This is a genomic window from Empedobacter brevis (genome assembly GCF_965118635.1).
Classification (GTDB): domain Bacteria; phylum Bacteroidota; class Bacteroidia; order Flavobacteriales; family Weeksellaceae; genus Empedobacter; species Empedobacter brevis_A.
On record NZ_CBCPHV010000001.1, the window covers coordinates 403,700 to 460,241 of the forward strand.

The 56,542-nt window shown below is 31.2% G+C and carries 69 protein-coding genes, 1 other RNA gene and 1 riboswitch (2 of these 71 cut by a window edge); of the genes, 55 read left to right on the forward strand and 15 right to left on the reverse strand.

The genetic code is table 11. The annotated features are described in order from the left end of the window. The 15 genes from ACMHJW_RS01875 to ACMHJW_RS01945 form a co-directional block, all read left to right on the forward strand. Nucleotides 1–257, forward strand: the 3' portion of a protein-coding gene (locus ACMHJW_RS01875; RefSeq protein ID WP_413531733.1) for an FAD-binding protein. The gene continues 1,066 nt to the left of window position 1, outside the view; 257 of the gene's 1,323 nt are visible here — the last part of the coding sequence; the start codon falls outside the window, past its left edge; the stop codon is at nt 255–257. Further along, nucleotides 254–979: an SDR family NAD(P)-dependent oxidoreductase gene (locus ACMHJW_RS01880; RefSeq protein ID WP_413531734.1), complete on the forward strand. Its 726-nt coding sequence runs from the start codon at nt 254–256 to the stop codon at nt 977–979. The genes ACMHJW_RS01875 and ACMHJW_RS01880 overlap by 4 nt, the downstream gene beginning before the upstream one ends. Then, the gene (locus ACMHJW_RS01885) at nt 979–1,569 is read left to right on the forward strand and encodes an HAD-IB family hydrolase (RefSeq protein ID WP_413531735.1); all 591 of its coding nucleotides are present in this window, start codon (nt 979–981) and stop codon (nt 1,567–1,569) included. Before ACMHJW_RS01880 ends, ACMHJW_RS01885 begins: the two co-directional genes overlap by 1 nt. 239 nt (nt 1,570–1,808) lie before the next feature. Next, nucleotides 1,809–3,164: a hypothetical protein gene (locus tag ACMHJW_RS01890; RefSeq protein ID WP_413531736.1), complete on the forward strand. Its 1,356-nt coding sequence runs from the start codon at nt 1,809–1,811 to the stop codon at nt 3,162–3,164. Nucleotides 3,165–3,210: 46 nt separating this feature from the next. Next, complete coding sequence (locus ACMHJW_RS01895; protein ID WP_413531737.1) at nt 3,211–4,344, forward strand: glycosyltransferase; 1,134 nt, start codon at nt 3,211–3,213, stop codon at nt 4,342–4,344. A 9-nt stretch (nt 4,345–4,353) separates the two neighbouring features. Then, the gene (locus ACMHJW_RS01900; protein ID WP_413531738.1) at nt 4,354–4,905 is read left to right on the forward strand and encodes a serine O-acetyltransferase; all 552 of its coding nucleotides are present in this window, start codon (nt 4,354–4,356) and stop codon (nt 4,903–4,905) included. A 3-nt stretch (nt 4,906–4,908) separates the two neighbouring features. Continuing rightward, nucleotides 4,909–5,973 (forward strand): glycosyltransferase, encoded by a 1,065-nt coding sequence (locus tag ACMHJW_RS01905; RefSeq protein WP_413531739.1) that lies wholly within the window; start codon nt 4,909–4,911, stop codon nt 5,971–5,973. A 13-nt stretch (nt 5,974–5,986) separates the two neighbouring features. Continuing rightward, the gene (locus ACMHJW_RS01910; RefSeq protein ID WP_413531740.1) at nt 5,987–7,039 is read left to right on the forward strand and encodes an acyltransferase family protein; all 1,053 of its coding nucleotides are present in this window, start codon (nt 5,987–5,989) and stop codon (nt 7,037–7,039) included. 4 nt (nt 7,040–7,043) lie between these two features. After that, nucleotides 7,044–8,027: a glycosyltransferase family 2 protein gene (locus ACMHJW_RS01915; RefSeq protein WP_413531741.1), complete on the forward strand. Its 984-nt coding sequence runs from the start codon at nt 7,044–7,046 to the stop codon at nt 8,025–8,027. Nucleotides 8,028–8,126: 99 nt separating this feature from the next. Then, a complete protein-coding gene (locus tag ACMHJW_RS01920) occupies nt 8,127–9,152 on the forward strand; it encodes an EpsG family protein (RefSeq protein ID WP_413531742.1) in 1,026 nt (341 codons plus the stop codon). Next, entirely contained in the window at nt 9,143–9,889 is a 747-nt protein-coding gene (locus ACMHJW_RS01925; protein WP_413531743.1) for a glycosyltransferase family 2 protein, read from the forward strand. The genes ACMHJW_RS01920 and ACMHJW_RS01925 overlap by 10 nt, the downstream gene beginning before the upstream one ends. Further along, nucleotides 9,876–10,979 carry a glycosyltransferase family 4 protein gene (locus tag ACMHJW_RS01930; protein WP_413531744.1) on the forward strand — a complete coding sequence of 368 codons (1,104 nt, stop codon included), beginning with the start codon at nt 9,876–9,878 and terminating at the stop codon, nt 10,977–10,979. The genes ACMHJW_RS01925 and ACMHJW_RS01930 overlap by 14 nt, the downstream gene beginning before the upstream one ends. A 2-nt stretch (nt 10,980–10,981) precedes the next feature. Further along, nucleotides 10,982–11,764, forward strand: a complete 783-nt coding sequence (locus tag ACMHJW_RS01935) for a polysaccharide biosynthesis/export family protein (RefSeq protein ID WP_413531745.1) — start codon at nt 10,982–10,984, stop codon at nt 11,762–11,764. Between the two features lie 2 nt (nt 11,765–11,766). Then, entirely contained in the window at nt 11,767–14,244 is a 2,478-nt protein-coding gene (locus ACMHJW_RS01940) for a polysaccharide biosynthesis tyrosine autokinase (protein ID WP_413531746.1), read from the forward strand. A gap of 4 nt (nt 14,245–14,248) precedes the next feature. After that, entirely contained in the window at nt 14,249–14,824 is a 576-nt protein-coding gene (locus ACMHJW_RS01945; protein WP_413531747.1) for a sugar transferase, read from the forward strand. Between the two features lie 49 nt (nt 14,825–14,873). Here the strand turns inward: ACMHJW_RS01945 and ACMHJW_RS01950 are convergent, their stop codons facing one another. From ACMHJW_RS01950 to glmM, 4 genes are all read right to left on the reverse strand, one after another. Next, complete coding sequence (locus tag ACMHJW_RS01950) at nt 14,874–16,502, reverse strand: acyl-CoA carboxylase subunit beta (protein ID WP_413531748.1); 1,629 nt, start codon at nt 16,500–16,502, stop codon at nt 14,874–14,876. 63 nt (nt 16,503–16,565) lie between these two features. Then, nucleotides 16,566–17,159, reverse strand: a complete 594-nt coding sequence (locus tag ACMHJW_RS01955; RefSeq protein ID WP_413531749.1) for an ACP phosphodiesterase — start codon at nt 17,157–17,159, stop codon at nt 16,566–16,568. Between the two features lie 99 nt (nt 17,160–17,258). Beyond that, nucleotides 17,259–18,644 carry a tetratricopeptide repeat protein gene (locus ACMHJW_RS01960; protein WP_413531750.1) on the reverse strand — a complete coding sequence of 462 codons (1,386 nt, stop codon included), beginning with the start codon at nt 18,642–18,644 and terminating at the stop codon, nt 17,259–17,261. 92 nt (nt 18,645–18,736) lie between these two features. Continuing rightward, a complete protein-coding gene (glmM, locus tag ACMHJW_RS01965; RefSeq protein ID WP_413531751.1) occupies nt 18,737–20,119 on the reverse strand; it encodes a phosphoglucosamine mutase in 1,383 nt (460 codons plus the stop codon). A gap of 124 nt (nt 20,120–20,243) precedes the next feature. On the opposite strand from glmM, the gene ACMHJW_RS01970 reads away from it, so the two are divergent. Continuing rightward, nucleotides 20,244–20,558: a GlsB/YeaQ/YmgE family stress response membrane protein gene (locus ACMHJW_RS01970; RefSeq protein ID WP_413531752.1), complete on the forward strand. Its 315-nt coding sequence runs from the start codon at nt 20,244–20,246 to the stop codon at nt 20,556–20,558. 90 nt (nt 20,559–20,648) lie between these two features. Here the strand turns inward: ACMHJW_RS01970 and yidC are convergent, their stop codons facing one another. From yidC to ffs, 3 genes are all read right to left on the reverse strand, one after another. Next, entirely contained in the window at nt 20,649–22,493 is a 1,845-nt protein-coding gene (gene yidC / locus ACMHJW_RS01975) for a membrane protein insertase YidC (RefSeq protein WP_413531753.1), read from the reverse strand. Next, nucleotides 22,471–24,123 carry a CTP synthase gene (locus ACMHJW_RS01980; protein WP_413531754.1) on the reverse strand — a complete coding sequence of 551 codons (1,653 nt, stop codon included), beginning with the start codon at nt 24,121–24,123 and terminating at the stop codon, nt 22,471–22,473. Before ACMHJW_RS01980 ends, yidC begins: the two co-directional genes overlap by 23 nt. A gap of 80 nt (nt 24,124–24,203) precedes the next feature. Next, nucleotides 24,204–24,302, reverse strand: an RNA gene (gene ffs, locus ACMHJW_RS01985) — signal recognition particle sRNA small type. A 188-nt stretch (nt 24,303–24,490) separates the two neighbouring features. Here ffs and ACMHJW_RS01990 point away from each other — a divergent pair. The 4 genes from ACMHJW_RS01990 to ACMHJW_RS02005 are packed head-to-tail and all read left to right on the forward strand — an operon-like array spanning nt 24,491 to nt 28,473. Continuing rightward, entirely contained in the window at nt 24,491–25,060 is a 570-nt protein-coding gene (locus ACMHJW_RS01990; RefSeq protein WP_413531755.1) for a DUF4199 domain-containing protein, read from the forward strand. 3 nt (nt 25,061–25,063) lie between these two features. Continuing rightward, nucleotides 25,064–26,026, forward strand: a complete 963-nt coding sequence (locus tag ACMHJW_RS01995; protein ID WP_413531756.1) for a glycosyltransferase family 2 protein — start codon at nt 25,064–25,066, stop codon at nt 26,024–26,026. A gap of 17 nt (nt 26,027–26,043) precedes the next feature. After that, the gene (locus ACMHJW_RS02000; RefSeq protein WP_413531757.1) at nt 26,044–26,748 is read left to right on the forward strand and encodes a GIN domain-containing protein; all 705 of its coding nucleotides are present in this window, start codon (nt 26,044–26,046) and stop codon (nt 26,746–26,748) included. Between the two features lie 9 nt (nt 26,749–26,757). Continuing rightward, the gene (locus tag ACMHJW_RS02005; RefSeq protein WP_413531758.1) at nt 26,758–28,473 is read left to right on the forward strand and encodes a phospho-sugar mutase; all 1,716 of its coding nucleotides are present in this window, start codon (nt 26,758–26,760) and stop codon (nt 28,471–28,473) included. Between the two features lie 79 nt (nt 28,474–28,552). Here the strand turns inward: ACMHJW_RS02005 and ACMHJW_RS02010 are convergent, their stop codons facing one another. The 3 genes from ACMHJW_RS02010 to ACMHJW_RS02020 all read right to left on the reverse strand — a co-directional run bounded on the left by ACMHJW_RS02010 (nt 28,553) and on the right by ACMHJW_RS02020 (nt 31,536). Next, nucleotides 28,553–29,650 (reverse strand): inorganic phosphate transporter, encoded by a 1,098-nt coding sequence (locus tag ACMHJW_RS02010; protein WP_413531759.1) that lies wholly within the window; start codon nt 29,648–29,650, stop codon nt 28,553–28,555. 112 nt (nt 29,651–29,762) lie between these two features. After that, complete coding sequence (locus ACMHJW_RS02015) at nt 29,763–30,869, reverse strand: inorganic phosphate transporter (protein WP_413531760.1); 1,107 nt, start codon at nt 30,867–30,869, stop codon at nt 29,763–29,765. 22 nt (nt 30,870–30,891) lie between these two features. Then, entirely contained in the window at nt 30,892–31,536 is a 645-nt protein-coding gene (locus tag ACMHJW_RS02020) for a DUF47 domain-containing protein (RefSeq protein WP_413531761.1), read from the reverse strand. A 575-nt stretch (nt 31,537–32,111) separates the two neighbouring features. On the opposite strand from ACMHJW_RS02020, the gene rpsL reads away from it, so the two are divergent. The 18 genes from rpsL to rpsN all read left to right on the forward strand — a co-directional run bounded on the left by rpsL (nt 32,112) and on the right by rpsN (nt 41,977). Continuing rightward, nucleotides 32,112–32,495, forward strand: a complete 384-nt coding sequence (gene rpsL, locus ACMHJW_RS02025) for a 30S ribosomal protein S12 (protein ID WP_019974211.1) — start codon at nt 32,112–32,114, stop codon at nt 32,493–32,495. Nucleotides 32,496–32,507: 12 nt separating this feature from the next. Further along, nucleotides 32,508–32,984, forward strand: coding sequence for a 30S ribosomal protein S7 (gene rpsG / locus ACMHJW_RS02030; RefSeq protein WP_019974210.1), 477 nt, complete (start codon nt 32,508–32,510; stop codon nt 32,982–32,984). A gap of 6 nt (nt 32,985–32,990) precedes the next feature. Beyond that, complete coding sequence (fusA, locus tag ACMHJW_RS02035; RefSeq protein WP_413531762.1) at nt 32,991–35,114, forward strand: elongation factor G; 2,124 nt, start codon at nt 32,991–32,993, stop codon at nt 35,112–35,114. A 10-nt stretch (nt 35,115–35,124) separates the two neighbouring features. Next, the gene (gene rpsJ, locus ACMHJW_RS02040) at nt 35,125–35,430 is read left to right on the forward strand and encodes a 30S ribosomal protein S10 (RefSeq protein WP_019974208.1); all 306 of its coding nucleotides are present in this window, start codon (nt 35,125–35,127) and stop codon (nt 35,428–35,430) included. 249 nt (nt 35,431–35,679) lie between these two features. Next, the gene (rplC, locus tag ACMHJW_RS02045; RefSeq protein WP_413531763.1) at nt 35,680–36,309 is read left to right on the forward strand and encodes a 50S ribosomal protein L3; all 630 of its coding nucleotides are present in this window, start codon (nt 35,680–35,682) and stop codon (nt 36,307–36,309) included. Next, a complete protein-coding gene (gene rplD, locus ACMHJW_RS02050) occupies nt 36,300–36,929 on the forward strand; it encodes a 50S ribosomal protein L4 (protein ID WP_019974205.1) in 630 nt (209 codons plus the stop codon). The genes rplC and rplD overlap by 10 nt, the downstream gene beginning before the upstream one ends. 10 nt (nt 36,930–36,939) lie before the next feature. Further along, nucleotides 36,940–37,224: a 50S ribosomal protein L23 gene (gene rplW / locus ACMHJW_RS02055; protein WP_038335466.1), complete on the forward strand. Its 285-nt coding sequence runs from the start codon at nt 36,940–36,942 to the stop codon at nt 37,222–37,224. Between the two features lie 15 nt (nt 37,225–37,239). Continuing rightward, complete coding sequence (rplB, locus tag ACMHJW_RS02060) at nt 37,240–38,064, forward strand: 50S ribosomal protein L2 (protein ID WP_413531764.1); 825 nt, start codon at nt 37,240–37,242, stop codon at nt 38,062–38,064. A 3-nt stretch (nt 38,065–38,067) separates the two neighbouring features. Further along, a complete protein-coding gene (gene rpsS / locus ACMHJW_RS02065; RefSeq protein ID WP_019974202.1) occupies nt 38,068–38,346 on the forward strand; it encodes a 30S ribosomal protein S19 in 279 nt (92 codons plus the stop codon). A gap of 9 nt (nt 38,347–38,355) precedes the next feature. Then, on the forward strand, nt 38,356–38,772 hold the full coding sequence (gene rplV, locus ACMHJW_RS02070; protein ID WP_019974201.1) for a 50S ribosomal protein L22: 417 nt from the start codon (nt 38,356–38,358) through the stop codon (nt 38,770–38,772). Between the two features lie 4 nt (nt 38,773–38,776). After that, a complete protein-coding gene (gene rpsC, locus ACMHJW_RS02075; protein WP_135835269.1) occupies nt 38,777–39,499 on the forward strand; it encodes a 30S ribosomal protein S3 in 723 nt (240 codons plus the stop codon). A 36-nt stretch (nt 39,500–39,535) separates the two neighbouring features. Next, nucleotides 39,536–39,955, forward strand: a complete 420-nt coding sequence (gene rplP, locus ACMHJW_RS02080; RefSeq protein ID WP_019974199.1) for a 50S ribosomal protein L16 — start codon at nt 39,536–39,538, stop codon at nt 39,953–39,955. Between the two features lie 20 nt (nt 39,956–39,975). Further along, entirely contained in the window at nt 39,976–40,164 is a 189-nt protein-coding gene (gene rpmC / locus ACMHJW_RS02085) for a 50S ribosomal protein L29 (protein WP_038335494.1), read from the forward strand. 16 nt (nt 40,165–40,180) lie between these two features. Continuing rightward, nucleotides 40,181–40,435 (forward strand): 30S ribosomal protein S17, encoded by a 255-nt coding sequence (rpsQ, locus tag ACMHJW_RS02090; RefSeq protein ID WP_019974197.1) that lies wholly within the window; start codon nt 40,181–40,183, stop codon nt 40,433–40,435. 8 nt (nt 40,436–40,443) lie between these two features. Next, nucleotides 40,444–40,812, forward strand: a complete 369-nt coding sequence (gene rplN / locus ACMHJW_RS02095) for a 50S ribosomal protein L14 (RefSeq protein WP_019974196.1) — start codon at nt 40,444–40,446, stop codon at nt 40,810–40,812. Between the two features lie 9 nt (nt 40,813–40,821). After that, the gene (gene rplX, locus ACMHJW_RS02100) at nt 40,822–41,136 is read left to right on the forward strand and encodes a 50S ribosomal protein L24 (RefSeq protein ID WP_019974195.1); all 315 of its coding nucleotides are present in this window, start codon (nt 40,822–40,824) and stop codon (nt 41,134–41,136) included. Between the two features lies 1 nt (nt 41,137). Beyond that, a complete protein-coding gene (gene rplE / locus ACMHJW_RS02105) occupies nt 41,138–41,701 on the forward strand; it encodes a 50S ribosomal protein L5 (RefSeq protein WP_413531765.1) in 564 nt (187 codons plus the stop codon). A gap of 6 nt (nt 41,702–41,707) precedes the next feature. Then, a complete protein-coding gene (rpsN, locus tag ACMHJW_RS02110) occupies nt 41,708–41,977 on the forward strand; it encodes a 30S ribosomal protein S14 (RefSeq protein WP_019974193.1) in 270 nt (89 codons plus the stop codon). A 71-nt stretch (nt 41,978–42,048) separates the two neighbouring features. On the opposite strand, the gene ACMHJW_RS02115 is transcribed toward rpsN, so the two are convergent. From ACMHJW_RS02115 to thiM, 5 genes are read right to left on the reverse strand one after another with little or no spacing between them, the layout of a single operon-like run. Next, nucleotides 42,049–42,684, reverse strand: a complete 636-nt coding sequence (locus ACMHJW_RS02115) for an HAD family hydrolase (protein WP_413531766.1) — start codon at nt 42,682–42,684, stop codon at nt 42,049–42,051. Then, entirely contained in the window at nt 42,669–43,331 is a 663-nt protein-coding gene (gene tenA, locus ACMHJW_RS02120) for a thiaminase II (RefSeq protein WP_413531767.1), read from the reverse strand. The genes ACMHJW_RS02115 and tenA overlap by 16 nt, the downstream gene beginning before the upstream one ends. Next, entirely contained in the window at nt 43,315–44,151 is an 837-nt protein-coding gene (gene thiD / locus ACMHJW_RS02125) for a bifunctional hydroxymethylpyrimidine kinase/phosphomethylpyrimidine kinase (RefSeq protein ID WP_413531768.1), read from the reverse strand. The genes tenA and thiD overlap by 17 nt, the downstream gene beginning before the upstream one ends. After that, nucleotides 44,126–44,785, reverse strand: a complete 660-nt coding sequence (gene thiE / locus ACMHJW_RS02130) for a thiamine phosphate synthase (RefSeq protein ID WP_413531769.1) — start codon at nt 44,783–44,785, stop codon at nt 44,126–44,128. The genes thiD and thiE overlap by 26 nt, the downstream gene beginning before the upstream one ends. Further along, entirely contained in the window at nt 44,775–45,578 is an 804-nt protein-coding gene (gene thiM, locus ACMHJW_RS02135; RefSeq protein ID WP_413531770.1) for a hydroxyethylthiazole kinase, read from the reverse strand. Before thiM ends, thiE begins: the two co-directional genes overlap by 11 nt. An 82-nt stretch (nt 45,579–45,660) precedes the next feature. Beyond that, nucleotides 45,661–45,753, reverse strand: a riboswitch (TPP riboswitch). Nucleotides 45,754–46,030: 277 nt separating this feature from the next. Here thiM and rpsH point away from each other — a divergent pair. The 17 genes from rpsH to ACMHJW_RS02220 all read left to right on the forward strand — a co-directional run. After that, nucleotides 46,031–46,432, forward strand: a complete 402-nt coding sequence (rpsH, locus tag ACMHJW_RS02140) for a 30S ribosomal protein S8 (RefSeq protein ID WP_135835489.1) — start codon at nt 46,031–46,033, stop codon at nt 46,430–46,432. Between the two features lie 22 nt (nt 46,433–46,454). After that, complete coding sequence (gene rplF, locus ACMHJW_RS02145; protein WP_413531771.1) at nt 46,455–47,000, forward strand: 50S ribosomal protein L6; 546 nt, start codon at nt 46,455–46,457, stop codon at nt 46,998–47,000. A 13-nt stretch (nt 47,001–47,013) separates the two neighbouring features. Next, nucleotides 47,014–47,367 (forward strand): 50S ribosomal protein L18, encoded by a 354-nt coding sequence (rplR, locus tag ACMHJW_RS02150; protein ID WP_413531772.1) that lies wholly within the window; start codon nt 47,014–47,016, stop codon nt 47,365–47,367. 16 nt (nt 47,368–47,383) lie between these two features. Continuing rightward, the gene (gene rpsE / locus ACMHJW_RS02155; RefSeq protein ID WP_413531773.1) at nt 47,384–47,905 is read left to right on the forward strand and encodes a 30S ribosomal protein S5; all 522 of its coding nucleotides are present in this window, start codon (nt 47,384–47,386) and stop codon (nt 47,903–47,905) included. A gap of 11 nt (nt 47,906–47,916) precedes the next feature. Beyond that, complete coding sequence (gene rpmD, locus ACMHJW_RS02160) at nt 47,917–48,096, forward strand: 50S ribosomal protein L30 (RefSeq protein WP_038335538.1); 180 nt, start codon at nt 47,917–47,919, stop codon at nt 48,094–48,096. A 30-nt stretch (nt 48,097–48,126) separates the two neighbouring features. Then, complete coding sequence (gene rplO, locus ACMHJW_RS02165) at nt 48,127–48,582, forward strand: 50S ribosomal protein L15 (RefSeq protein ID WP_038335541.1); 456 nt, start codon at nt 48,127–48,129, stop codon at nt 48,580–48,582. A 15-nt stretch (nt 48,583–48,597) separates the two neighbouring features. Then, nucleotides 48,598–49,968 (forward strand): preprotein translocase subunit SecY, encoded by a 1,371-nt coding sequence (secY, locus tag ACMHJW_RS02170; RefSeq protein WP_413531774.1) that lies wholly within the window; start codon nt 48,598–48,600, stop codon nt 49,966–49,968. Between the two features lie 21 nt (nt 49,969–49,989). After that, nucleotides 49,990–50,205 (forward strand): translation initiation factor IF-1, encoded by a 216-nt coding sequence (gene infA / locus ACMHJW_RS02175; RefSeq protein ID WP_019974180.1) that lies wholly within the window; start codon nt 49,990–49,992, stop codon nt 50,203–50,205. Between the two features lie 75 nt (nt 50,206–50,280). Beyond that, nucleotides 50,281–50,397, forward strand: a complete 117-nt coding sequence (gene ykgO / locus ACMHJW_RS02180) for a type B 50S ribosomal protein L36 (protein WP_013598490.1) — start codon at nt 50,281–50,283, stop codon at nt 50,395–50,397. A gap of 12 nt (nt 50,398–50,409) precedes the next feature. Next, complete coding sequence (gene rpsM, locus ACMHJW_RS02185) at nt 50,410–50,787, forward strand: 30S ribosomal protein S13 (protein WP_413531775.1); 378 nt, start codon at nt 50,410–50,412, stop codon at nt 50,785–50,787. An 11-nt stretch (nt 50,788–50,798) separates the two neighbouring features. Further along, complete coding sequence (rpsK, locus tag ACMHJW_RS02190; RefSeq protein WP_019974178.1) at nt 50,799–51,188, forward strand: 30S ribosomal protein S11; 390 nt, start codon at nt 50,799–50,801, stop codon at nt 51,186–51,188. Between the two features lie 47 nt (nt 51,189–51,235). After that, complete coding sequence (gene rpsD, locus ACMHJW_RS02195) at nt 51,236–51,838, forward strand: 30S ribosomal protein S4 (protein ID WP_413531776.1); 603 nt, start codon at nt 51,236–51,238, stop codon at nt 51,836–51,838. Between the two features lie 22 nt (nt 51,839–51,860). Beyond that, on the forward strand, nt 51,861–52,853 hold the full coding sequence (locus tag ACMHJW_RS02200) for a DNA-directed RNA polymerase subunit alpha (RefSeq protein WP_114999020.1): 993 nt from the start codon (nt 51,861–51,863) through the stop codon (nt 52,851–52,853). 12 nt (nt 52,854–52,865) lie between these two features. Further along, the gene (rplQ, locus tag ACMHJW_RS02205; RefSeq protein ID WP_413531777.1) at nt 52,866–53,339 is read left to right on the forward strand and encodes a 50S ribosomal protein L17; all 474 of its coding nucleotides are present in this window, start codon (nt 52,866–52,868) and stop codon (nt 53,337–53,339) included. 209 nt (nt 53,340–53,548) lie between these two features. Next, nucleotides 53,549–54,616, forward strand: coding sequence for a DUF6263 family protein (locus ACMHJW_RS02210; protein ID WP_413531778.1), 1,068 nt, complete (start codon nt 53,549–53,551; stop codon nt 54,614–54,616). A gap of 1 nt (nt 54,617) precedes the next feature. Then, nucleotides 54,618–54,875 carry a hypothetical protein gene (locus tag ACMHJW_RS02215; RefSeq protein ID WP_413531779.1) on the forward strand — a complete coding sequence of 86 codons (258 nt, stop codon included), beginning with the start codon at nt 54,618–54,620 and terminating at the stop codon, nt 54,873–54,875. Beyond that, nucleotides 54,865–56,542, forward strand: partial view of a YfhO family protein gene (locus ACMHJW_RS02220; protein ID WP_413531780.1) — the 5' portion only. It continues 968 nt past the right edge of the window; 1,678 of the gene's 2,646 nt are visible here — the first part of the coding sequence; it begins with the start codon at nt 54,865–54,867; its stop codon lies beyond the right edge, outside the window. The genes ACMHJW_RS02215 and ACMHJW_RS02220 overlap by 11 nt, the downstream gene beginning before the upstream one ends.

Genomic DNA, 56,542 nt, shown 5'->3' on the forward strand with positions numbered 1-56,542 from the left:
TTGGAGAAAACAATTCACAAGCTTACAACTCTTTTCCAATGAAAGGTTATACATTGGCTTTAGATTTTAAAGTGAATAATAAAATCGAAAAATTGATTGCGAGTTTAGATAAAATTGTCATGGAATATGGTGGCCGTATTTATCGTACAAAAGATGCAATGTCAAATCCTGCATTAACAGATTATTTAAAAAATATTGATTCAGAAAAATTTGAATCAATGCAAAATGAACGTATCAATAGATTTAAGCAAAAATGATAGTATTAGGATCTAATTCAGATGTAGCAATAGCTTTTGTAGAAAAGGTTTTGAAAGAAGGAAAACGTTTTCCAGTTGTGTATTTATTTACTTCAAATAAAGAAAAAACAATCAAATTAGCGCAACATTTTTATACGAAATATGAACAAAAGTGCGAGGTTGTTCATTTCGATTTAACAAAAGAAAATGATTATACACAATTACAACATATAGATTCTGAATTGCTATTCTGTGCTGCAGGATATTTAGGAAAAAATTCTGAAGAAGGTTTATATGATGATTGGAATACAAAACAAATTGTCGAAATTAATTATTCGAAATTAATTGTATTAATTAATCATTTTGCGAAAAAATTCGAAGAAAAAGGTTCAGGAACAATTATCGGATTATCTTCTGTTGCAGGAGAACGCGGTCGACAAAGTAATTTTATTTACGGTTCTGCCAAAGCAGGATTTACAGCATATTTATCAGGCTTAAGAAATTATTTGTTTCATAAAAAAGTTCATGTAATGACAGTTATTCCTGGATTTATGGATACACAAATGACAGCAGATATCGAAACGCCAAAACCGTTGACAGCACAGCCAGAACAAGCGGCAAATATTATTTATAAAGCATACTTAAAAAAGAAAAATGTGGTTTATGTTACGTTTTTTTGGTGGGGAATAATGATGATCATTCGAAATATTCCTGAATTTATTTTCAAAAAATTAAAAATGTAATGAATCGTAATTTATACCTTTTCGATTTTGATGGAACTTTAACAAAGAAAGATACATTATTCGATTTTTTAAAATTCTCTTTTCCTAAAACGTATTTTATTAATTATTTGATGTTTATTCCATTTTTCGTTGCTGCAAAATTAAAGTTGCTTGAAGCTTCTTGGGTAAAAGAAAAATTCATTTCAAAATTCTTGAAAGGTAAATCTTATGTTGAGATTAAACATTTAGCTCAAAATTATTTTGAACAAAATCATAAAACTTTAATTTATTCAAAAGCTGATGAATATATTAAATCTTTAAGTAATTATAATGATAAATTTATTGTTTCAGCCTCAATAGATTTTTGGCTTCAACCTTTTGCAGATTATTATGAAATGGGTTTGATTTGTACAAAAGCAAAATTCGATGAGAATGGTTTTTTTACAGGAAAATTTTCAACTACAAATTGTAATTATGAAGAGAAGAAAAAGAGAATAGAGCAAGAAATTGATTTGTCTTTGTACGATGAAATAATTGCTTTCGGAGATACAAAAGGAGATGAAGCAATGTTTTCGTTGGCTAACAAGTTTAACTTTAGGTATTTTAATTAATAAAACTATATTTGCATAACCAAACTAATATTATGAAAAATCTTTTGAATTATCCTTCAGAAATTCTCTACACCACTCAAAATTATTAAAATAAATCTACTCAAATTTTGATGTTTTTATTTTGTGAATTTTCAATATTTTAGCTATTTTCTTTACATAGACTAGAAGATAGATAGAATCTAGAAAAACATTAAGATACGATTACCAATAAACTGAAGTTATTAGAATATAAATTAAAAATGAATAATCAACTAAAAACCGTTTTTAAAACAGCTCCATTTAAAATAATGTTATTCTTATTATTGGGGTGGATTGTAATGTTATTTGTTAATTATTATACAACTGAAAATATTGCTTATACAGGTTCGAGAATTACTTTTCCTATAAGTGTTGTTTATTTTTCTCCATTTTATTGGCAAGGGATTTTATGGGCTTTTGTGTTTTTGTTTTTTGGCGTTTTTGTATTAAAAAGAACCGAATCTTTTTCAACACCAATGCTTATTATTTGTTACGTTGTCTTGATATTTTTAGGAAATTTCTCACAAGGATCTGTTCATAATATATTCTTAAGATCATTTATTGATACAGATTTTCAGTATTATCATGATGCGATAAAAATAACCAATGGATATGATTTTATTTATCATTTCAATGAAAAGCAAGGTGATTTGTTAATGCATTCAAAAACACATCCTCCTTTTGCTGTATGGTTACATTATATACTTCTTAAAATAGCAAATAATTCAGTTTTAGGACTTTCATTAATGATGTCTGCAATTGGTTTATTTGTTATAATTCCTCTTATTAAGATTTTTAATCTATTAAACGTTCCAAAATATCAAAGAAATTTAATTCTGATTATTTTTGCGATACTTCCTGCAGTTAATATTTATTCAATAGTTTCTATTGATGCCGTTTTATTAACTTTTTCAACTATATTTTTATATGGTTTATTATTAATCAACCAAGCAAATAGAATAACAATAAAAGGAATTCTAATCACTTTAATAGGATTTACACTAGCAAATTGTGTTTCATTTGGAGGTACTTTTTTAGCTGCTCTAGCATTTCTATTTTGTATTTATAAAATTATTTCTAAAAAAGATTATTACACTTTTTTCAATTTTGTAATTGTTGGAATTTTATTTCTAATCATCTTAATTATTTTATATTTTACTTTAAATTATAATCACATAGAAGCTTTCTTCAGTGCTTCAAAATTTGAAAATCCGAAAGGTTTCAGAGGTTTTACTCAACCATTTATATACTTCTTTACACGAATAGAATGTGTTAGTGAAATATTATTATTTCTTTCATTTGGTTTCTTTGCTTATTTATTCAAGAATAAAGTTTTCAATTTAAAAAAATCAGATATAAATTTTGTCGTACCAATGTTAGCTTTCTCTGTTTTAGGATTAATGTTTTTAACAGGAGCTTATGGAACAGGTGAAACAGCAAGAGCATGTTTATTCATGTATCCTTACTTTATTTTATTATTGATTAATGTGAAGGATAAACAGATTTTATATAATATAGCTTATATAGCTTTGTTTCAGACGTTTGGGATGCAATTGGTTGGAGAGTATTTTTATTAAAATAAAATAACTGAACAAATTGATTAATTTTGCATAAACCTAAACTATGAAAAAGAAAATATTAATACGTATTGGCTCGCTTCGTCATGGAGGTGCTGAAAAAGTATTGGTAACTTTTTTGAAAAACTTATCACCAGATAAGTACGAAATTGATTTGTTACTAAACCTTTATTCAGGTAAATATCTCAAAGATGTTCCATCTTGGATAAATATTTATTATCTGAATAAGGGCGAAATGATTACAACAAATCGTTTGCAAGATATTCCACAGAAAGCTTATCGGGTTATTTATCAAAAAATTTTGAAATTATTCCCGAAAATTCTTTACAAAAATATTTTACCAAATAAACAATACGATATAGAGTTTGCAGCAATTCATGGAATTGCAGATGATATTTTGAATTCTCCGATTAAATCTTCAAAAAAGATCGTTTGGATACATAATGATCTATCAAATGTTCCTGAATATACAGAAGAACGATTAAAAAAGTTTTTCGGATTTGATAAAATTCTTGTTATTTCGAATAAAATCAATGAATTATTTTTAGGTTTAGCAGATTCTGAAGTTGAAAAGCAAAAAATTGTTCGTATTTATAATCCGATTGATGTAGAAGAAATTCTAAATCTTGCAAAAGAGCCTTGTGATATTAAGAAAAAAGAAGGAATTAAAACTTTTGTTTCAATTGGAACAGTATTTCCTCAAAAAGGATTTGATCGATTATTAAGAGCACATCGTCGTTTATTGGACGAAGGTTTCTTACATAATGTATGGATTGTTGGAGATGGTTATGATTTTCCTAATATCAAAAAGTTATTTCATGAACTAAAAGTTGAAGAAACGGCAAAATTAATTGGTTTTAAAGAAAATCCATATCCTTATTTTACACAAGCAGATTACTATATTTTATCTTCTCGTTACGAAGGATATCCTACGGTTTTGTTCGAAGCAATGGTTTTAGCAAAACCTATTATCGCAACAGATGTTTCTGGAGTTCGCGAAATTTTGAATGATGGAGAATTAGGTTATATTATTCCAAATGAAGAAGACGAAATTTATAATGCAATGAAGTTTTTTCTAGAGAATACTGATTTTGTTGAAAAATACACTAATACTATTCAGTTAAAAAGCTTACCTTTTACATTGAAAAATGCAGTTGAATCTCTAGAATCAAACTTTTAATCCAATTTTATGAAAACGATTATACAACAAGATTTTTACAGGAATTTTGGTTATTGGACAAATTTCCCTTTTTTGAAAGGTTTTTTAAGTCCAGGCTTTCGGTATATTTATTTTCTACGAAAAGCACAACAATATTCAGCAAAACATCCATTAGGATTAGTTTATCGTTTGTTGTTACGTCGTTATTCTATCAAATATGGTTATCAAATTTCTGCTAAAACAGAAATAGGTCCAGGTCTCAATTTAGGGCATTGGGGGACAGTAGTTGTCAATCCTAAATGTAAAATTGGTAAAAATTGTAATATCGCACATGGTGTTACGTTAGGACAAACGAATAGAGGAAAGAAAAAAGGTTTTCCAGTTTTGAAAAATGATGTTTGGGTTGGAACAAATGCGGTTATTGTTGGCGGAATTACAATTGGTAATAATGTTTTGATTGCACCAAATAGTTATGTAACAGAAGATATTCCAGATAATTCAGTTGTAACAGGAAACCCGATGAAAGTTATTTCGAAGGAAAATGCAACAGAAGGTTATATTAATAATAGAATAGAAAATTAAGATTTGAAAACGATACTTTTTATATTACCAGATCTTAATCAAGGAGGAGCAGAGCGTGTAATTACAACACTTTGTAATGAATTGGATAGAACAAAATTCTGTCCAAAATTAGTTTTGTTTAAAAAAGAAGGTTATTATCTAAATCATTTAAAGTCGGATGTTGAAATAATTGAATTAAATATTTCTCGTATTCGATATTCTATTTTCAAAATTATTCCATTAATCAGAAAAATGAAACCTGATATTGTTTTTACAGGTTGGGGAGAAATTTCAGCATTTTTATCACCATTGATTCCATTTTTTTCGAAAACAAAATTTATAACAAGAGAAACGAACGTTGTATCGAAACATGTAACGCGCAAAGAAATTTTATTTTTTTATCGTTTTTATAATAATTTTCATCAAATCATTGCACAAAGTGATGATATGAAAAATGATTTGATTGCTCATTTTAAGATTAATCCTCAGAAAATTAATAAAATTAACAATCCCGTTGATTTTGATTTGATTAATCGATTAAAAGAAGAAATTGATAATGTAGATTATGACACGAGCTATAAAAATATTCTTGCAATAGGAAATTTATCGCCAAGAAAAGGTTTCGATTTATTGCTAAATGTGATGAAAGAACTGAAAACTGAAAAAATTAAATTAACAATTCTTGGAGATGGTGCTTTTAAGGAAGAATTACTTCAGCAAAAAAAACAATTGGAATTGACGAATGTTAATTTTCTTGGAAAAATAAGTAATCCATTTGTGTATTTAAAACAAGCTGATTTGTTTATTCTTTCATCGCGCTACGAAGGTTTTCCGAATGTATTGTTAGAAGCTGGCGCTTGCGGAACATATAGTTTAGCAAATAATGCACCTGGAGGAATTAATGAAATTATCCAAAAAGGAATAAATGGCGAAATTTTTTCGATAGAAGATTCGAAAGGTTTCGCTCAAAAAATAAAGGAACTATTGAATGAATCGCACGACAAAAATAAAATTGTAGAAAGTATTCATTCACGTTTTAGTAAACAAATAATTATCGAACAATACGAATCAATTTTTGATAAGATTTAAAAAAATCAATATTATGCAAAATAAGAGAATTGACATTCTTGATGGCTTCAGAGTCTTAGCTATTCTAATTGTAATGTTGTATCATTTTTATAGTTCATTCTTAAATCATTATCAATATAATTTTGATAGTTCAATATTTCATTTTGGTCATTTAGGCGTTCAGTTTTTTTTCATAATATCAGGGTTTGTTATTTTTATGACGCTTAAAAATACTAAAAACCTGTTAGAGTTTATAAAAAAAAGATACATGCGTTTGATGCCTGGAATGTTGGTATGCTCGATAATTACATTTAGTATTTATAATATTTTTGATACTACATTTTATCCACCTGCTAAAGATTTCAAGAACCTACTGTTTTCTAATACTTTTATTTCACCAAGTGTACCTAATAAATTATTTAATACACATTTGGATTATATTGATTCTTCTTATTGGTCACTTTGGGTAGAAATAATATTTTATGGTCTTATATCCATATTATATTTTTTAAACAAACGGTATGCTATATTAAACTACAGTATTATAGCAATAGGATCAACAATTTTATGGTATTTTTTTGGGACTGAAGAAAATGTCTTGAATATTTCTATTCATAATAAAATTCATAAAATAATAAATTACATACCTTTTATTAATCTCTTAATATGGTTTTTGGTAGGTATTGTTATATCTAAGTTGTTTATTAATACTAAAAATTATTCATACAACTTCTATTTGATTTTTCTTTTTGTTTTAATATTTATTACTTCAAAAGATATTGAGGTAAAATATTTTACAGGAATAAGTGCATTAATATGGTTTATTTTTTTATATAAAAATCATTGGTTGAATTTTCTAGGAGGAAAGCTAATAGCTAAGTTAGGTAGAAGTAGTTATTCTATTTACTTAATTCATCAAATGATAGGAGTTTTAATTATTATAAAACTTTCACCTTATTTTGGAGAAAACAATTGGATAATTCCAATAGCATTAATTGTTTTGTCTCTAGTATTTGGTTTGTTTAGCTTTAAATATTTAGAAAAACCAATAGGGAAAATGTTGCAAAATATTTTATTTAAAAAATAATTACATGAATCCATTAATCTCAGTAATCGTACCGGTTTATAATACATCAGCATATTTGTCAAAGTGTTTAGATTCTATTTTAAACCAAACGTTAAAAGACATTGAAATAATTGTTGTAAACGATGGTTCAAAAGATAATTCGCAACAAATAATAGATGATTATTCTATAAAAGATAATCGTATAAAATCTATTATGAAAGAAAATGGAGGATTAAGTGATGCTCGAAATGTAGGAATTGAAAATGCTACAGGAGAATTTATTGCATTTATAGATTCTGACGATTACATTGATTGTTTCATGTTTGAAAAGATGATTAATATGTCAGAAAAACATCATTCGGAAATTGTTTTGTGTGATTTGGTTAAAGTTGATGAAAATGGAAATGAATTTCGAGATTTGCCTCAATCACCACAATTGCCAGAGAAAATTGTTTTAAAAGATGATTTTTCATTATTTGGGGAAATGAGTTGTTTTGCTTGTAATAAAATTTTCAGAAAAGAATTGTTTGTGCAACATTGTTTTAGAGTAGGTATTCATTTTGAAGATATTGAATTAATTCCAAAATTAGTTTTAGATTCTACAATAATTTCAAAAATAAATGAACCTTTCTATAAATACTTTGAAAGACAAGATTCTATCACGAAAACACATACAGAAAAAGGACTTGATATGTTTTTGGCAATAAATGAGGTAACAAATTATTTTTATAAAAGTAAATACAATACATTTGTCTCTGAATTAAAGCGTTTTCAGATTATTCAAGGATATTATTCTTATTTGGCTTATGTAGCTTATGTAAAAAATAAGTTGATAAAAAGACAACTCTTAGATGAACTAAATAATTTTTTGAAAATGTATAAACTATCCAAAAAAGATATCAAAGAATATAAACGTTTCGACCAAAACTATTTAAATTCATTACCGTTGAAAAAAAGAATTTATTACCATCTATCATTGATAAATCTTCAGTTATTATTAAAATTTTAATTTGCAGTGAGTTTTATTTATTTATTCATATTTGCTTTTCTTCTTGTTGCATCCTTTCTAGAATTTTCAAATAAGAAAGTTAGTAAACAATTATACATATTGATTGTAGTCATTATGTGTTTAACTGCAGGATTAGGGTATGGACTGAGTCCGGATTGGATTGCTTATTATGAAACTTTTCGTATTTCAGAGGGTGTTAATTGGGCTCAATTTGATCGATTTGCCTATATGGCTGGGATGGAAAAAGGTTATTTAGGTTTAAATAAGATACTTGTAGGTTTAGGATTTGATTTTGGGATGTTAACCTTAATTATTGCAAGTACTTCGTTAATTCTTAAAACCACAACGTTTTATAAATATGGTGGTTTTCCTTTTTTGGTTTTATTTATATACGCGATGCCTAACTTTATGTTTGAAGAACATGTGCATATTAGACAAGGTTTAGCAAGTGCAATAGCGGTATATTCATTTCGTTATATTATTGATCGTAATTTATTGAAGTTCCTAATTTGTATAACTATTGGATATCAATTTCATGAATCTATCATAGTTTTTATTTTAGCATATTGGATTGCCCCAATGAAGTTTGATGAAAAATTAATAGGATGGTTAGTTGTGTTTTCTATTGTTGGTTTTTACACGGGATTAAATTCGATAATAGAAGTCATAATGGGATTCATGCCAATTGGTCAAGATAAGTTTGAAAGTTACCAAAGTCAATTAGGAATGGAAGGTGATGGTGTGGCTATTGGAGATTTTGTGAAAATTGTTTCAATCTTATCTATTATAGTATATAATAAATATGCTTTACATGATAAGTTATATTGCTACTTTAGGAATCTTTTTGTATTTGGAGTATTACTTTATTTCTTTTTAGGAAAAGGAATTTTTGGGGTTAGATTACCTGGCTTTTATTTAGTATTCTTAGGATTGACTATAGGTAGATTGATTTATTCATTTAATGGGGATAAATTTAAACGTAATTTCATTTATATGAGTTTTGTGTCTTACACTGTATTACTGATTTTTTGGTTTCAAATTAAACAAGCTCACAAGTCTAATTTCTCAAATTATAGAACAATTTTTAATAAAGAAGCTGCATACGGGTTATGGAAATGGAATTAGTATCAATCATCACACCATGCTATAATTCAGAGAAATATATAGCTGAAACTTATGAATCGATAAAAAATCAAAGTTATACAAATTGGGAATGGATTATTGTTGATGATTGTTCTACAGACAATTCTGTAGAATTAATTCGTGAATTCAATGATCAACGTATAAAATTGTTTGTTCAAGAAAATAATCTAGGTGCAGCTAATGCTAGAAATTTAGCATTAAGTAAAGTTTCTGGAAGATATATAACATTCATAGATAGTGATGATTTATGGTTGCCCAATTTTTTAGAAACAACAGTAGATTATTTAAAAAAGAATAAGGAGAATTTAGTTTACACAAGTTATAAGAGAGTTGATGAGAATTTACAACCTCTATTAGAGGATTTTATAGCAATTGATAAAGTAGATTATAATAGAATACTGTATAATTGTCCAATTCCTATGTTAACTTCTGTTTATGATGCCTCTGTAATTGGGATTGTGAAATTTCCAGAAGTAGAGTTAAGAGAGGATCACGCAATGTGGATTGAATTATTAAAAAAGATAAAATATGCTAGAGCAATAGAAGATTCATTAGCTATTTATAGAATAAGAGAAAATTCAGTTTCAAGAAATAAATTAAATATAGCCTTAAAACAATATGATGTTTATAGAAAGTTTCTAAAAATGAACTTTTTTAAATCAGCTTATTATACTTTTTTTTGGGCTCTAAACGGATTAAAGAAATATGGGAAACTTTAAGTTATTAGAATATCTTTACACATTAAATATATCACCAATTTATATTAATATTCTTGGGGCATTTTTTTTTGCACTAATTATTACATTAATTTCAATACCAAAAATTATAAGAATATCATATAAGAAACAATTGATGGATGTTCCTGGAGAAAGAAGTTCGCATATTAACAAAGTTCCGACATTAGGAGGAGTTGCTTTGTTTTTCGGAATAGTTGTCTCGACATCGATTTTTGCAACGGATTTAGGAGTTAATTATTCATTTTTTCTTTCAGCAATTACAATTCTTTTTTTTATAGGTCTTATGGATGATCTTTTAGTTGTTGCACCAGATAAAAAACTTTATGGTCAAATAATAAGTACAATTTTTATTATTTTTGGTTCAGGAATTATGATTAATTCTTTTTCTGGATTATTTGGAATCTATCAAATTCCTTATCTAGTTGGCGTTATTCTTACAATATTTGTATTTATAGTTCTTATAAACGCTTATAATTTGATAGACGGAATAGATGGTCTTGCCACAGGAGTAGGAATTGTTATCAGTTTATGTTTCGTTTATATTTTCTATCGAATTTTTGATTACGGAATTGGGATATTAGCTATCAGTACAATTGCCGTATTAATTGGATTTGGAAGATATAATCTTTCTAAAAAATTTAAAATTTTTATGGGAGATACAGGTTCAATGGTGATTGGTTTTATTTTAACCTTTATGGCAATACGTTTTCTTTATATAAGTGAAAGCTCAAATTTAGGATTAAAAACTGCTCCTGTACTCTTACTTTTTATATTTGTGATTCCAATAGTAGATACAATTTCAGTATTTACGATAAGAATTTTGAGAAGAAGAAGTCCTTTCTCTGCAGATAAAAACCATTTACATCATCAATTATTAAAATTAGGATTTAATCATATAACAACTTCAATAATACTCGTGATAATTAACATTTTTTTTGTAATCATTGGGTATTATTTTAGAAATATTGAAATTAATAAACTATTTTTGATTTTTATTATTTTATCAGTAAGTTTAATTATCTCTCTAAGATCTATTGTAATATTAAAAAATAAAAAAAATATATCATTATAAAAATGCTTAACTTAAAATCAACTTTAACTAAAACCGCTATTTTAATGATTTTGCTGAATTTACTTTCGTGCATCTCATTAAAAGATATTCAATTAATTCAACCTGATCCAAATTTAAAATTAGATGCAAATGGTAAAATTGCTTTTGATAAACCCGAATATTATATTCAAAAAGGAGACCAAATTCTAATCAATATTTCTAGTGCGTCTAATGCCTCTATGGGGATTCTTAATGATTTTATATCTGGAGGAAATACTTTACAAGGAGGAAATGGTGTATTGGTAAGAAATGATGGTAATATTGAGTTACCAAGAATTGGAAAAATTCATTTAGAAGGATTAACAATAGAGCAAGCTCGAAAAAAAGTTCAAGACGAGTTCTATAAAATTTATGATGAAAAAGGTACATATATAGACGTAAATTTATCTGGAATTGAATATACAATTGTTGGAGAAGCTCAACAAGGATCGTTCAGATCAACTAAAAAAGATTTGAATCTTTTGGAAGCTTTCGCTAGAGCAGGTAATAATATCTATGCTGATATAAAACATGTACGAATTATCAGAACGGATTTAGATGGTACTAAACAAGTATATGTTGATTTAACAAAAGAATCAATTATGAATTCTGAATACTATTGGATTCAGAATAATGATATTATTGTAGTTAATCCTCGTAAAGAGAAAGTATGGGGTGTAGGTCTTAATCCTTTAACAGTAGTAACTACTGTTATGGGAGCTATAGCAACTATTTTAGGTGTTTATTTATTTTTTGATAGGATTTAAAGATGACTGATACAAACATTAATCAAAAAAGTAAGAAAAAACAATCTGACTTTATTGATATAGAGAGATTAATTCCGAGATTACTTAATGCTTGGTCTTTATATCTTATTTCTATTTTAATTGCTTTAGGCGTAGCTTATTACTTGAATAATTGGAAACTGAATAAAATTTATTCGGCAAATACGACATTTAAGATTAAAGATAATAATTCAGCTAACAATACGCTAGCATCAAATTCTATTAATTTTATTTGGGGAGGAAACGCAAATAAAATAGATGGATTAACCTATACGTTATCTTCTCGTATTCACAACGAAAAAGTTGTTAAAAAAACTGAATCATATATTTTTTATACAGAAGAAGGGAGGTTAAAAAAGTCTAATATTTACAAATTAGATGCACCTTTCCATGTTCATATAGATACTTTACATCAACAGGTGGCAAATGTTGATATTAAAGTCAAACCAAAAGATAGCAATTCCTTTTACTTTGAGGTTGAGAATAATAAAGGTTCACTTTATCAATTTACAAGAGATAGTATTATTAAATCAGATGAAATTAATCTTCCTAAAATAGGTTATTATAATAAATGGATGATTGGACGTAATTATAAAATAATGTTAACTCGTTCTAACATTCCTTTTTCTGAAAATATAATTTCTTTTAAATTAGTTCCTATAAAAACTGCAACAAGCAGAGCTACTAGAAACTTTAGTGTATCAAACCCATCTAAAATTTCTAGTATTGTTTCTGTATCGAAAAATGCAGAAAGCTTAAATGAAGCTGTTGATTTATTAAATAATTCAATTCAAGTTTTAATAGAAAATGAATTGTCCGAAAGAAATCTTTCTGCTTATAAAACACGTAAGTATCTTCAAGATCGAATTACTGTCGTAAAACATAAATTAGATAGTGCCACCAATAATCTACAGGAATTACAAAAGAAAACTGGAGTTTATAATTTTGATACAAAAAAAGGGGAGCTTTTAGGAAAACTTACTACTTTGGATAAGGAAAGAGTTGCAGTAGAAGAAAAGATAAATGCACTACATCGTTTAATGCCTAAAAAATCAAGCAGTGTTGATAATTTAATAGCGCTTAATATTGCTGGTCTAGATGTCTCATATTACATGACAAATGTTGAACAATTAGAATCTCTTGAAAATAAACGAGAGCAGATGTTAAAAGTATTTAAAGCTAACACTGACGAAATTAGAGAAGTAGATAGACAATTATCAAAAACAAGAAATAATATTTCAAATGTAGTAAACGCTCATTTACAAAAGTTAAATACAGACTTATCGATGATAAACAGCAAATTAGCTGAATCTGAATTTAAAGCTAAAGATTTGCCTTACGAAGAAATTGAATTTGTTGAAGCAAATCGTGGATTTGAATTGAACAGTACAATGTATTCAACATTAATTAGTCAATTAAATACAACAGATTTATCCTTAGCTTCTATTGTTTCTGATATTACAATTATAGATCCAGCAAAAAATCAAGGTCAAGGATCTATTTACCCTAATCCACAAAGAAATTATTTAATCGCATTAGGAATAGGATTTTTGATTCCTTTGGTATATGTGATTATAAAAGAATTGTTAGACTTTAAAGTTCGAGTTTTAAAAGATATTACTAGTCGTACAAATATTCCAATTATTGGTCTAGTTGGTCCTTTAGGAGATAATTCACCTTTAGTTGTAATTAATAATCCAAAATCTGGAATTTCAGAATCATTTAGATCAATTAGATCTAATTTGAAATATCTTTATAAAAGTCCAGTTCTCAGTGAAACGAATAAAACGATTTTGGTAACATCATTTATTGGAGGAGAAGGTAAAACTTTTAATGCAATGAATATTGCGAGTTCGCTTGGTTCTATGGATAAAAAAACTGTTTTAGTTGGATTAGATCTACGCAAACCAAAAATATTTGATGATTTCAATATTAACAATAAAGTTGGGGTGACTGATTTTGTCGCTGGAGATTTAACACTTGACCAGATTACTCAACGAACAATTTTACCAAATTTAGATATTATTACAGCTGGTCCAATTCCTCCTAATCCTTCAGAATTAATTCTGAGTAATCGAATGGATGAATTGTTATCAGAATTAAAAGAGAAGTATGAATTTGTTATTATAGATTCGCCTCCAATTGGTTTGGTAACAGATTCGTATGATTTAATGCGTTATGCAGATTGTACATTGTATGTAACTCGTTATAATTATTCTGAGAAAAACTTCATTAATGCTATTTCTAATAAATACGACGAAGGAGAGGTTTCGAATGTTGGAATTATATTTAATGATTTCCAAATTAAAACAGGATATGGTTATGGCTACGGTTATGGATATGGTTACGGATATGGTTACGGTTATGGCTATGGTTATTTTGCAGGAGATGAAAACTTTGATAACTCATCTTTCGGTAAAATAAAAAGGTTAGCTACTCGAATTAAAAGTAAATTCTTTTAGTTGAATGATCTCAAAGAACATATTTGATTATATACTTGCATTAATCCTACTAATTTTTTTAGTGGGATTAATTGTTTTGTTAATTATAATTAGTTCTATAAATACCAATGAATTTGGAGTTTTTACACAAAAAAGAGTAGGTAAGAATGGAAAGATTTTTAAGATTTATAAAATAAGAACCATAAAAGGAATATCAAAATCTACTATTACTACAAATCAACATCAGATAACTAAGATAGGAAAGATTCTTAGGGATTATAAATTGGATGAATTACCTCAATTGTTCAATATCTTAAAAGGAGAGATGAGTTTTGTTGGACCTCGGCCAGATGTAATTGGCTATGCAGATAAATTGATTGGAAAGGATAGAATTATGTTGAGTGTAAAACCTGGAATAACTGGTCCGGCTCAATTAAAATATCGGAATGAAGAAGAAATTCTTTCCAAAGTAAAAGATCCAATTTCATATAACGATGAAATTATTTGGCCTGATAAAGTCAAGATAAATGTGGAATATGTAGAGAATTGGAGTTTTAAGCAAGATTTAATTTATATGTTTCAAACATTATTTAAAAAATAAAAGAGAATCCTGAATTGGATTCTCTTTTTGTTTTGATATTTTTAGCGGTCTATACTTGAATAACACCTAAATTAAATTGTTTTTCAATAGGAGCATGGTTTGCAGCTTCTATTCCCATAGAAATCCATTTTCGTGTATCTAATGGATCTATAATTCCATCTGTCCATAATCTCGCTGCTGCATAATAAGGACTTGTTTCATCATTATATTTTGCAGTAATTTCATTTAGAAGTTCTTGTTTTTTTACTTCATCAACTTCTATTCCTTGTGCTTTTAAGGTTGCTTCTTTTATTTGTAACAATACTTTTGCCGCTTGTTCTCCTCCCATAACAGCTAATTGTGCTGAAGGCCATGCAGCAATCAATCTTGGATCATATGCTTTTCCACACATTGCATAATTTCCAGCACCATAAGAATTACCAACAACAATTGTAAATTTAGGTACGACAGAATTAGAAACAGCATTCACCATTTTTGCTCCATCTTTAATAATTCCTCCATGTTCCGATTTAGAACCAACCATAAAGCCTGTTACATCTTGTAAAAAAACCAATGGAATTTTCTTTTGATTACAATTTGCAATAAAGCGAGTTGCTTTGTCTGCAGAATCAGAATAAATTACGCCACCAAACTGCATTCCATCTTTTTTAGACTTTACAATTTTACGTTGATTAGCTACAATTCCAACTGCCCAACCATCAATGCGGGCATAAGTACAGATTATAGATTTTCCATAATCGGGTTTATATTCATCCAATTCCGAGTTATCAACAAGTCTGTTAATAATTTCATACATGTCGTATTGTTCTGCACGAGATTCTGGTAAAATTCCATAGATTTCACTCTCTTCTAAAGCAGGTTTTGCAGCTTCAATTCGATTAAATCCAGCTTTTTCATAATCGCCAATTTTACCAACGATAGATTTTATTCTGTCTAGTGCATCTTTATCATCTTTTGCTTTATAATCTGTTACTCCAGAAATTTCGCAATGCGTTGTTGCTCCACCTAAAGTTTCGTTATCTATATCTTCTCCAATTGCAGCTTTTACCAAATAACTTCCAGCCAAGAAAATAGAACCTGTTTTATCTACAATCATCGCTTCGTCGCTCATAATTGGTAAATATGCTCCACCAGCAACACAACTTCCCATTACAGCAGAAATTTGAGTAATTCCCATAGATGACATAATTGCATTATTGCGGAAAATACGACCAAACATTTCTTTATCTGGGAAAATTTCATCCTGCATCGGTAAATATACTCCAGCACTATCTACCAAATAGATAATTGGTAATCTATTTTCCATCGCAATTTCCTGTGCACGCAAATTCTTTTTACCTGTAATAGGAAACCAAGCTCCTGCTTTTACAGTTGCATCATTTGCAACAACAATACATTGTTTCCCCGAAATGTAACCAATTTTCACAACAACTCCTCCAGAAGGACATCCGCCATGTTCTTTGTACATTTCATCGCCTGTTAAAGCACCTATTTCTATGCTCGGTTTTTTATCATCAAGAAGATAATCAATACGTTCTCTAGCAGACATTTTTCCTTTGCTATGTAAAGCATCGATTCTTTTTTGACCTCCACCAAGGTAAACTTTATTTAGTTTTTGACGGAGTTTTGAAAGTAATAATTTGTTATGATCCTCTCTTTTATTAAAAGTTAAATCCATTGTGGTTTTCTGTTTGTTTACTGCTCTAAACTAATGATTTTTATCGAATTTTTAAAATGAAATTTAAACTTGAAAATCTGTATAGATAAAGTTTTGACAATGTTTTTGGATTTGTGGAAAAAATGAAAGAAAATCATTTTCGAGATAATGATAATTTTTTTCGATTTCAGGAAGCGCTTCATGCAAATTATTTTCAAATTTTGTTCTACTTCCTATTCCTTTCAATGTTTTTTGAATTCCTTCTAAAGTTGAATAGTTGTTGAACCAATCATATTTTAATAAATAGAAAATGGTTTCTTGCAGCTTTTTAGGAAATGAATCGTATTCATTTTTAAAGAATTGATAGGAATTAGTTTTAAATTCTTCGAAAGGAATTCCCGAAAAATTAGTCCAATGTTTTATTAAAAAATAATCATAAATAACATCAATAATAATTGGTGCAAATTTGTGCTGAGTTTCGTGAAAGTAGCTTGAACTTTGTTTTACAATTATATTAGAATCTGTAAAAGTATCAATTGAACGGTGCAACAAAATTCCTTTCTGAATCATTGTCGGATAATCTAAATATTGTTTTCCTTTTACAATTTCTCCTAGTAAATTACCAATTTGCAATTGCGGATTTCCAAAAGATAAATATTGATGTGCGACAAAGTTCATACGATTTGTTTAGTTTCATAAATTTAATTTATTTTAAACAAAGCGGTGTTATTTTACTGTGAAGAAAAAAGCCATCTTCTTTTGAAAATGGCTTAAGGATTATAGATTATTATTGTTTCTAAAATTTTGATTAATTTTTTCTTCTAAAATGGGATAATGTTGAATCATTACATCTTTTAAACTTCGATCCATGCTTATTGCATTTTCTAATGCTTCATTTCCCAATTGTTCTTGATTCGTAATATAATAAAGATTACTTAATTGATAGAAAAATTCGGCACGATTAAAATTCTTTAAAGCTCCACCAATTAATACAGCAATTGCCTGATCATATTCTCCTACAGCAATCAATGTTTCGATATAAGCATACCAAGTATTAAATACCAAAGGTTTCAATTCGACCAATTTTGCAAGATTTTTGATCGCTTCTTCAAACTTCATTTGTTTCAGATAATAGTAAGTAGAATCGGTATAATATTGGTAATTATTTTCATTCAATTCCATTGCTCGCTGAATGTAATATTCGGCTTCCTCGATATTTTCTAATTTGTTGTAAAGTGCTGCTGCTTTTGCCCAAACTTTATCCAATTGAGGATCTTCTTTTATCGCAATATGATAAGCTTTTAATGCTTTTTGAGGTTTTTCTAACTTTTCGTATAATTCACCAATCTTCATATGTGTAACGGCTGGCGAATCATCATATTCTAATGTTTCTTCTAAAGTTTCGATTGCTTCATTGTATTTACCTAATTCTTCTAATGAAAGAGCTTTGTTTGTATAGCCAATAATAGAATTAGGATTGATTGCAATGACATAATCTAGTGCATTTATTGCTTCGTCATACATTTTTTTATGATTGTACAACAAACCAAGTTGCAACCAAGCAGCTTCTGAATAAGGATTATCGTCAATAAAATCTTTCAGAAATTCTATACATTCTTCAGGATTATGAATTTCTTCATAACATTGAATGATAGAGTAGAAGGAATAATCATTTTCGGGATTAAATTTTAGGGCTTTTCGGAAAGCAATTAAAGCGGAATGAACTTCATCTAAATTCAAATATTCATTCCCGATACTATTGCAAATATAATCTGTTTCTTCGCTATTAACTTGCAAAGCTTCTTCGTAAAAACTTATTGATTTTCGATGCATATTTTTCATTCCCCAGAAATGTGCTTGCACCAATAAATAATCAAATTCGTTTGCCGCAACATCTTTTAGTTCTTGAATTAGTTTTGCAGATTGTTTCAGTTCATTAATCGAAAGAAGATATTCAATCTTCTTAATTTTGATTTCTAGATTTTTGGGATGCATCTTTTCGGCGAAATCCAATGCACGTTTTGCATATTCGCTATCATTTACTTCAATATAAAAGTCAATAATCTCGACCAAATCTTCAGAATCGTAATATCTATATTCACGATTGTCAAGCATTTGCTCAAAACCTTCAATCAATTCGTTATTAAAAAAATCTTCATCCATACTATAAGACTAATTTACAAAATAAAATGTGCAAAACTCATAACGAATTGTTAGAGTTTTGCACATTTATTAAACAATTGAAAAATATTGTTTTAAATAATATTTTTGATGCTTTCGATCATTTTATCAGCCAATTTATTTGCATTTTCTTCTGATGTACTTTCAGTATAAATACGAATAATAGGTTCAGTATTTGATTTTCTTAAATGAACCCATTCTGTTGGGAAATCGATTTTAACTCCATCAACTGTATTGATTTCTTCATCTTTGTAAACGTCTTGAATTTTTACTAATAATTCGTCAACATTGATTTCTGGTGTTAATTCTATTTTCTTTTTTGCCATAAAATAAGCTGGATAAGAAGCTCTCAATTCAGAAACAGGTTTATCTTGTTCAGCTAAATAAGTTAAGAATAAAGCTATTCCTACTAATGAATCGCGACCATAATGTAATTCTGGATAAATAATTCCACCATTTCCTTCTCCACCGATTTTTGCATCAATATTTTTCATTTCAACAACAACATTCACTTCTCCAACTGCTGAAGGTGAATATTTTTGTCCGTATTTTTCTGAAATATCGCGTAATGCACGAGAAGATGATAAGTTAGAAACAGTAGCTGAAGGAGTTTTTGATAAAACATAATCTGCAACAGCAACCAATGTATATTCTTCTCCGAACATTTCACCTTTTTCGTCAATAATTGCCAAACGATCAACATCTGGATCGACTACAATTCCGAAATCAGCTTTTTCGTCAATTACCTTTTTACAGATATCACCTAAATGTTCTTTTAAAGGTTCTGGATTATGAGGAAAATGTCCGTTTGGTTCGCAATACATATCATAATGTATTACACCTAATTTTTGCAATAATTTAGGAATTGCTATTCCTCCTGTAGAATTAACAGCATCGATTGCAACTTTGAAATTTTTATCTTGAATTGCTTTTACATTAACTAAAGGTAATGCTAAAATTTTCTCAATATGAATATCAATTGCATCATCAATAGTTTCATACGAACCTAAATCGTCAACTTCAGCAAAATTATAATCGTCTTTATCAACAAAAGCTAAAATTTGAGCTCCATCTTCTGCAGAAACAAATTCTCCTTTTGCATTTAATAATTTCAACGCATTCCATTCTTTTGGATTGTGAGAAGCTGTTAAGATAATTCCTCCATCTGCACGCAAATGAGTTACCATAACTTCTACAGTTGGTGTAGTTGATAAACCTAAATCTACAACATTGATTCCTAATCCTTGTAAAGTTGAACAAACTAATTGAGAAACCATTTGTCCAGAGATACGAGCATCACGTCCAACGATAACTTTATATTCTGATTGATTTGATTGTTCCTTAAGCCAAGTTCCATAAGCTGCTGCAAATTTTACAGCATCGATTGGTGTTAAATTATCTCCTGGTCTTCCTCCGATTGTTCCTCGAAAACCTGAAATTGATTTGATTAGAGACATGAATTTTATTTTTTTATAGTCTTACAAACTTACGAAATACAAAAAATTTTCTTATCTTTTTGGAACAATTTTAGTTAAGTTTTTATTGAACAATTTATTCAACCATAAAAAAAAATTATTAATTATGATGACAACTTCATTTATTATGTTGGGTATTACAGGAGTTTGGAGCTTCTTGGTTTACCTTGTATTCGGATTAATTTGCGCTGGAATTGCGAAGGCTATTATGCCAGGTAAAGATCCAGGAGGATTTTGGATAACCGCTCTAATTGGAATTATAGGAGCATATTTAGGAGCTTATATGCGAACAATATTAGGAATTTCTCATGATGGTGAGGTAAGTTTTTTTAGTCCGCTTGATTGGATTTTCTCAATTTTAGGATCTTTAATTATCCTATACATATGGAAAAAATTATTGGCTCCTATGTTTAATAAATAATTAGTTTTTTAAGGAAAACAAAAATAATCTTAGAGTTTAGCTTTTAAATAAAAAAATCCCGTCTTAACATTAAGACGGGATTTTCTGTTTTTATTTCTTTTTATTCTTTTGTTGTTGCTCTTGCATTTCTTGTGCTTGTTTCATCATCTCTTGCATTTTCGACGCAAACTTACCTTGTTTTTTAGGTTTTGTTTTATTTGTTTCGATAATTTGATGAATCTTGGCTTCGTGAATCATGTATTTTTTGATGTACAACACGATAAAGATATTAATCGCATTGGATACTAAATAATACCACGATAAACCAGAAGCATAGTTGTTAAGGAATACGAAGAAGAAAACTGGCATTACATACATCATGTATTTCATGAATTGCATGTTTGGCATTCCTTCTTGCTGTGGCATTTGGAAATTATCCATAGATCCTGAAACTTTAAAATAAATCATCATTGCAACGATATATAATAAAGCAAATACACTTAAATGACCATTAAGGAATGGAATCCATTCTGGTAATTTGATCAAATCATCATACGCAGTTAAATCGTCTACAAACCAGAAAGGAACACCTCTTAAGTCGATTAAGTTCGGGAAGAAACGGAATAATGCATAGAAAATAGGGATTTGTAATAATGCTGGTAAACATCCTGCTAAAGGATTGATTCCTGCATTACGATAAATTGCCATTGTTTCTTGTTGCTTCTTCATCGCATCTTTTGGATCCTTGTATTTTTCGTTGATTTCATTCAACTCTGGACGAACAACTTTCATCAATGCAGATTGACGGTATTGTTTGTACATGATAGGAGATAAAATCAATTTTACAACGATTGTCATCAAGAAAATTACCCAACCGTAAGTGATTCCTACAGAAGCTAACCATTTGAAAACGTTTAAGAAGAAATATTTATTCAACCAACCAAATAATCCCCAACCAAAATCAATTAAGTTTTGGAATCCTTTGTCATTGTAATCTTTCAACATTTTATAATCCAATGGAATAAAATCCCAAGTGAATTTAGAATTGATTTCACTATTTTTCAACTCTAATTTTGAGTTTAAATGATAGTGTTTGCTGTAAGTTAAATCTTCTTTATCAGAGTTTTTAGAACCTCCTTTTGTTGATTTGAATCCTTCATCATTTGTTAAAACAGTTGCGAAGAATTGTTGTTTGTTAGCTACCCAAGAAATAGCTTCTTCTTCATCCCATTCATCAGCACCAAATAATTCGTATTCGATATCTTTGTTGCCTTTGAACTGAAAATAAGTGTGTGACCAATATTTTTCTTGATCTTTTCCTTTTTCAGTACTGAAACCATCCATTGTCCACGCTAAATCTACATTTTTCTCAGAAGTAATGTTTGATAAACCTTGCGTTTTAACTTCGAAATCGATACCATAAGAATCTCCTATTGTATAGATATATTGAATTTGACTATTTTGAGCATTTGCTGTAAACGTAACAATTGTATTGTTTGCATTTTTTTGTACTTGAGGCACAAAAATCAAATCCGAAACATTAAGAACAGCACCTTGTTTTGTTTTGAATGATAAGTTGAACTTACTTGATCCATCTTTTATTAAATGTAAAGGATCTTTGTGTCCGTCTTTTTCGTTATTATAAGCTGTATATCCGATGATTTGTACATCAGAAATTTGAGCTCCTTTTGGTGAAAAAGTTACTTTTAATTTATCATTACTTACTTCAACATCTTTTGCTAATGTAGGATCTACAGTTTGAAAAGCTTGTGTTGTAGCTGTTTTATTTAATTGTTCCTGTTTTTTCGCTTGCTCTTGCTTTTGTACTAATTCTTTTTTCTGTTCTTCGATTTGTTCTTCCGAAGGTTTGTTTAGAAAATAGAATACGCCAAAAAGAATTGCAATTAAAATAAAACCAATTGTTTGGTTAAAATCAAATTTTTTCTCTTGTTGCATTTAATAAATCATTTTGTTTATTCAATAAAGCTGCCTCGATAAAACTTATAAATAAAGGATGTGGCGAAGCAACTGTACTCTTGTATTCCGGATGGAATTGTACACCGATATAAAATGGGTGTTGATTATGTTCTAAAATTTCGACTAATTCTGTTTCTGGGTTTTTACCAACTGGAATAAAATTGTTTTCAACAAATTCATTGTAAAAATCATTGTTGAATTCATATCTATGACGATGACGTTCTAAGATTTCGGCTGTGTTGTAAATTTTCTCAATTTTTGTATTTGGTGTTAATTCACATTTCCAATTTCCTAAACGCATTGTTCCTCCTTTGTCCGAAACATCTTTTTGATCTTCCATCAAACTGATAACAGGATAAGGTGTTGTTAAATCCATTTCTGCTGAATCTGCTTTTTCATAACCTAAAACGTTACGAGCAAATTCGATTGCCATAATTTGCATTCCTAAACAAATTCCTAATGTTGGAATATTATTTCTTCGTGCATAATTTGCTGCTATTATTTTTCCTAAAATTCCACGATCTCCAAAACCTGGTGCTATTAAAACTCCTGAAACACCTTTCAATTGTTCTCCAACATTATCTTCTGTGATATCTCCAGAATATACCCAACGAACTTTTACATTCGTTTCGCATGTTGCAGCAGCGTGTGTAAATGCTTCTGTAATTGATTTATAAGAATCATGTAACGAAACATATTTACCAACTAAGGCAATTTCTATTTCGTTTTTAGGATTTTTATGATTTGATAAGAATTTATTCCAAACGGTAAAATCTGGTTCTTGATCAGTTGGCAAATCTAAGCCTTTTAAAACAACTTCGTCAAAATTTTGTTCATGTAATAAAAATGGAACTTCATAAATAGTATCCGCATCCATGCTTTCAATTACATTTTCTTTGCGAACATTGCAGAATAAAGCCAATTTTGCTTTTACATCTTTTGGTAAATGACGTTCTGTACGAGTAACTAAAACATTGGCATGAATCCCGTTTTCCATTAATGTACGAACAGAATGTTGAGTAGGTTTTGTTTTTAATTCGCCTGCTGCAGCTAAATAAGGAACTAATGTTAAGTGAATAACAGAAGAGTTGTGTTCTCCTAATTCCCAAGTTAATTGGCGAATAGATTCGATGTATGGTAAAGATTCGATATCTCCAACTGTACCTCCAATTTCAGTAATAATGATATCGTAATCACCTGTATTACCTAATAATTTGATACGACGTTTGATTTCGTTTGTAATATGAGGAACAACTTGAACTGTTTTTCCTAAATAATCTCCACGACGTTCTTTCTCTATGACTGTTTGATAAATACGACCTGTAGTTACTGAATTAGCACGAGATGTTGCTCGGTTTAAGAAGCGCTCGTAATGTCCTAAATCTAAATCGGTCTCTGCACCGTCTTCCGTAACGTAACATTCTCCATGCTCGTAAGGATTAAGTGTTCCTGGGTCTACATTTATATAGGGATCCAATTTTTGAATTGTTACTCTATATCCTCTTGCTTCTAATAACATCCCTAATGATGATGCTACGATTCCTTTTCCTAACGACGATGTTACTCCTCCGGTAACGAAAATGTACTTTGGTGCTTTGTTTGTTTCCATTGAATCTTTAAATCAATGGTTGCAAATTTACGAATAATTTATGGGGTAAAAAAAAGTGGAGTGAAATTTAAGGAAATAAAAATAGGCAAGCGATCTACATCACACCGCTACGACCGTATACCTTTGCTACGTTCCCGTCCTGGAGGATTCAACAGGAGCTGGTTGTGTAGGACTTGCCTGATGCAAAGGTAATAAAGTTTTATAAAAATAAAAGAGTGTTGAAGATTTTTTTTAGATTTTTTTAAAATAAATTTCAGTTCTATTTCATTTTTAAATGTTTAAACTTTTAAAAAATAGATAATAATTACACTTGTAAATCATGTAAAATAATATATTATAGAATAAAGTATATAATTATCTTTGCAAAATGATTAGTTTTAATAAAGTTTTCAAAAACTCTTTGGTACTTGCAGGAATTACATTGGTATTGTTTTTTGCACTTTACTTATATTTTTCGTTAAACGGAACCGTTTCTGTAAAAGATTATTACACTTACAGCTTTATGATTTGCTGTTTTATTGTATTACCTTTATATGCATTATATTGTTTTTTGACAATTTTTAATTTATCGAAAAGTAAAGCAAAAAATCATCAATCATCAGAAGAACTAATGACATTCAAAGAAGGATTTAAAGTAGGTTTTTATACTATTTTCCTTGGAGGAATTATAAGTTTGATTGTTATTTTTGTGTTCTTCAATACGTATGGAGAATGGGCTCAAGATAGTTTAAAACAAGGATTATTAGACACATTTACATCAAATATGTCTGATCCTAAAGTAGCAAAAGATATCGAAACATTTAGAAATTCGGACGACTATAAAACACTTAATTTATTTACTGTGAAAAATTTCTTCGGATTATTCTCAATTTTCTTATCTTTCTACATCGCAATATCGGCGATGTTTTCACAATTCTTAAAAAAACGTGTTTTTTAACATATGGATATTTCAGTTGTTATTCCTTTATTGAATGAACAAGATTCCTTAGAGGAATTATTCTACAGAATCAAAAAAGTATGTGAACAGAATGATTTTACATTCGAAGTTATTTTCGTTGATGACGGAAGTACAGATGATTCGTGGCAAATTATAGAATATATTGCCAACTTCAATCCAGAAGTAAAAGGAATTAAATTCCGTAAAAATTATGGTAAATCACCAGCTCTAAGCGCAGCTTTTAAAGAAGTGAAAGGAGATGTTGTGATTACAATGGATGCAGATTTGCAAGATTTTCCAGAAGAAATACCTTCGTTGTACAAAATGCTGAAAAATCAAAAAGCAGATATTGTTTCGGGTTGGAAAGAAAATCGTCAAGATAATAAATTGACAAAAAATCTTCCTTCAAAATTATTCAATGGAGTTGCAAGAAAAACTTCTGGCGTGAAATTGCATGATTTTAACTGTGGATTGAAAGCTTACCGTAGAGAAGTAACACAAAATATCGAATTGTACGGTGATATGCATCGTTACATTCCTGTATTGGCAAAAAATGCTGGATATTCGAAAATCATAGAAAAGAAAGTAAAACATCAAGCACGTAAATATGGTGTTTCAAAATTTGGAGCAAATCGTTTTGTGAATGGTTTCTTGGATTTGATTACACTTTTCTTTGCATCAAAATTCGGAAATAAACCAATGCATATTTTCGGGTTATTAGGAACATTAATGTTTATTTTAGGATTTTTTGCTTCATTTTATTTAGGAATAGAGAAATTATTCAAAGTTTATATTTCTCATTCTCCAGCGAGATTAATTACAGATAGTCCTTATTTTTATATCTCATTAGTTTTTATGATTTTAGGAACACAATTATTTTTGGCGGGATTTTTGGGCGAGTTAATTGTTCGTAATAATCGCGAAAAACAATTATATTTAGTTCAAAAAGAATTGAATTTAAACTAATTAAAATACCAACAACTATGAAAAAAACTATTTTATTAGGAATTTTAGGATTAGTTGCGACTTCGTGTTCATCATCTATTGATGGAGAAGGTGCTGCAACAGCTCAAAAAGAATATACAGCAGATAATATAAAAGATTTGAGTGTTTCGTGTAATTGTAATCTTATTTTAGTACCAGGAAATACATCTGGTGTGAAAGTAGAATCGCATCAAAACATTATTGACAATTTGGAAGTTGATGCAAAAAACAATTCTTTAACAATAAAAGAAAAATCAAATGTTGACCAATATAGTGCATATGATTTGTATGTTTATGTAACACGCGATTTAGAAAAAATAGATGTTAATAAACAAACTTCTATGACAACTTCTGGAACATTAAATGTTGACGAATTGACGATGAATGCAAAAGATCAAGCACGAATAAATCAGACTTTTTTGATTACAAACAACTTTGATTTGAAAGCAGAAGATCAAACAAATATTATGTTAGAAGGAACTGCAGGAACAATGAAAGTAAAAGCTTACGGTGAAGCAAAATTGAATTTATTCAAATACGAAGTAAACGAAGCTAATATTACAACTGATGATAATGCGTTATTAGATATAAATGCTCGTCAAACGTTGTATGGTTCAGCAAAAGGAAATTCAATTGTAAATTTTATGGGAGATCCTAATAAAGATACAAAAGTTGCTGACCGTGCTCAAGTAATAAAAAAATAAAAAATATAAATGACTTCAAGTTTAGATAATGCTAAATTATGGCTTTCTGATGCTTATGATGCAGAAACAAGAAAGTCTGTACAAGATTTAATAGATAATAATCCAACAGAATTAGACGATTCTTTTTACAAAAACTTAGAGTTTGGTACAGGAGGAATGCGTGGTATAATGGGAGTTGGTACAAATCGCTTAAACAAATATACACTTGGTGCTGCAACACAAGGTTTAGCAAATTATATTAATCAGCAATTTCCGAATAAAGAGAAAAAAGTGGCAATTGCATACGATGTTCGTCACAATTCGGATACGTTTGCAAAAATGGTTGCAGATGTTTTAACAGCAAATGGAATCAATGTTTATTTGTTCGAATCTTTTCGTCCAACACCAGAATTGTCATTTACAGTTCGTCATTTAGGTTGTGATGCAGGAATTGTTTTAACAGCTTCTCATAATCCTCCAATCTACAATGGTTACAAGGTTTATTGGAATGATGGAGCGCAGATTGTTCCACCACAAGATGGAGAAATTATCAATGAAGTAAATAATGTAAAAGTTGAAGAAATTAAATTTCAAGGAAATGATACATTATTAACTTATATCGGAAAAGAAATAGATGAAGCTTTTATTGATGCTTGTGTAGCAAATGGAAGTTTTACGCAAGAAGGAAAAAAAGACATCAAAATTGTTTTTACTTCTATTCACGGAACTTCGGTTGCAATTACACCAAAAGCTTTAGAAAAAGCTGGTTTTACACAAGTTTACCAAGTTGAAGAGCAGGCAATTCCAAGTGGAGATTTTCCAACTGTAAAATCACCAAATCCAGAAGAACCTGAAGCGTTAACTTTAGCAGTAGCTTTAGCAAACGAAATTGATGCTGATGTTGTAATAGGAACAGATCCAGATGCGGATCGTGTAGGAGTTGCAACGCGTAACAACGAAGGGGAAATTGTTTTGCTAAATGGTAACCAAATGAATACTGTTTTGGCTTACTATTTATTGGAAAAATGGCAAGAAGCAGGGAAATTAGTTGGAAAAGAATTCATAGGATCGACAATTGTTACATCAGATATTTTCTATGATATTGCTGCAAAATTCAATGTAGATTGTAAAGTTGGATTAACAGGTTTTAAATGGATTGCAGATATGATTCGTAAATTCGAAGGCAAAGAACGCTTTGTTGGAGGAGGAGAAGAATCATTCGGATTTATGGTCGGAGATTTTATTCGTGACAAAGATTCAGTTACAACAGCTTTATTGGTTTCTGAAATTGCTGCTGTTCAAAAAGCAAAAGGAAGTTCATTATACAATAAATTAATAGAAATCTATTTAGCTTTAGGAAAAGCTTATCAAGAAGATTTAATTAATATCGTTAAACCAGGTAAAGAAGGAGCAGAATTGATAGCACAGATGATGGTAGATTTCCGTACAAATTCTCCAAAAGAATTAGCAGGATCTAAAGTTGTTCGTGTAAAAGATTTCCAAACTTCTATTGATAAAGATTTAATTTCAGGAGAAGAAAAAACAATTGAAATACCAAAGTCGAATGTTTTGATTTTCTATACAGAAGATGGAAGTAAAGTAGCTTGTCGTCCTTCTGGAACAGAACCGAAGATTAAATATTATTTTTCTGTAAATACTCCACTTTCAAGTAAAGAAGATTATACAGCTGTTCAAAAAGCATTATTAGCGAAAATCAATTTATTGAAAGAAGATTTTAGTAAATAATTATTCTTTATAAGAATAAAATAAAATAGAAAAAGGCTGTCAATTTTGACAGCCTTTTTTATATAATTAAATTTTGATCTTAGAAAAACATTGAAAATAGATAATAAAATCCTGTTGCTATAAGTGCAGAAACTGGAATTGTCAAAATCCAAGCCCATAACAAACTAATTGTAACGCCCCAACGAACGGCAGAAACTCTTTTTACCATTCCAACACCAATAATAGATCCTGTAATAACATGTGTTGTAGAAACAGGCATTTTGATATGTTCTGTAAAGAATAATGTAATTGCAGAAGCTGTTTGCGCTGTGAAACCTTCTATAGGAGTAATTTTTGTAATTTTATTTCCCATTGTTTTCAAGATTTTCATTCCGCCGCCCAAAGTTCCTAAAGCGATTGCTGAGAAACACATAATCGGAACCCAATCATGAATATCTGTACTACTTGATGTAATGAACCAATGTTTCCAATCGAAAACATCATTCAAAACCCAATGTTCCATATCTGTGTTGATAATTGCTGTTTGATTTGCAAGTAATGCAAATGTGATAACCCCCATTACTTTTTGAGAATCATTTAAACCATGTCCAATGCTTAGCATAGCAGAAGAAACCAATTGTAATTTCTTGAACCAAGCATCAGCTTTGTGTGGTTTTGCATTTCGACAAAGATTTAGTGTGATGATGTAAATTATATTACCAGCAACTAAACCAATAATTGGTGCGACTAGAATGAACGCAATAATTGTTAAGATAATTGTACCGTTAATTGCAGAAAAATTATAGCCCGTTGCAGCCAATGCTCCACCAGCCAATCCTCCAATCAATGTATGAGATGAAGAAGAAGGAATTCCTAATTTCCAAGTTAAAATATTCCAAGTGATTGCCGCAGAAAGAGCTGCCATAACAACAACAGATGGATTGGAACCAAAAGCGACGACGACATCTTCTTTGATGATCTTAGCGATTGTATCTGCAACTCCAAATTCTCCAATAATATACTTCGCAATAAAAAAAGCTACAAAATTGAAAAAAGCAGCCCATATAACTGCTTGAATAGGAGTTAAAACCTTTGTTGTAACAACGGTTGCAATAGAGTTCGCGGCATCATGAAAACCATTTAAAAAATCAAATAAAATGGCTAAACCGATAATGATAAATAATACAGTTAATTGCATGCGCAAATTTAAAACTTTCTTAAACTTATCATTTATCAATTGTAAAAATTATTTAAAAAATAAAAAAGGAGCTTATAAAAGCTCCTAATTATGATATAGTTAAATATTTCTATTAAATAAATAATGAAACAAAGTAGTAAACTAATGCAGCTAACAATGCAGATACAGGAATAGTAAGAATCCATGCCCATAATAAGCTAATTGTTACTCCCCAACGTACAGCAGAAACACGTTTCGTTAAACCAACACCAATAATAGATCCTGTAATTGTGTGTGTGGTAGAAACAGGAATTCCGAAATGTTCAGAAATATAAAGTGTCAATGCTCCAGATGTTTCAGCAACTACACCTTCTAATGGCGTTACTTTTGTGATTTTAGAACCCATTGTTTTGATGATTTTCCATCCACCTCCCATTGTTCCGCATGCGATAACAATAAACGATGTGATAGGAACCCAACCCCAATGAGATACAAAATATTGAAATTTATCTTCAGCTTCTACATAAGCTGGATCAAAATCGACATTCATGTGATAAAAGATAACCGCAGCTCCAATGATACCCATTACTTTTTGCGCATCGTTCATACCATGTCCTAAAGAGAAAAGGGCAGAAGAAACTAATTGCAGTTTTTTGAACCACCATTCTGCTTTTGCAGGTTTTGCTCTTTTACAAATGTTAAGTGTTATAAGCGTTAATATCGAAGCGATAATCATACCAATTAATGGAGCTAAAACAATAAAGCAAATAATTGGAATAACTTTTTTGTAAACAATTACATCTACACCACCTTCAGAAAAACCTCCTGCATGAGCTAAGGCTGCTCCAATAAAACCTCCGATCAATGTGTGAGAAGAAGAAGATGGGATTCCAAATTTCCAAGTCAATAAATTCCAAGAAATGGCAGCGATAATTCCAGATAAAATAACTTCTAAAGTAATGAAGTTTTCATTGACCGATTTAGCAATAGTATTACCAATTTTGAACTCTCCAATCCAATATACCGAAATAAAGTAAGCAACAAAGTTGAATGCAGCTGCCCAAAGTACAGCTTGAAAAGGCGTTAAAACTTTAGTAGCAACAATTGTAGCAATTGAATTTGCAGCATCATGAAAACCATTAATATAATCAAAAACAAAAGCTAAGAAGATAATAGTAATCAATAAGATTCCTGGCGTTGACGATAACATGCTCGAGAACGCTGAAAAAAATTCTGTCATAATCTTTTAGATTAACTTATGGTTATGAGTGTTTTACCGCTACTGCTTCCAATACATTTGCAACACTTTTACACTTATCTGTTGCAGATTCTAATGAAGATAAAACTTCTTTATACTTGATGATATTTTTAACATCAGTTTCGTTCTCAAAAATCTCTTGAACCGCTTTATCAAAAATACGATCCGATTTGTTTTCTAATTTATTGATTCGTTCACATATTTCGTAAATACGATTTACGTTTCTCAAATCTTTCACTTGTTCAATTCCTTCTCCAATTAATTGACAAGCTTCTAAATTAACAGCTGTAATTTTTCGGATAGATTTTGTGATTTTTTCTACTTGATAGATATTGATTCTATTTGCTGCTCCATTTAAATTATCTGCAACATAATCGATAGATTTTACCAATTGATAGATATCTTCTCTATCAAAAGGTGTAATAAAGTTTTTGCTTAACTCTATATTAGTTTTTTGAGTTAGATATTCAATTTTACTTTCAATCTTAGAAATTTGTGCGATGTAATCTTCGCGTTCTTCAATTGGCGCATTTACACATTCGTGTAACAATTCAGCTAATTTGATTAAACTTTTTGATGCTTCCTCAAACAAAGGATAGAATACCTTATCCTTTGGAGTAAATAATTTAAAAAATGAGTTTACCGACATTTAATAATGTTTTTCAAGTGCAAAAATAATTTTTTTAATGTAAAATTAACATTAAATAAAAGTTTATCAGATGTAAATATGCTGCTCTTTTTCGATCTAAAATGCTCTAAATAATTTGATATTTAGATGAAGAATTACGTGTCTATATGCGATTAATAGCTATTAAGTTTATGTTTTCTTGTCGTGTAAGATTAGTTCTTTTTGTGTAATTTTTAATTACTGTTTTTTATCATGAAATTTTAAAAATTAGTTAAAAAAGAGAATAATTCAAGATTAATTTTAACAACAATAATCGCTTTTGAAATAAATGATTTAAATATAAAGAATTTGAATAATAGAATGTTCAGAAATAATCTTCGAAAATCAGATAAAAAAGAATGAAAATAGAAGATGCAACTTGAAAAAGTTAATTTTACTCAATATTAAAATAGTGTAAAAAAATGATTACAGAATTATAAAAATTTATAAATCAATGCAAAATAAATGGTCAAATATTTTTTTTTGCTAGAATATTTTGTAATTTTGCGTGCCCAAAAAATGGGTTTAATCCAAATTTAAAAGGAAATTTAATTAGTATGCCAACAATTCAACAATTAGTTAGAAAAGGTAGAAAAAAACTAACCAAGAAGAGTAAATCGGCTGCATTGGAATCATGTCCACAACGCCGCGGTGTTTGTACACGTGTTTACACTACAACTCCTAAAAAACCTAACTCAGCAATGCGTAAAGTTGCTCGTGTTAGATTAACAAACGGGAAAGAAGTTAACGCGTACATCGGTGGTGAAGGTCATAATCTTCAAGAGCACTCGATAGTATTGGTTAGAGGAGGTAGAGTTAAAGATTTACCAGGTGTTCGTTACCACATTGTACGTGGAGCGTTAGATACTGCGGGAGTAAACGGACGTACTCAACGTAGAAGTAAGTATGGAGCGAAACGTCCTAAAGATGCTAAAAAATAAATTTAAGGTAAGATGAGAAAGACAAGAGCTAAAAAAAGACCTTTACTTCCAGATCCTAAATTTAATGATCAGTTAGTAACTCGTTTCGTAAACAACTTAATGTACGACGGAAAAAAATCTGTAGCATTCAAAATTTTCTATGATGCGTTAGAAATCGTAGATTCTCGTAAAGAAGATGCAGAAAAAACTTCATTAGACATTTGGAAAGAAGCATTATCTAATGTAATGCCTCACGTAGAAGTACGTTCTCGCCGTGTTGGTGGAGCTACATTCCAAATTCCAATGGAAATTCGTCCAGATCGTAAAATTTCAACAGCAATGAAATGGTTAATCAAATATTCTCGTAACAGAAACGAGAAATCGATGGCTCAAAAATTAGCTGGAGAAATTATTGCAGCTGCTAAAGAAGAAGGATCTGCCGTTAAAAAACGTCAAGATACTCACAAAATGGCAGAAGCTAATAAAGCGTTTTCACACTTTAGATTCTAAGACACGATGGCAAGAGATTTAAAATACACAAGAAACATTGGTATTGCTGCTCACATCGATGCAGGAAAAACTACAACAACAGAGCGTATCTTATTCTATTCAGGTAAAAATCACAAAATTGGAGAAACACACGATGGAGCTTCAACAACTGACTGGATGGAACAAGAAGCTGAGCGTGGTATTACAATTACTTCAGCTGCAGTAACTGTAGATTGGACATTCCCAACAGAACAAGGTAAACCATTACCAGATGCTAAAGGGTATCACTTTAATATTATCGACACTCCTGGTCACGTTGACTTTACAGTAGAGGTAAACCGTTCTTTACGTGTTTTAGATGGTTTAGTTTTCTTATTCTCAGCAGTAGATGGAGTTGAGCCTCAGTCTGAAACAAACTGGCGTTTAGCAGATAACTATAAAGTTCCTCGTTTAGGTTTCGTTAACAAAATGGACCGTCAAGGAGCTGACTTCTTAAATGTATGTCGTCAAGTACGTGAAATGTTAGGTTCAAACGCTGTTCCTATCGTTTTACCAATCGGTGACGAAGCTGATTTTAAAGGAGTTGTAGATTTAATTAAAAACCGTGCAATTGTTTGGCATGATGAAAATCATGGTGCAACTTTTGACGTTGTTGATATCCCAGCTGATATGGTTGATGATGTTAGACAATTCCGTGGTCAATTAATTGAAGAAGTTGCTGCGTATGACGAAGACTTATTAGAAAAGTACATGGAGGACGAAAACTCTATTACTGAAGATGAAGTTAACGCTGCATTACGTGCTGCAACATTAGATATGTCTATTATCCCAATGACTTGTGGATCTTCGTTCAAAAACAAAGGTGTACAATTCATGTTAGATGCTGTATGTCGTTACTTACCATCACCAAGTGATAAAGAAGCGATTCCAGGTACTGACCCAAAAACTGACGAGCCTATTTCAAGAAAGCCTTCAGTTGATGAGCCATTCGCCGCATTAGCATTTAAAATTGCTACTGACCCATTCGTAGGTCGTTTAGCATTCTTCCGTGCTTATTCTGGTGGATTAGACGCTGGATCTTACGTGTTAAATACTCGTTCTGGTAACAAAGAACGTATTTCTCGTATCTTCCAAATGCACGCAAACAAACAAGAGCCTATCGAGAGAATCGAAGCAGGTGATATTGGAGCGGCAGTAGGTTTCAAAGATATCAAAACAGGAGATACTTTATGTGATGAAAAAGCACCTATCGTATTAGAGTCTATGGACTTCCCAGATCCAGTAATTGGTATCGCAGTTGAGCCTAAAACGAAAGCTGACGTTGATAAATTAGGTATGGCTTTAGCTAAATTAGCTGAAGAAGATCCAACTTTCCAAGTAAAAACTGATGAGGCTTCTGGTCAAACAGTTATTTCTGGAATGGGTGAGTTACACTTAGATATCATCGTTGACCGTTTAAAACGTGAATTTAAAGTTGAGGTTAACCAAGGTGAACCTCAAGTAGAATACAAAGAATCATTCTCTCGTCCAGCTAATCACCGTGAGGTTTACAAAAAACAATCAGGTGGTCGTGGTAAATTTGCTGATATCGTTTTCGAAATGGGACCAGCAGATGAAGGAAAAGTAGGTTTAGAATTCGTTTCTGAAATTAAAGGTGGTAACGTTCCTAAAGAATTTATCCCTTCAATCGAGAAAGGTTTCAAAGCTGCAATGAAGAATGGACCTTTAGCAGGATTCGAAATGGATTCGTTAAAAGTTACTTTAAAAGATGGATCTTTCCACCCTGTGGATTCTGACCAATTATCTTTCGAGTTAGCTGCTCAAATGGGTTACAAAGCTGCTGCAAAAGCTGCTGGTGCTCAAATTTTAGAGCCTATCATGAAATTAGAGGTTTTAACTCCAGAAGAAAACATGGGTGATATTGTAGGTGACTTAAACCGTCGTCGTGGTCAAGTATCAGGAATGGATGATAGAAATAACGCAAAAGTTATTAAAGCTATGGTTCCATTAGCAGAAATGTTCGGATATGTAACATCATTACGTACATTATCTTCTGGTCGTGCTACATCTACAATGGAATTCGATCACTACGCTCCAGCACCAACAAACGTGTCTGAAGCTGTAATCGCTAAAGCAAAAGGTAACGCTTAATTCAAGAAAAATGAGTCAAAAAATTAGAATAAAATTAAAATCTTACGATTATTCTTTAGTTGATAAATCAGCTGAAAAAATCGTAAAAACTGTAAAAGCTACAGGAGCTGTTGTTAATGGGCCAATTCCATTACCAACTCACAAAAGAATCTTTACAGTTTTAAGATCTCCACACGTTAACAAAAAATCTCGTGAGCAATTTCAATTATCAGCTCACAAAAGATTATTAGACATTTATTCTTCTTCATCTAAAACAGTTGATGCTTTAATGAAGTTAGAATTACCTAGTGGTGTTGAAGTAGAAATTAAAGTATAGTTAAACAATACTTTAAATAAATATAAACCTCGAGACGTGCACATCTCGAGGTTTTTTTATAAGAATTTTTTTGGCCCAGTTGATTGGTTATTTTTACAAAGTTCTAATCTTTTGAAAAATAATTAATTGAAAGTTTGTGGTTTACAAATTAATTCTTACATTTGCATGCTAATTTTAGAGAAGATCTCTAGTGGTCGAAAGTCCACATTCTCTAAAATATTAAACAAATTATTAACATATTTTAATCAAATGTCAGGTATCATTGGTAAAAAAATCGCGATGACTAGCTTATTTGATGAGAACGGGAAAAATATTCCTGTGACTATCGTAGAAGCTGGGCCATGTGTGGTTACTCAAGTCAGAACCGTAGAGAAAGATGGGTACGTTGCTGCTCAGCTTGGTTTCGATGACGCAAAAGAAAAAAACACGACTAATGCTTTAAAAGGTCACTTTAAAAAAGCAGGAACTACTCCAAAAAGAAAGTTAGTTGAGTTTTACGGAGAAGAATTCGTAAATTCTTTAACTTTAGGAGGAGAAGTTAACGTTGAATTATTCAGCGAAGGAGAATTTGTAAGTGTTACAGGTACTTCAAAAGGAAAAGGTTTCCAAGGTGTTGTTAAACGTCATGGTTTCGGTGGAGTAGGTCAAGCTACACACGGTCAACATAACCGTTTAAGAGCTCCAGGTTCTATCGGTGCTGGTTCAGATCCATCTCGTGTATTCAAAGGAATGCGTATGGCTGGAAGAATGGGTGGTAAACAAGTTACTGTTCAGAACTTAAAAGTCCTTAAAGTGGATACTGAGAAAAACCTTTTAATTGTTAAAGGTGCTGTACCAGGTCCTAAAAATTCATACGTAATCGTTAGAAGATGGAAGTAGTAGTATTAAACATCAAAGGTCAAGAAACTGGAAGAACAGTATCTTTAGACGAGGCAGTTTTTGGAATTGAGCCTTCTACACACACAGTGTACTTAGAGGTTAAACAATATTTAGCAGCTCAACGCCAAGGAACGCACAAAGCAAAAGAAAGAGCTGAGATTGCGGGATCAACTCGTAAAATCAAAAAGCAAAAAGGAACAGGTACAGCTCGTGCTGGTTCTATCAAATCTCCAGTGTTTAGAGGAGGAGGTAGAGTTTTCGGACCACGTCCAAGAAACTACTCTTTCAAATTAAACAAAGCACAAAAGAGATTAGCTAAAAAATCAGTTTTATCACAAAAATTAGCTGAGAATGAAATCAAAGTTGTTGAAAACTTTTCTTTCGAAGCTCCAAGAACAAAAGAGTTCAAAACTGTTTTAACTGATTTAGGATTAGAGAACACAAAATCTTTATTCGTATTAGGAGAGTCTAATAACAATGTATATTTATCTTCTCGTAACTTACAAAAAGTTAAAGTTGTTACAACTGAGGAATTAAATGTATTTGATTTAATCAATGCTTCTCAAATCGTATTTTTAGAAGGTTCTTTAGCAACAGTTCAAGAAAATTTAACAAAATAAGACGAAGAAAATGGGAATCATAATTAAACCAGTAATTTCAGAAAAAGCAACTAATAACAGTGAGTTATTAGGGCAATATTCGTTTTATGTAGATACAAAAGCTAATAAAATTCAAATTAAAGAAGCTGTAGAAAAAACTTACGGTGTATCTGTAGTTTCTGTTAGCACTTTAGTATCTGCTCCAAAAGTAAAAACTCGTTATACAAAAACAGGTTTCCAAACTGGAAAAACAAATAAGTTGAAAAAAGCGATCGTTAGCTTAGCTGAAGGTCAAGAAATAGAGTTGTTCGGATAATTTAAGAATTAAAAAATGTCAGTAAGAAAATTAAAACCTATCACCCCGGGACAACGTTTTAGAGTGGTTAATGAATTTGCGGCAGTAGATAAAAAAGCTAAGCCAGAAAAGTCATTAGTTGAAGGAAAATCTAAATCGGGTGGACGTAACAACACTGGTAAAATGACAATGCGTTATATCGGTGGTGGACACAAACAAAAGTATCGTATCATCGACTTCAAACGTGATAAAGAAGGTGCTGCAACTGTAGAATCTGTACAATACGATCCAAACAGAACTGCATTCATCGCTTTATTATCTTACGAAGATGGTGAAAAACGTTACATTATTGCTCAAAATGGTTTAAAAGCTGGACAAGTAATTGTTTCAGGTGAAAACGTAGAACCAGAAGTAGGTAATGCTATGAAGCTTAAAAACATGCCATTAGGTACTGTAATTTCTTGTATAGAATTACGTCCAGGGCAAGGAGCTGTTATGGCAAGAAGTGCAGGTACTTATGCTCAATTAGTTGCGCGTGATGGTAAATATGCTATCGTTAAGTTACCAAGTGGTGAATCAAGAATGATTTTAGTGGAGTGTAAAGCAACAGTAGGTGTTGTTTCTAACACAGACCATCAGTTAGAAGTTTCTGGTAAAGCTGGTCGTTCTAGATGGCAAGGTCGTCGTCCTAGAACTCGTCCAATGGTTATGAACCCTGTAGATCACCCAATGGGTGGTGGTGAAGGTCGTGCGACTGGAGGTATTCCTCGTTCTCGTAACGGTATTCCTGCTAAAGGTTACAAAACTCGTGACAAAAAGAAAGCGTCTAACAAATATATTGTTGAAAGAAGAAAAAAATAATTTATGGCACGTTCATTAAAAAAAGGACCATTCATCCACTATAAATTAGAAAAGAAAGTTCTTGCTAACGTAGAAAGCGGTAGCAAAAACGTGATCAAAACATGGTCAAGAGCATCAATGATTTCTCCTGATTTTGTTGGTCAAACAATCGCAGTACACAACGGAAAGCAATTTATTCCTGTTTATGTTACTGAGAATATGGTAGGTCATAAATTAGGTGAGTTCGCTCCTACACGTACTTTTAGAGGTCATGCCGGAGCTAAAAACAAAGGAAAAAAATAGTAAAGGGCCATGGGATCTAGAAAAAGATTAAGTAACGAAAGAATCAAAGAAGCTAACAAACAGGTAGCTTTTGCGAAATTAAATAATGTTCCTACTTCTCCTCGTAAGATGAGATTAGTAGTAGATATTATCCGTGGAGTTGAAATTCAAAAAGCTTTAGGTATTTTAAAATATACTAAAAACCACGCTTCAATCCGTTTAGAAAAATTGTTATTAAGCGCTATCGCTAACTGGCAAATCAAAAACGAAGGAGCTGATGTTGAAGAAGCTGGATTATATGTAAAAGAAATCTCTGTTGATAGTGCACGTCAATTAAAAAGAATTCGTACTGCACCTCAAGGTAGAGCACATAGAATCAGAAAACGTTCAAACCATGTAACTTTGGTTTTAGGAACTAAAGAAGATAAACAAAAAGTACAAGATTAAGAATATGGGACAAAAAACTAATCCAATCGGAAATCGTTTAGGAATCATCAGAGGATGGGATTCTAACTGGTACGGTGGAAATGATTACGGTGATAAAATTGCAGAAGATGCAAAAATTCGTACTTATTTAAGAGCACGTTTGTCTAAAGCCGGAGTTTCTCGTATTTACATCGATCGTACTTTAAAATTAGTTACAGTTACTGTAACTACTGCTCGTCCAGGTATCATTATTGGTAAAGGTGGACAAGAAGTTGACAAATTAAAAGAAGAGTTAAAGAAAATCACTGGTAAAGAGGTTCAAATTAACATCTTCGAAATTAAGAGACCAGAATTAGATGCAATCTTAGTAGGTGATAGTATCGCTCGTCAAATTGAGAATCGTATTTCTTACCGTCGTGCAATCAAAATGGCTATTCAATCTGCAATGAGAATGAACGCAGAAGGAATTAAAGTTCAAATCTCTGGTCGTTTAAACGGTGCAGAGATGGCACGTTCTGAAACTTATAAAGAAGGACGTATTCCTTTGTCTACATTCCGTGCAGACATTGATTACCACATTTCAGAAGCTCATACAACTTATGGTCGTTTAGGGATCAAAGTATGGATCATGAAAGGTGAGGTATATGGTAAGAGAGAATTATCTCCATTAGTTGGATTACAGAAAAAACAAAAAAAATCTGAAAACAACAGAAAAGGAGGTGAAAGATCTAATAATAGAAAGCGATAATTTAGTTTAACAACTAACATAAAGAATTAAGTAGATATGTTATCACCGAGAAGAGTAAAGTTTAGAAAAACCCAAAAAGGTAAGATGAAAGGTGTTTCTCACAGAGGAACTCAATTAGCTTACGGGACTTTCGGGATCAAATCTTTAGACGAAGCGTTTATTACAGCTCGTCAAATCGAGGCAGCTCGTATTGCTGCAACTCGTTTCATGAAGAGAGAGGGTCAATTATGGATTAAAATATTTCCAGATAAACCAATTACTAAGAAGCCAGCAGAGGTACGTATGGGTAAAGGTAAAGGTGCTCCAGAATATTGGGTAGCTCCAGTACAACCAGGTCGTATTTTGTTCGAAGTAGGAGGTGTGCCATTAGAGGTTGCAACTGAAGCATTGCGTTTAGCAGCTCAGAAGTTACCAGTTAAGACTAAGTTTATCGTTGCACGTGATTTCCAAAATTAATAATTTCAAAATTAAGAAAAATGAAAGCAGCAGATATTAGAAATCTAAGTGTAGAGGAGTTACAAGCTAAAATAGCTGAAGAACAAGCGAACTACGATCAATTAAAATTGACGAATGCAGTTTCTCCTGTAGCAAATCCAATCGGTATTAGAGACTTACGCAGAACAATTGCTCGTTTGAATACCGTATTAAACGAAAAACAATCATAACAGTAATCTGTAACTGATGGAAAGAAAATTAAGAAAAGAAAGAGTAGGTTTAGTTACATCAAACAAAATGGAAAAAACCATTGTTGTAGCTGAAACTAAAAAGCAAAAGCACCCATTTTATGGGAAATTCGTTTTAAAAACGAAGAAATATACAGCGCACGACGAAAATAACGAGTGTAACGAAGGTGACACAGTGCGTATCATGGAAACTCGTCCTTTGTCTAAAAACAAAAGATGGAGATTAGTAGAAATCATTGAAAGAGCTAAATAATATAAGTTATGTTACAACAAGAATCTAGATTAAAAGTTGCAGATAACACAGGAGCTCGTGAAGCATTAGTAATTCGCGTTTTAGGCGGTACTAAAAGAAGATACGCATCAGTAGGTGACAAAATCGTAGTTGCGATCAAAGAAGCTACGCCTTCAGGAAACGTTAAAAAAGGTGCTGTATCAAAAGCTGTTGTAGTTAGAACTAAAAAAGAAGTTCGTAGAAAAGACGGTTCATATATCCGTTTCGACGATAATGCATGTGTATTATTGAACACTCAAGGAGAAATGCGTGGTACTCGTGTATTCGGTCCAGTTGCTCGTGAGTTACGTGATAAAGAATATATGAAAATTGTATCATTAGCCCCAGAGGTATTATAATAGAACAACATGGCAAAGTTAAAAATTAAAAAAGGAGACAAAGTAGTCGTATTATCAGGTTCTTCAAAAGGACAAACTGGTACTGTGTTACGCGTATTCCCTGACAAAGCTAAAGCTATCGTTGAAGGGGTTAATATCGCAAAAAAACGTGTAAAGCCAAGCGCACAAAATCCACAAGGTGGAGTTGTTGAAAAAGAAGCTCAAATCTATATTTGCAAATTGGCTTTAGTAGATCCAGAAACTGGGAAAGCAACGAAAGTAGCGATCAAAGAAGAAGGAGGGAAAAAAGTAAGAATTGCTAAAAAATCAGGAAAAGCTATCTAAGATGAGTACAACAACATACACACCTCGTCCGCAGGTTAAATATAAAGAAGAGATTGTAGCTGCTCTTAAAGAAGAGTTCGGATACAAATCTATCATGCAAGTTCCTAAATTAGAGAAAATTGTTTTATCTCAAGGTTTAGGTGCTGCTACAGCTGATAAAAAAATCGTTGATTACGCTATCGAAGAGTTAGAATTAATCACTGGTCAAAAAGCAGTAGGAACAATTTCTAAGAAAGATGAAGCAGCTTTCAAATTACGTAAAGGTATGCCAATTGGTGCTAAAGTAACTTTACGCGGTGAGAAAATGTACGAATTCTTAGATCGTTTAGTATCTGCAGCTTTACCACGTGTACGTGATTTTAACGGAATTTCTTCTACAGGTTTCGACGGTAGAGGTAATTATAACTTAGGTGTTAAAGAACAAATTATCTTCCCAGAAATTAATATTGATAAAATCAAGAAAATTCAAGGTTTAGATATTACATTTGTAACTTCTGCGAACACAGATAAAGAAGCTAAAGCTTTATTATCTAAATTCGGATTACCATTTACTAAAGAAAAATAAGAAGTCATGGCTAAAGAATCAATGAAAGCGCGTGAGCGCAAAAGAGAAGCATTAGTTGCTAAATATGCTGCAAAACGTCAAGCTTTATTAGAAGCTGGTGACTACGAAGCATTACAAAAATTACCTAAAAACGCTTCTCCTGTACGTTTACACAACCGTTGTAAATTAACAGGTCGTCCAAGAGGATACATGAGAACTTTCGGGATCTCTCGTGTTACTTTCCGCGAAATGGCGAACGAAGGGTTAATCCCAGGTGTTAAAAAAGCGTCTTGGTAATTTACCAATAGCTTTAGAAATATTAAATCCTTACTCATTATTGAGTAAGGATTTTTTTATTTCTATAAAGTTTATATTTCTTTAATCAATTCCATAAAATCATCGATGTAATTCGGATGATCACAAAAATCTGAATTCTTATAAATTTTATAATTTAAACCAGCTTCTTTTGCTGCATTAATTCCGGTGAGAGAATCTTCTATAACTAAGATTTCATCTTTTTGTTTTTCGGATAATAAAAGCGCTTTTGAATAAGGTTCTGCATTTGGTTTCCCTTTCAAAACATCATCTGCTGAAATTGTGTAATCAAAATATGTAGGAAGTTTTAATTGTTGAAAAGCATAATCAATTTGTTTTCTAGATGAATTCGAAACAAGAATTATTTGAATCTGATTTATTTTTAAATGTTCCAAGATCTCAATAACATGATTGTTTAATCTTACAAAGCGATGAAAGTTTTCAACATAAAATTTTTCTGTCCAATCTATTATTTCTTCATACAAATGCTTTGTAAAACGTTGTTGATTTTCTAACATCAATTGGATTGCTTCGTTTGTTGTGAAATTCATACCATCATTTTCTATCAAACATTCTGTATTTAATTGATATATTTTAACGACTTCATCAAACATCAAATTCCATAATTTTTGACTATCTACAATTACACCATCAAAATCGAAAAATATAGTTTTTATTTTCTTTTCCATGTGATAGTTTCATAAGATGCATTCCAAAACTGGAATTCTAATTCGCTTGCTTTTACAAAAGCTTCTAACATTTGTTCTCTTATTTTTTCAGTAGTTGTTTCTGCAACCTTATCAATATAATTTTTCGCTTTTATTACACCTTCACCAAATTCATCTCCACTATAAGTATCAATCCATTTTTGATATGTATTATTTTCTTTTATTTGATTTTTGATGATTTCATCTCCAACTTCTTTGTAAATCCAAAAGCAAGGCAAAACAGCAGCTAATGCAATTTCAATAGGTTCGAATGCTACTGTACTTTTTAAGAAATGTGAATAATGGTGACAAACAGGTTGTATTTCGATGGTGATATTTTGTGATAATCCAAAATCCTCGAAATAAGATTCGTGTAAAGCACGTTCAACAATGAGTGAATTTTTTCCGAATTCAAAAAAGTCGATAGCTTGTTGATTGTCTTCAGATTTTGATCCAATAGCAGCTAATACTCGTCCGAAATGTTCCAAATATTTTGCATCTTGTAACATGTAAAACTGAAATTTTTCTAGTGGTAATGTTCCATTTTGCAATTCAATAATAAAAGGCATATTTAGAATATCATCGTAAATAGGAGTGATAGCTTCCCAAGCTTTAGTTGTGAATTTCATAGGTTTTTAATTTTTGTGGATTAAATAAATGATTAAGCGGGCCATTTCCTTTCCCAATTGTTAGATCTTTGCTTCCTAATATTGCTTGCTCAACATATTCTTGCGCAAGTTGTACACTTTCTGAAAGTGAAAATCCCAAAGCCAAATTACATGCAATGGCAGAAGATAATGTGCAGCCAGAACCATGCGTATTTTTTGTATTTATTTTTTGAGAAATATAACTTTGAACAGGTTGTTTTTTTTGAAATAAATAACTGATGATTTTCTCTTGCTGAAGATGTCCACCTTTTAATAATAGATTTTGACAACCTAAATTTAGAATCGTATCTCCATAAGCAAGCATCAATTCTGTCGTATCAATTTTATGATTTGCCAAAATACTAGCTTCATCAAGATTTGGTGTGATAATAGTTGCCAAAGGAAAAAGCTTTTCTATGCAAGCTTCAAGTGTTTCATCTTTGATTAATCGATGTCCACTTGTAGCGACCATTACAGGATCATAAACAATCGGTTTATTGTAATTTTTTAATTCCTCTGATATGATTTCAACTAATTCGATACTATGAACCATTCCAATTTTTATTGCATCGGGATAAATATCATCTAATATAGATTGTATTTGTTCGCGAATTGCTTGTGCAGGAATTTCATAAATATTTTGAACGCCTTGTGTATTTTGAACAGGCAAGGCTGTCAATACATTTGTTGCATAACAACCATGAGCAGAAATTGTTTTGGTATCAGCTTGTATGCCTGCGCCACCACTTCCGTCAAATCCGGCAATTGTTAAGACACTATATGGTTTTTGGATGATATTCATTTTCGTTGATAATTTGTTTTAAAATTTGTGCTGATTTTTTTGGATTTTCGCTTCCGCAAATAGCAGAAATAATTGCAACACTATCTGCTCCAGCTTGTATGATTTTAGCGATATTACTTTCATTCATTCCACCAATTGCAATCAATGGTTTTGATGTTTTAGTTTTTAAAAAATTCAATCCTTCAAAACCCCATTCGGTAATTGTATTGGTTTTCGTTGGTGTCGAAAATATCGGACTTACTCCCAAATGATCAACATATTTCATTTCTTGATCATCTAATTGTTTGATAACTTCTAAAGACCAACCAATATTTTTTGGAGCTTGTTGATTTTTATGAATTTCAGAAGGTGATATATCCGATTGTCCAACATGTATTCCCCAAGCATTTACTGCTATTGCGACTTCTAATGAATCATTAATAATTAAAGGGATATTGTAGTGATCCGTAATTTCTTTTAAGGTTGCAGCTTTTGAAATGTATTCGCTTATAGTACAATTTTTTTCCCGAAGCTGAATAATATCAACTCCACCAATAATTGCTTGCTCAGCAACATCTAACCAAGAAAGGTTTTTACAATCTTTTTTAGAAATGACTAAATATAAAGGATAAGGGAAATTTGGATTAATCTTCATAAACTGAGATTTTCAAATTTGATTGAATTTCTTCTGCAGATAGATTGTATAGCATGTCATACAAATTCATTTGTAAAGATCCTGGACCATTACTTTTTCTCTGAGCCAATTCTCCTGCTAAACTAAAAATAGCCATACCACTAATTGTTTCGACGAAAGGATTTTCATTAAGACCAATAAAAGCACCAATTATAGCAGTTGCTGAACAACCTAATCCTGTAACTTTAGTCATTAATTCATGCCCATTTTTAATTTCAATTAGCTGATTGTCGTAAACAACAAAATCCGAAGCGCCTGAAATACATACAACGGAACCTATTTTCTGATTCAAATTTTGAGCAGCTTTTATTGCTTGATTACTTTGATGTGTACTATCGACTCCTTTTCCGTAAACAGTTTCAAAAGCATCTAATGCTAAAATTTCAGAAGCATTTCCCCTTATGGCAGTTGGGCGATAAAGAAGCAGTTCTTTTAAAAGTTCATTTCTGAACGTTGAAATTCCCGCTCCAACAGGATCTAAAATCCAAGGTTTATTTAATTCGTTTGCTTTTTTTGCGGCAATAAGCATACTTTCTGCCCAATAATCATCAAGAGTTCCGATATTAATAACTAATGAATTTGAGATTTTGACAATATTTTCAACTTCTTTGTGTGCATGTATCATAACAGGCGATGCTCCAATTACCAAAAGAGCATTAGCAGTATTGTTCATCACCACAAAATTTGTGATATTGTGAACCAACGGATTTTTTGTCCGGACAGCATGTAAATTTTGAATAATTTGATTTTCCATTAATTGATATTTTTTTAGATGAAACAATTAATGGCTAAAGAGGATTTTCTTTGAAAACGAAGCACTGCAAATATTAAATAATTGCATAGATATTGCTTTTCCCTACGTCGGTGTTAACCGTATCAGGTTCAAAGGGACTCTCTCAATTCTTTTCAGAATACCCCTAAAGCCAAATCAAATTTATAAAAATTGTTTTGACTTTCATCTATTTTTAGAATAAAGCTTGAAGATTTTGATGAAGAGAAATATTGTTGAGATTGAATTAAAATGTAAAGGCTGAGTTTCTTTTTTTGTCTTAATCCTTAATTATAAAACGATTAAAAATAAATTATTTAGATTAATAGTTTGTAATTAAAAAATATGCAATATATTTGCAACCCAAATGCATAGTGCATTTTGGTAAAAGTTTAATTTTAAAAGTAGTGCTCACGCGCTATACTATAGAATTATTTATGTATACAGATCCAATTTCAGATTTTCTAACTCGTGTTAGAAATGCAATGATGGCAGGACACAAAGTTGTGGAAATCCCTGCATCAAAAATTAAAAAAGAGATCACTAAGATCTTATTTGAACAAGGTTACATCTTGAACTACAAATTCGAAGGACAAGACAAACCTCAAGGAACAATCAAAATCGCTTTAAAGTACGATAAAGTTACAAAAGAGCCAGCTATCCGTAAAATCAAAAGAGCTTCAACTCCAGGTTTACGTCAATATGCAGGATCTAAAGAATTACCTCGTGTATTAAACGGTTTAGGTGTTGCTATCATCTCAACTTCTAAAGGTGTGATGACAGACAAACAAGCTCGTCAAGAGAATGTAGGTGGTGAAGTTTTATGTTTTGTTTATTAATCTTTTAAAAAATTAAGAAATTATGTCAAGAATAGGACACGCACAAATCAACATTCCTGCAGCAGCAACTGTTGAATTTAAAGATAACGTAGTTACTGTAAAAGGTAACAACATTACAATGACAAGAGAGTTAAAAGAAGGATTTGATATTACTATCGAAGACGGAGTTTTAACTGTAGTTCGTCCAGACGATTCTAAAGAAAATAAAGCTTTACATGGTTTATACCGTTCATTAATCAATAATATGGTTATCGGTGTTACAGAAGGGTTTAAAAAACAATTAGAATTAGTTGGTGTTGGTTATAGAGCATCTAACCAAGGACAAAAATTAGATTTGTCATTAGGTTTCTCTCATAATATCATTATTGAATTACCTACTGAAATTAAAGTTGAAACTTTAACTGAAAAAGGTAAAAACCCTATTATTACATTATCATCTCATGATAATCAATTATTAGGAATGATCGTAGCAAAAATTCGTTCTTACCGTAAGCCAGAGCCTTACAAAGGAAAAGGAATTAAATACGTAGGAGAAATTATTAGAAGAAAAGCAGGTAAATCTGCATAAAAATCATTGAAAAATGGCATTATCTAAAGTAGAAAAAAGACAAAAAATAAAAAGACGCGTGCGTCGAAATATTTTTGGAACAGAAACTAAACCTCGTTTGTCAGTTTACCGTTCTAACAAAGAAATTTACGCTCAAATTATTGACGATAACAATGGAGTAACTTTAGCTTCTGCATCATCTCGTGAAAAAGGTGTTTCTGTAGAAGGTACAAAATCTGAAGTTTCTGCATCAGTTGGTAAAGCATTAGCTGCTAAAGCTATTGCAAAAGGAATTGAAACTGTAGTTTTTGATCGTAACGGTTTCGTGTATCATGGTAGAATCAAAGCTTTAGCTGATGGAGCTAGAGAAGGTGGATTAAAATTCTAAAAAAGAGAAAGAAATTATGTTAGGATTTAAAAACGTAGAAAGAGTAAAACCAACAGGTTTAGATTTAAAAGATCGTTTAGTTGGAGTACAACGTGTTACTAAAGTAACAAAAGGAGGTAGAGCATTTGGATTCTCTGCTATCGTAGTAGTAGGTGACGGAAACGGAGTAGTAGGTTACGGATTAGGGAAATCTAAAGATGTAGCTTCTGCAATCGCTAAAGCTATCGAAGATGCAAAGAAAAATTTAGTTCGTATCCCATTATTTAACAACACAATTCCTCACGAACAAGAAGCTCGTTACGGTGGTGCGCAAGTATTCATCCGTCCAGCAGCAAAAGGTACAGGGGTAATTGCAGGAGGTACAGTACGTGCGGTATTAGAATCAGTTGGTGTACATGATGTATTATCAAAATCAAAAGGTTCTTCTAACCCTCACAATGCAGTAAAAGCTACATTCCGCGCTTTATTAAGCTTACGTTCTGTAGAAACTATTGCTCGTCAAAGAGGTATTTCTGTAACTAAAGTATTCAACGGTTAAAAAAAAGTAAAATGAGCAAAGTAAGAGTAAAACAAACACGTAGTGCAATCAACCGTGATAAATCTCAAAAAGCTACATTAGTTGCTTTAGGTTTAAAAAAGTTGAATCAAGTTGTTGAGCACGAATCTACTCCTCAAATTGAAGGAATGATCCGTAAAATATCACACTTAGTAGTAGTAGAAAGAGCTTAATCTCTTTTAACCTTTTAAAAATTATTAAAAATGAATTTAAGTAATTTAAAACCAGCTGCTGGTTCAGTACAAAATAAATTCCGTAAAGGTAGAGGTGAAGGTAGTGGAAACGGTTTAACAGCAGGTCGTGGACACAAAGGTGCTAAATCTCGTTCTGGTTATTCAAGAAAAATCGGTTTCGAAGGTGGACAAATGCCTTTACAAAGACGTTTACCTAAATTTGGTTTCAAAAACATCAACAGAGTTGAGTACACTGGAATCAATTTAGATACAATTCAACAATTAGTTGATAACAATAAAATTACAGATACTTTAAACAAAGAAACATTAGTACAATTAGGTTTAGCTCACAAAAATGACTTAGTGAAAATTTTAGGTCGTGGAGAGTTAAAAGCTACTGTAAATGTTACTGCTGACAAATTCACTCAAACAGCTCAAGAAGCTATTGAGAAAGCAGGAGGTAAAGTAGAATTAGTTAACGCTTAAGAATATATTTTATAGATGAAAGGGTTTATACAGACCATAAAAAATATCTGGAGCATAAAAGAATTGAAGGATAAGTTACTTGTAACTATCCTTCTATTGTTGGTTTATAGATTCGGTTCTCATATTCCACTTCCAGGTGTCGATATTAACGAGGTTAATCGTTTTGTTGCAGACCAAGAAAATGCAAATTCAGGAATTTTAGGATTATTAAACTCTTTTACCGGAGGTTCTTTCAAAAGAGCTTCCGTATTTGCGTTAGGAATTATGCCTTATATCTCTGCTTCAATTGTTGTACAATTGATGGGATTAGCAGTACCTTACATCCAAAAACTACAAAAAGAAGGAGAAAGTGGACGTAATAAAGTAAATCAAATTACAAGATGGTTAACAATCGGGATCTGTTTGGTACAAGCACCAGCATATCTTACATTGGTAACTTCTCAGATTTTACCTTACGACCCAACTTCATCATATGCTATCTATGTTATTCCTCCAACCAACTTTTGGTTCTGGTTCCCTTCAACAATCATTTTGATTACGGGAACAATCTTTGCCATGTGGATGGGAGAAAAAATTACTGACAAAGGTATTGGTAACGGTATATCAATATTAATTATGGTTGGTATCTTAGCCGACTTACCAAAAGCAATTTTCAATGCATTTGAAGTAGACCCTTCAAACGGTATTTTCTTCTTGATAGAAATGTTAGGGTTAATCCTAGTTATTGCAATGTGTATTATGATTGTTGCAGCAGTGCGTAAAGTACCTGTACAATATGTAAGAAGAGCACAAACTTCAAGTAGTTCATATATGAGATCAGTTACAGATTCTGTACGCTCATATATCCCACTTAAAGTAAATGCAGCAGGTGTAATGCCTATCATCTTCGCACAAGCAATTATGTTTTTACCAGGAACATTAGCAAACTATTTCTTAGACGAAGGAAGTCCAGTTAAAGCATTCTTCGCGAAAATGGCAGATCCATTTACGTGGGAATACAACATGATCTTCGGATTACTAATTATAATCTTTACCTATTTCTATACTGCGATTACAATCCCAGTAAACCAAATGGCAGAAGATCTTAAACGTAACGGAGGAATCATCCCTGGAATCCGTCCTGGAAAAGAAACTGCAAATTTTTTAGACGAAATTTTATCAAAAATTACGTTACCTGGAGCAATTTTACTAACTTTGCTTGCTGTTTTGCCAGCTATTGTAAAATTATTAGGTGTAGAACAGAGCTTAGCAATGTTCTTCGGAGGTACATCAATGTTAATTATGGTGGGAGTTATCTTAGATACTGTACAACAAATTAATACATATTTATTAAATCACCGTTACGATGGTTTAATGTCTTCAGGTAGAACTTCAAGAGATATCTAATAATATTTTATTAAAAGATTTATGGCTAAACAAAAACATATTGAACAAGACGGTACGATTACAGAAGCATTATCCAATGCAATGTTCCGTGTCGAATTAGAAAATGGACATGTTGTAACATGTAACATCTCTGGTAAAATGCGTATGCATTATATCAAATTATTACCAGGTGATAGAGTTAAAATAGAGATGTCTCCTTACGATTTAACGAAAGGTAGAATATCTTACAGATACTAAAAGAAATAATAACGACTGGTGATAGAGTTAATGTAAATACGTTAACTCTATCGGATTATAAATAAATTTACAAAGATGAAAATTAGAGCATCCATTAAAAAGAGAAGTGCTGACTGTAAAATTGTGCGTCGTAAAGGACGTTTGTATGTGATCAACAAAAAGAATCCTAAGTTTAAACAAAGACAAGGTTAATTATTTAGAATTATGGCAAGAATTTCAGGTGTAGATTTACCTAAAAACAAAAGAGGGGTAATCGGACTTACATACATTTACGGGATCGGAAGAAGTAGTGCTTCTAAAATCTTAGCTGAAAATAACATTTCAGAAGATACAAAAGTTAGCGAATGGACTGATGATGAAATCAACGCAATCCGTACATCGATCAATGAAACTTTCAAAGTAGAAGGTGAATTAAGATCAGAAATCCAATTAAACATCAAACGTTTAATGGATATCGGATGTCAAAGAGGTATTCGTCACAGATTAGGTTTACCATTACGTGGTCAAAGAACAAAAAATAACTCACGTACAAGAAAAGGTAAAAAGAAAACAGTTGCTAACAAGAAAAAAGCCACTAAATAATAAATAGGATCATGGCAAAAAATCAGAAAGTAGTAAAGAAAAGAAAAGTAGTTATTGAAGCTACTGGACAAGCTCATATTCAAGCATCGTTTAACAACGTTATCGTTACTTTAACAAACAAAAATGGTGAAGTTATCTCTTGGTCTTCAGCAGGTAAAATGGGATTCCGTGGATCTAAAAAGAACACTCCTTACGCTGCTCAAGTAGCTGCTCAAGATGCAACAACAGTTGCATACGAGGCAGGATTAAGAAGAGTAAAAGTATTCGTGAAAGGACCAGGTCAAGGTCGTGAATCTGCTATTAGAACAATTCATAACGGTGGTATCGAGGTTTCTGAAATCGTTGATGTTACTCCATTACCACACAATGGATGTCGTCCACCTAAAAAGAGAAGAGTATAATCATTTTTCTCAATTTAATTATTTAATATATTTAATAGTAACAAATCATGGCAAGATATACAGGACCAAAAACTAAAATTGCAAGAAAATTTGGACAACCAATTTTCGGTGACGATAAATCTTTTGAGAAAAAGAAATATCCTCCAGGGCAACACGGACCTAACAAAAGAAGAGCTAAAAAATCAGAATACGCTATTCAGTTAGCTGAAAAACAAAAAGCAAAATACACTTACGGTATTTTAGAGCGTCAATTTGCTAACTTATACAAAAAAGCAAATGCATCTAAAGGAATTACAGGTGAAGTGTTATTACAATTATGTGAATCTCGTTTAGATAACGTAGTTTACCGTTTAGGTATCGCAAACTCACGTAGTGCTGCACGCCAATTAGTTTCTCACAAACACATAACTGTAAACGGAGAAATCGTGAACATCCCTTCTTACCAATTAAGAGCTGGTGATGTAATCGCTGTTAGAGAAAAATCTAAATCTTTAGCTGCAATCACAAACTCTTTACACGCACGTAGCGAGTACGATTGGTTAATTTGGAATGACGAACAAAAATCAGGAACTTTCACAAAAGCTCCAGAAAGAGTTCAAATTCCAGAAGATATTAAAGAGCAATTAATCGTCGAGTTATATTCTAAATAAACCTTAAAATCAGACTAATAAAATGACTATTTTAAATTTCATCAAACCTGACAAAGTAATCTTAGTAGAATCTGACTCTAAATTCGGACAATTCGAGTTCCGTCCATTAGAACCAGGATACGGGATTACAGTTGGAAATGCTCTTCGTAGAGTTTTACTTTCTTCATTAGAAGGATATGCAATCACTTCAATAAAAATTGAAGGAGTTGAGCACGAATTTTCAACTATTCCAGGAGTAGTGGAAGATGTTACAGAGATCATTTTAAATCTGAAAAAGGTTCGTTTTAAGAAACAAATTGATGAATCAGATGCTGAAACTGTAACTGCTACTATCTCAGGGCAAGATCAATTAACAGCTGGTGATTTAGGGAAATTTATTTCTGGATTCCAAGTTTTAAACCCTGAATTAGTTATCGCTAACTTAGATGCTAAAGTAAATGTAACGATTACATTTACAATCGAAAAAGGTAGAGGATACGTACCAGCTGATGAGAATAAAAAGGCTTCTGCGCCAATCGGTACTATAGCAATTGATTCTATTTACACTCCAATTAAGAATGTAAAATATGCAATTGAAAACTATCGTGTAGAACAAAAAACTGATTACGAAAAATTAGTTTTTGAAATTACTACTGATGGTTCTATAACACCTCAAGATGCTTTAACTGAAGCAGCTAAAATATTAATTCACCACTTTATGTTGTTCTCAGATGAGAGAATTACATTAGAAGCAGAAGAAGTTGCATCTGGTGAAACTTATGATGAAGAAGCATTACATATGCGCCAATTATTGAAAACAAAATTGGTTGATATGGATTTATCAGTAAGAGCATTAAATTGTTTAAAAGCAGCTGAAGTTGAAACATTAGGCGAATTAGTTTCTTTCGCTAAGTCTGACTTAATGAAATTCAGAAACTTTGGTAAGAAATCTCTTACAGAGCTAGAAGAATTGGTGGACAGCAAAGGTCTTAACTTTGGAATGGACATCGCAAAATATAAGTTAGACGTAGAATAATTTTATTAAAAAATGAGACACGGAAAAAAATTTAACCATTTAGGTAGAACTGCCTCTCATAGAAGAGCTTTATTATCTAATTTAGCTATAGCGTTGATTACTCACAAGAGAATCAATACAACAGTAGCAAAGGCTAAAGCATTACAAACATATGTTGAGCCTTTATTGACAAAGTCTAAAACAGACGATACTAACAACCGTAGAGTTGTATTTTCATACTTACAAGATAAAGAAGCTGTAACTGAATTATTCAGAACTGTAGCTCCTAAAATTGCTAATCGCCCAGGAGGATACACTCGTATCATCAAAACTGGTTTCCGTTTAGGTGACGGTGCTGATACTGCAATGATCGAGTTAGTAGATTTCAATGATATCTATACTAACGCGAAAGTAGAGAAAAAAGCAACTACACGTCGTAGTAGAAAAAGTACTAAAACAGAAGAAGCTGCTCCAGCTGCTGAAACTGAAGGTACAGAAGAAGCATAATCATACAAGATTATATATTAAAAGCCTCCCAAATTGGGAGGCTTTTTTTATGTCAATTAATTTCGATTATTTGTAATACTTCAACTATTTTCAAACTTCTAATTTTCTATATATGATTGTTTTAAAATCTTAATGTTAAAAAATCAACTAAAATCCTTATTTTTGGATTGATTTTGGCAATATACCAATTCTCAAACATAAATAGAGATATGAAAAAAATACTATTCATGATGGCTGTTGCAATGGCAGTTGTTTCATGTAAAAAAGATGATAAAGTTGTAGGTAAAGATAAAGAAGGAAAAGAATTAATCGTAAATGAAAAAGGTGATACTGTTGCCAAAATAGAAACGACAGATTCTTTGAAGGTTGAAACACCTACTGAACCAGAAGTTGTAGCTATTACAAAAGATGCAGACGATAAATATGCTTACAAATATAATTTAGAGATTGGGAAAACTTATCCAATGACGTTAGGTGTTAAAACAACACATACAGCTTCTGATGGTAAACAATCTCAGAAAATGTCAAGCGAAAGCAAAAAGCAAATCGATTATACTGTAAAAGATTTTAAGGACGGTGTGTATACATTAGAAGTAAAATCTAAACAATATAGCGAGAAAATGACTGATCCTTCAGGGAAATCGATTTCGTATGATACAAACTCTGCAAAACCATCAAATAAAGATATTGCAATTTCTTGGTCTATTTACAAAGCGATGACAGGAAAATCATACACAATGAAAGTAGATCAGAAAGGGAAAGTATTAAGCGTTGATGGATTAGAATCAATCAAAACTTCAATTCTTAATTCAGTTAAAAAAGAAGTTTCTGCAGAAGAGTTTAAATTCTTTACTCAGGTTATTGACAACTCATTGAACAAACAAGCTATTTCTTCTCAATTTGAAGAAACAATGAATATTTTTCCGAACAAAACTTTAGCATTAAAAGAATCTTGGAGCGATAGTCAAAAAATTGATCAAGGTCCAATGAAAGGTAATATTTCGATGAAAAGAACTTTATCTAGTGTTGAGCCTACAAATACGACAATTACTGTAAATGGAACGCAAAGTTTGAAAGGAAATGAGTCGCAACAAGGTGTTACAATGTCTGCGAATAGTAATGCAAATGTAGATGGAAAAATTTTGTTGGATACAAAATCAGGTTGGATCAATAAAGTAAATCTAACGAAAAAAGAAACATTAAAACGAACAGTAGAAGCGCAAGGTCAAAAGCAAACGATGACTGAGTCGGTTACAACTGTTACAACAGTTAATTAAGATGAAAACAATTCTTTGGATTATAATTTTAAGTATTATTTTCTTAACTATTTTTAGATTTTTAAGAAAAGTCTTTGCTGTAAAAAAAGTTTTTCAAGAAGCAATTAATCAACAGAGAGAGGCTTTTAATCAGAGCCAAAACTCAAATGATTCGTACAAAGAATCAAAACAAAACACATCTTTCGACAAACCGAAATATAATATTGAGGCCGAAACGGTGGATTATGAAATAATCGAAGAAAAAAAGGATGAAAAATAAAAAGAATTTACTCTACGTTCTTATCTCATTGCTAGTATTTGCAGTGATTGCATTGCTTTATTGTGCACCAGTTTTATCAGGAAAATCTGTTATTCAGCCCGATATTATCAATTACAAAGGAAGCGCGCAAGAAATGCTTACTTATCAAGATAAAACAGGAGAAAATGTATATTGGTCCGATGCAATGTTTGGAGGAATGCCAACATATCAAACTGGAGCAAAGTATAGTTTTGATGTTATTAAAACAATTGATGGCGCATTTAGATTTTTACCACGTCCAGCAGATTATATATTCTTATTATTTACAGGATTTTTTATTCTTGGATTAACACTTTTCAAGAAGTGGCAATATGCATTAGTTGGTGCAATTTTCTTCGCATTCGGTTCATATTATTTCGAATTAATAGCAGCCGGACATAACGGAAAACTACATACAATAGGTTATTTTGCTCCTTTAGTTGCCGGGATTCTTCTATTATATCGAAAAAAATATATTGCAGGTTTTGTGCTTACCACATTATTTATGGGATTGCAATTACAAGCAAATCACATCCAAATGACATTCTATTTGTTTTTGGCAATGTTGGTTTTTGCAATCGTTCAATTTATTGATAGTTTAAAGAAAAAAGAATTACCTGCTTTCTTAAAATCATCTGCTTTAGCTGTTGTTGCAATTATTATTGCTGCAGGATTGAATGCGAATAGATTATTATCTACGTATGAATATAGCAAAGAAACTACTCGTGGAAAATCTGAAATGACATTGTTGAAAAAGAATTCAAACGGATTAGATCATGATTATATCACGCAATGGAGTTATGGAAAATTAGAAACATTAAATCTTTTTATTCCAAATTTGATGGGAGGTGGTTCGCAAACGAATCCAGAGGATTTAAAAAATTATACTTCAGAATTACAGAATACACAATATAGCCTTGGTGAAGACGAGTTTAATCAGCAAGTTTTTCAGGCTGTAGCAAGTCAACCAAGAAGTGCTTATTGGGGAGATCAGCCAGGAACATCTGGTCCAGCTTATCAAGGAGCTGTAGTCGTATTCTTATTTATCATTGGGATATTTATGGTACGAGGTAAATACTCGATCTATAAAAAATGGTTAGTTGCGGCAACAATTTTAAGTTTCATTTTGGCTTGGGGTAAAAATCTACCATTTATAACTAACTTATTTATTGATTATTTCCCAATGTATGATAAATTCCGTGCAGTATCATCTATCTTGGTAATTGCCGAATTTACAATGCCATTTTTAGCAATTCTAACGTTATATTATTTCTTCAATTCTGATGAATCTGATGAATTCAAAAAGAAAGTTCTTTATATAGCTGGAGGTTCTACTATTGGTATTTTAATTCTATTTTTCTTATTTGGAGGAATGATTTTTCCGTTTACTTCGGAGAATGAAAAATTAATGACCGAACAATTAATCGGACAAATTCAACAAGCAAATCCAAATGCAATAGGACTTTGGGATGGATTAATAAAACGATTGGATGAAGCATTAATACAAGATAGAATTGCAATGTTTAAAGCAGATACAATTCGAACATTGATTTTTGTTTTGTTTACAATGGGTTTATTGTTAGCTTATTTATTCAAATTTATCAAGAAACCAATCATTGTTATTTTAGCAATTGGAGCATTAGCATTTA

Coding starts and splice junctions, on each gene's coding strand:
- ACMHJW_RS01925 (WP_413531743.1), top strand. CDS start 9,143: ATGGAATTAGTATCAATCATCACACCATGCTATAATTCAGAGAAATAT.
- ACMHJW_RS01910 (WP_413531740.1), top strand. CDS start 5,987: ATGCAAAATAAGAGAATTGACATTCTTGATGGCTTCAGAGTCTTAGCT.
- rpsG (WP_019974210.1), top strand. CDS start 32,508: ATGAGAAAGACAAGAGCTAAAAAAAGACCTTTACTTCCAGATCCTAAA.
- rplQ (WP_413531777.1), top strand. CDS start 52,866: ATGAGACACGGAAAAAAATTTAACCATTTAGGTAGAACTGCCTCTCAT.
- yidC (WP_413531753.1), bottom strand. CDS start 22,493: ATGCAACAAGAGAAAAAATTTGATTTTAACCAAACAATTGGTTTTATT.
- rpsH (WP_135835489.1), top strand. CDS start 46,031: ATGTATACAGATCCAATTTCAGATTTTCTAACTCGTGTTAGAAATGCA.
- rplX (WP_019974195.1), top strand. CDS start 40,822: ATGGCAAAGTTAAAAATTAAAAAAGGAGACAAAGTAGTCGTATTATCA.
- ACMHJW_RS02215 (WP_413531779.1), top strand. CDS start 54,618: ATGAAAACAATTCTTTGGATTATAATTTTAAGTATTATTTTCTTAACT.
- rplB (WP_413531764.1), top strand. CDS start 37,240: ATGTCAGTAAGAAAATTAAAACCTATCACCCCGGGACAACGTTTTAGA.
- rpsK (WP_019974178.1), top strand. CDS start 50,799: ATGGCAAAAAATCAGAAAGTAGTAAAGAAAAGAAAAGTAGTTATTGAA.
- ACMHJW_RS01930 (WP_413531744.1), top strand. CDS start 9,876: ATGGGAAACTTTAAGTTATTAGAATATCTTTACACATTAAATATATCA.
- ACMHJW_RS01935 (WP_413531745.1), top strand. CDS start 10,982: ATGCTTAACTTAAAATCAACTTTAACTAAAACCGCTATTTTAATGATT.
- ACMHJW_RS01890 (WP_413531736.1), top strand. CDS start 1,809: ATGAATAATCAACTAAAAACCGTTTTTAAAACAGCTCCATTTAAAATA.
- ACMHJW_RS02020 (WP_413531761.1), bottom strand. CDS start 31,536: ATGTCGGTAAACTCATTTTTTAAATTATTTACTCCAAAGGATAAGGTA.
- ACMHJW_RS01980 (WP_413531754.1), bottom strand. CDS start 24,123: ATGGAAACAAACAAAGCACCAAAGTACATTTTCGTTACCGGAGGAGTA.
- fusA (WP_413531762.1), top strand. CDS start 32,991: ATGGCAAGAGATTTAAAATACACAAGAAACATTGGTATTGCTGCTCAC.
- rplW (WP_038335466.1), top strand. CDS start 36,940: ATGGGAATCATAATTAAACCAGTAATTTCAGAAAAAGCAACTAATAAC.
- ACMHJW_RS02000 (WP_413531757.1), top strand. CDS start 26,044: ATGAAAAAAACTATTTTATTAGGAATTTTAGGATTAGTTGCGACTTCG.
- ACMHJW_RS02015 (WP_413531760.1), bottom strand. CDS start 30,869: ATGACAGAATTTTTTTCAGCGTTCTCGAGCATGTTATCGTCAACGCCA.
- rpmC (WP_038335494.1), top strand. CDS start 39,976: ATGAAAGCAGCAGATATTAGAAATCTAAGTGTAGAGGAGTTACAAGCT.
- rplN (WP_019974196.1), top strand. CDS start 40,444: ATGTTACAACAAGAATCTAGATTAAAAGTTGCAGATAACACAGGAGCT.
- secY (WP_413531774.1), top strand. CDS start 48,598: ATGAAAGGGTTTATACAGACCATAAAAAATATCTGGAGCATAAAAGAA.
- ACMHJW_RS02115 (WP_413531766.1), bottom strand. CDS start 42,684: ATGGAAAAGAAAATAAAAACTATATTTTTCGATTTTGATGGTGTAATT.
- ACMHJW_RS01995 (WP_413531756.1), top strand. CDS start 25,064: ATGGATATTTCAGTTGTTATTCCTTTATTGAATGAACAAGATTCCTTA.
- ACMHJW_RS02210 (WP_413531778.1), top strand. CDS start 53,549: ATGAAAAAAATACTATTCATGATGGCTGTTGCAATGGCAGTTGTTTCA.
- ACMHJW_RS01880 (WP_413531734.1), top strand. CDS start 254: ATGATAGTATTAGGATCTAATTCAGATGTAGCAATAGCTTTTGTAGAA.
- rplE (WP_413531765.1), top strand. CDS start 41,138: ATGAGTACAACAACATACACACCTCGTCCGCAGGTTAAATATAAAGAA.
- rpsQ (WP_019974197.1), top strand. CDS start 40,181: ATGGAAAGAAAATTAAGAAAAGAAAGAGTAGGTTTAGTTACATCAAAC.
- rpsD (WP_413531776.1), top strand. CDS start 51,236: ATGGCAAGATATACAGGACCAAAAACTAAAATTGCAAGAAAATTTGGA.
- ACMHJW_RS01885 (WP_413531735.1), top strand. CDS start 979: ATGAATCGTAATTTATACCTTTTCGATTTTGATGGAACTTTAACAAAG.
- rplV (WP_019974201.1), top strand. CDS start 38,356: ATGGGATCTAGAAAAAGATTAAGTAACGAAAGAATCAAAGAAGCTAAC.
- rplD (WP_019974205.1), top strand. CDS start 36,300: ATGGAAGTAGTAGTATTAAACATCAAAGGTCAAGAAACTGGAAGAACA.
- rpsJ (WP_019974208.1), top strand. CDS start 35,125: ATGAGTCAAAAAATTAGAATAAAATTAAAATCTTACGATTATTCTTTA.
- ACMHJW_RS01940 (WP_413531746.1), top strand. CDS start 11,767: ATGACTGATACAAACATTAATCAAAAAAGTAAGAAAAAACAATCTGAC.
- rplC (WP_413531763.1), top strand. CDS start 35,680: ATGTCAGGTATCATTGGTAAAAAAATCGCGATGACTAGCTTATTTGAT.
- thiM (WP_413531770.1), bottom strand. CDS start 45,578: ATGGAAAATCAAATTATTCAAAATTTACATGCTGTCCGGACAAAAAAT.
- ACMHJW_RS01970 (WP_413531752.1), top strand. CDS start 20,244: ATGATGACAACTTCATTTATTATGTTGGGTATTACAGGAGTTTGGAGC.
- tenA (WP_413531767.1), bottom strand. CDS start 43,331: ATGAAATTCACAACTAAAGCTTGGGAAGCTATCACTCCTATTTACGAT.
- rpsS (WP_019974202.1), top strand. CDS start 38,068: ATGGCACGTTCATTAAAAAAAGGACCATTCATCCACTATAAATTAGAA.
- ACMHJW_RS01900 (WP_413531738.1), top strand. CDS start 4,354: ATGAAAACGATTATACAACAAGATTTTTACAGGAATTTTGGTTATTGG.
- infA (WP_019974180.1), top strand. CDS start 49,990: ATGGCTAAACAAAAACATATTGAACAAGACGGTACGATTACAGAAGCA.
- ACMHJW_RS02010 (WP_413531759.1), bottom strand. CDS start 29,650: ATGCAATTAACTGTATTATTTATCATTATCGGTTTAGCCATTTTATTT.
- ACMHJW_RS02005 (WP_413531758.1), top strand. CDS start 26,758: ATGACTTCAAGTTTAGATAATGCTAAATTATGGCTTTCTGATGCTTAT.
- rpsE (WP_413531773.1), top strand. CDS start 47,384: ATGTTAGGATTTAAAAACGTAGAAAGAGTAAAACCAACAGGTTTAGAT.
- rpsL (WP_019974211.1), top strand. CDS start 32,112: ATGCCAACAATTCAACAATTAGTTAGAAAAGGTAGAAAAAAACTAACC.
- ACMHJW_RS01955 (WP_413531749.1), bottom strand. CDS start 17,159: ATGAACTTTGTCGCACATCAATATTTATCTTTTGGAAATCCGCAATTG.
- rplF (WP_413531771.1), top strand. CDS start 46,455: ATGTCAAGAATAGGACACGCACAAATCAACATTCCTGCAGCAGCAACT.
- thiE (WP_413531769.1), bottom strand. CDS start 44,785: ATGAAGATTAATCCAAATTTCCCTTATCCTTTATATTTAGTCATTTCT.
- rpmD (WP_038335538.1), top strand. CDS start 47,917: ATGAGCAAAGTAAGAGTAAAACAAACACGTAGTGCAATCAACCGTGAT.
- rpsC (WP_135835269.1), top strand. CDS start 38,777: ATGGGACAAAAAACTAATCCAATCGGAAATCGTTTAGGAATCATCAGA.
- thiD (WP_413531768.1), bottom strand. CDS start 44,151: ATGAATATCATCCAAAAACCATATAGTGTCTTAACAATTGCCGGATTT.
- ACMHJW_RS01950 (WP_413531748.1), bottom strand. CDS start 16,502: ATGGATTTAACTTTTAATAAAAGAGAGGATCATAACAAATTATTACTT.
- ykgO (WP_013598490.1), top strand. CDS start 50,281: ATGAAAATTAGAGCATCCATTAAAAAGAGAAGTGCTGACTGTAAAATT.
- ACMHJW_RS01960 (WP_413531750.1), bottom strand. CDS start 18,644: ATGGATGAAGATTTTTTTAATAACGAATTGATTGAAGGTTTTGAGCAA.
- rplR (WP_413531772.1), top strand. CDS start 47,014: ATGGCATTATCTAAAGTAGAAAAAAGACAAAAAATAAAAAGACGCGTG.
- ACMHJW_RS01895 (WP_413531737.1), top strand. CDS start 3,211: ATGAAAAAGAAAATATTAATACGTATTGGCTCGCTTCGTCATGGAGGT.
- rpsN (WP_019974193.1), top strand. CDS start 41,708: ATGGCTAAAGAATCAATGAAAGCGCGTGAGCGCAAAAGAGAAGCATTA.
- ACMHJW_RS01915 (WP_413531741.1), top strand. CDS start 7,044: ATGAATCCATTAATCTCAGTAATCGTACCGGTTTATAATACATCAGCA.
- rplP (WP_019974199.1), top strand. CDS start 39,536: ATGTTATCACCGAGAAGAGTAAAGTTTAGAAAAACCCAAAAAGGTAAG.
- ACMHJW_RS01990 (WP_413531755.1), top strand. CDS start 24,491: ATGATTAGTTTTAATAAAGTTTTCAAAAACTCTTTGGTACTTGCAGGA.
- rpsM (WP_413531775.1), top strand. CDS start 50,410: ATGGCAAGAATTTCAGGTGTAGATTTACCTAAAAACAAAAGAGGGGTA.
- glmM (WP_413531751.1), bottom strand. CDS start 20,119: ATGTCTCTAATCAAATCAATTTCAGGTTTTCGAGGAACAATCGGAGGA.
- ACMHJW_RS01945 (WP_413531747.1), top strand. CDS start 14,249: ATGATCTCAAAGAACATATTTGATTATATACTTGCATTAATCCTACTA.
- rplO (WP_038335541.1), top strand. CDS start 48,127: ATGAATTTAAGTAATTTAAAACCAGCTGCTGGTTCAGTACAAAATAAA.
- ACMHJW_RS02200 (WP_114999020.1), top strand. CDS start 51,861: ATGACTATTTTAAATTTCATCAAACCTGACAAAGTAATCTTAGTAGAA.